The following is a 57,671-nucleotide window of genomic DNA, read 5'->3' on the forward strand; positions in this document are numbered from 1 at the left end:
GGACAATAAAAATGAACGGCCGAATCAAAGGAACTGTGAAATGGTTTAACGATGCAAAGGGCTACGGCTTCATTACCTGCGGCAAAGGAGGCGAGGAGTTGTTCGTTCATTACTCGGCGATATCCGGCGAAGGTTATAAAACGTTGAAAGAAAGGCAAACCGTCTCCTTTGAAATCGAAAAGGGCGACAAAGGCATGCAGGCCACGAGAGTGACGCCGGAATAAGGCTCCTTCCATTTAGAGAACCACTTGATGTCGGCAAACCGCAAAACACCGCTCTGCCGCTATCGTTACGACCCACTGGATCGCTTGGCCGATTGCACCCCATCGGCCCAGACCCGCACTCAGCGTTTCTACCTGAAAGAACGCCTGACCAGCGAAATCCAAGGCTCGGTACAGCGATTGGTTTTCCAGCAGGGCGATCAACTCCTGGCGCAACAACAGCGCCAGGATGACGTCGTCGAAACCACCTTGCTCGCCATCGACCTGCAACACTCGGTTCTGTACGCACTCGACGCCACACGGCCTCATCCCTTCGCTTACGCCCCCTACGGACACCGCTCCCCGGAAAACGGCTTGCTCAGCCTGCTCGGCTTCAACGGCGAACGACCGGACCCGGTGACGGGGCATTATTTGTTGGGCAATGGCTATCGGGCGTTCAATCCGGTGTTGATGCGGTTCAATAGTCCGGATTCGATGAGCCCCTTTGGGAAGGGTGGGTTGAATGCTTACGCGTATGGCCAAGGCGACCCTATTAATACGAGCGATCCAACTGGACATTTCAATTTTATTACCAGCCCGCTCAAAGGAGTCTTGAATCGGGCGAAGCTTAGGACACCTAAAGAAATTGTGTATGTTCACGGAGTCAAATTGCGTATATCGCCTGGACAGGAGCTTGAGACATTTATTAGAAACCCTACGACGCCATTTTCACCATTGAAACGACCTTTGAGTCCAGAGATTATCGATTCAGGCATTCCGCAGCTCGAGCTATCACTTATCAACGACAGCAATAACCTCATTAAACAAGAGCTACAAGCAGCTCACATAATTAAGTTAAGGCCAGTCTCTCACAATAAAATTCGTAAACTCTCTAACTTTCTGGAAAACATAAAGCTTAGCCGAACTGCCCATCGCGCAAATCTGGAATATTTTAAGCGAAGGACTCAGGAACTAACACCCTCGTCTGACGACCCACCGCCCAGTTATAAAAAGACGATATTCTGGAGTTCAGGACATACGCCGGGTGAAATTATCAGGGGGTAAAGCCGCGACATCACTTCAGCCGAGGCTAATCAAAAAACGACGCACGAAAAGCGCCATCCTTGATGAAAATAAAAAGGGCGACATCACTGTCGCCCTTCTTCCGTCCTGCTTCCAACCTTACGCCGCACTGAACAACTTATGCGGGTCAATCACAAACTTCTTCGGCACGCCCGCATCGAACTCGCCATACCCTTTCGGCGCGTCATCCAGGCTGATTACCTGCACACCGACGATTTCGGCAATGTTGATGCGGTCCCACATGATCGCCTGCATCAGTTGGCGGTTGTACTTCATCACTGGGGTCTGGCCGGTGTGGAAGCTGTGGGATTTAGCCCAGCCCAGGCCGAAGCGGATGCTCAGGCTGCCCATTTTCGCGGCGGCATCAACGGCGCCCGGGTCTTCGGTGACGTAGAGGCCGGGGATGCCGATTTTGCCGGCGACGCGGACCACGCCCATCAACGAGTTGAGCACGGTGGCCGGGGCTTCGTGTTTGACGCCGTCGTGCCCGTGACCACGGGCTTCGAAGCCCACGCAGTCAACCGCGCAATCCACTTCCGGCTCACCCAGCAGCGCAGCGATTTGCTCGTGCAGCGGGGTGTCGGTGGACAGGTCGACGATTTCGAAGCCTTGAGCCTTGGCATGGGCCAGACGAATGGAGTTGACGTCACCGATGATCACCACCGCAGCGCCCAGCAGGCGTGCGGAAGCGGCAGCCGCCAGGCCCACCGGGCCAGCGCCGGCAATGTACACGGTGCTGCCAGGGCCAACGCCGGCGGTGACGGCGCCGTGGTAGCCGGTCGGCAGGATGTCGGACAGGCAGGTCAGGTCGCGGATTTTCTCCATCGCCTTGTCGCGGTCCGGCAGCTTCAGCAGGTTGAAGTCGGCGTACGGCACCAGCACGTATTCGGCCTGGCCACCGGTCCAGTCGCCCATGTCCACGTAACCGTAGGCACCACCGGCACGGGCCGGGTTGACGGTCAGGCAGACACCAGTGTGTTGCTCTTTGCAGGAACGGCAGCGCCCGCAAGCGACGTTGAACGGCACCGACACCAGATCACCGATTTTCAGGTTCTCGACGTCGCTGCCCTTTTCGATCACTTCACCGGTGATTTCGTGACCCAGGACCAGACCGGTCTGGGCGGTGGTACGGCCGCGCACCATGTGTTGGTCGGAGCCGCAGATGTTGGTGGAGACCACGCGCAGGATGACACCGTGCTCAATCTTCCTGCCGCGCGGGTCCTGCATTTTTGGATAGTCGATTTTCTGTACTTCGACCTTGCCGTTGCCGAGATACACGACACCACGATTGCCAGACATGCTTTCACCTCGCTGTTGTTTTTATGAAACTGCGTTGCCCAGGCAGGCAGCGCGTTGATTGCTCGGGTAGTGCTTGTGTCTTGTTTCTTTGTTGTCTGTAAGGGCCTCTTCGCGAGCAAGCCCGCTCCCACATGTTTTTTGGTGCAACTGAGATCTGTATACCGGCACAAATCCTGTGGGAGCGGGCTTGCTCGCGAATGGGCTGCGAAGCGGCCCCAAAATCTAAAGAACGACAGTGCGATTGGCGTTCAAGAACACTCGTCTTTCGATGTGATACCCCACGGCCCGGGCCAGGGTCAGCCCCTCGATGTCCCGGCCCTTGGCGATCAAATCCTCGGGATAGTGGCTGTGGTCCACCACTTCCACGCCCTGGGCGATGATCGGGCCTTCGTCCAGGTCGTTGTTGATGTAGTGCGCCGTGGCACCGACCAGTTTCACGCCTTTGTTGTAGGCCTGGTGATACGGCTTGGCGCCCTTGAAGCCCGGCAGCAGCGAGTGATGGATGTTGATCGCCTTGCCGTCGAGCTTGCGACACAGTTCCGGCGACAGCACTTGCATGTAGCGGGCGAGAATCACCAGCTCGGCGCCGGTGTCTTCGATCACCTGCCACACCTGCCGCTCCTGGGAGGGTTTGTCGTTCGGGTCCAGGGGGAAATGGTAGTAGGGAATCTGGTGCCAGTCGGCCAACGGCTTGAGGTCGGGGTGGTTGGAGACCACGGCCACCACGTCCATCGACAACTGGCCGATGCGTTGGCGGTAGAGCAAATCGTTCAGGCAGTGATCGGCCTTGGAGACCATGATCACCACTTTCGGCCGGTAGTTGGGCGGCGTCAGTTCGAAGACCATGCCGAAGGCTTGAGCGCGCTCGGCCAGGCCGCTGCGAAAGCTCTGCTCGTCAAAGCCATCGGGCTGGCGAAACTCCACCCGAATGAAGAAACGCGCCGAGAGCCGGTCGTCGAAGGAATGGTGCTCGGTGACGTAGCAGCCCTGCTCGAACAGAAAGCGGGTCACCGCGTCCACCGTGCCGAGCACGCTGGGGCAGTCGGCAGTCAAGATCCATGTGTCTGGGGCGCGGCTCATTGCGGTGACTCCTGTTCGTTGTGGATAAACCCTGTGGCAAGAGGATTTATCTGTGGGGGCAAAACTTGCTCGCGATAAAAACAACGCGGTCTATCTGGAACTCAAGCGCCTGCATCGCGAGCAAGCTTTGCTCCCACAGTTCACTTCCACAAGGACTGCGATAGTCAGGCCTGCACGCTCAAGCCATACTCAGCCGCGGCATCCTGCAACCAGAGCCACCAGTAATCGGAGAAGCTGCGGCGAATCAGCAGTTCCCAGGTGTCTTCGCCGGTGTGGCGGATGACCAGTTGCGACTTGGCGAACACCGTGCCCACGGCCTTACCCACCGGGAAGCTGTTTGGGTGTACATCGTAGCTGGTGGATTTCATCAGCACGTCGCGCACGTTCGGGCCGGACAGTTCAAGGATCTGCTGGCCGCCACTGACGTTGACGATCTGAATGTGCAGATCCCCGAGCGCTTCGCGCAGTTTCTTCTCGGCGGCGAATTCTTCACCGCTTGGCACGATCAGCAACCACTCGTCCGGGCCGAGCCATTGCAGGCTGGTTTCACCTTTGACGATGACGGCCAGGGCACCCGGCAATTCCAGGCCCAAGGCTTTGTGCACGCCGGCGGCGAACGCCGGGGCGTGGCCATCGCCACGAATGGTCAGGTGACCCAGGAGTTGTTTCTCGCGCACGGTCACACCGGCGTTCTTGCGGCCCTTGCCCACCCTGCTTGCGAGGTCGGCATGGTGCAGCGACGACTCGGCCTTGGCCCCGGTGGTTGGGCGTTGTTGGTACACGTTGACTGCGGTCATATGGAGCACCTGTCTGAATACTGTTGAGTCAAACCCTTGTGGTGGCTGTCAGGCCTTCATCGCGAGCAAGCTCGCTCCCACAAGGGTTACGCGATCTACTGTGGGAGCGAGCTTGCTCGCGATGATGCCGACGCGGTATCGCCGGCCTCCCACAGGACCTCAAGCCACTAGATATTCTGCCGATCGCCCTTCGGATCGAAGAACACCGAAGAAACAATCTCTGCCTCGATCACGCTGCCGTCGGCCAATGGCGCGAACACTCGTTCACCCAGGCGCTTGAGGCCGCCCTTGACCACGCCCATGGCAAACGAATAGCCGAGGGAGTTGTGCGCGTAACTGGAGGTCACGTGACCCACCATGGTCATCGGGATCGCCTGCTTGGTGTTGAACACCAGTTGCGCGCCTTCCGGCAGCCAGACATTCGGGTCGATCGGCTTGAGGCCCACCAGTTGCTTGCGGTCCTCGCGCACACAGTCTTCGCGATTCATGCCACGCCAGCCGATCCACGAGAACGGTTTGGTCCGGCCAACGCACCAGCCCATGTTCAGATCGTCGGGGGTCATCGAGCCGTCGGTGTCCTGGCCGACGATGATGAAGCCCTTCTCGGCCCGCAGTACGTGCATGGTTTCGGTGCCGTACGGGGTCAGGTTGTACTTCTTGCCGGCCTCGACGATCTGCTCGAGCACGCCCATGGCGTAGTCGGCCTGCACGTTGATTTCGTACGACAGCTCACCGGTGAACGAGATCCGGAACACCCGCGCCGGCACGCCGCCGACGGAGCCTTCTTTCCAGGTCATGAACGGGAAGCCGTCCTTGTCCAGGTCGATGTCAGTGACTTCGCTCAGCAGCTTGCGGCTGTTGGGGCCCGACAGGGTCATGGTCGCCCAGTGGTCGGTCACCGAAGTGAAGTACACCTTCAGGTCCGGCCATTCGGTCTGCTGGTAGATCTCCAGCCATTGCAGCACGCGTGCCGCACCGCCGGTGGTGGTGGTCATCAGGAAGTGGTTGTCCGCCAGACACGCGGTCACACCGTCGTCGAAGACCATGCCATCTTCTTTGCACATCAGGCCATAGCGGGCCTTGCCCACGTCAAGCTTGGTCCAGGCATTGGAGTAGATGCGGTTGAGGAACTCGCGGGCATCCGGGCCCTGGATGTCGATCTTGCCCAGGGTCGAGGCGTCCAGCAGGCCGACGCTGTCGCGCACGGCTTTGCATTCGCGCTTCACGGCGGCATGCAGGTCTTCGCCGTTCTTCGGGAAATACCATGGGCGTTTCCACTGGCCGACGTCTTCGAATTCAGCACCGTTCTTCACATGCCAGGCATGCAGCGCGGTGAAGCGCACCGGCTCGAAGATGTGCCCGCAGTGCCGGCCGGCTACCGCGCCGAAAGTCACTGGTGTGTAGTTGGGGCGGAACATGGTGGTGCCCATCTGCGGGATGCTCACGTTCAGCGAGCGGGCCGCGATGGCCAGGCCGTTGACGTTGCCCAGCTTGCCCTGATCAGTACCGAAGCCCAGTGCGGTGTAGCGCTTGACGTGTTCCACCGACTCGAAACCTTCGCGGGTGGCGAGTTCGATGGCGGCGGCCGTGACGTCGTTCTGCAGGTCGACGAATTGCTTCGGCGCCCGTGCGGTGGCTTTTTCGTGGGGTACCTGGAACAGCGCCAGGGTTGGCTCTTCGTGACGGCTCAAGGCCTTGGGCAATACACCCTCGACTGCTTTGAAGCCGGCTTCGCTGGCCGCGCGCACGCCGCCTTCAAAACCGTCAGCCAGGGTATCGCCAAGGCTGTAGACGCCATTCACGCCGCCGACACACACACGCTTCTGCGGTGCTTCGCCCGGTACGAAACCGAGGATGTCTTCGCGCCAGATCGGCTTGCCACCCAGGTGCGAAGCCAGGTGAACCACTGGGCTGTAGCCACCGGAGCTGGCCACCAGGTCGCAGTCCAACCACTCGCCGGGGCTGGTGACTTTGTGGGCGCGGACGTCGATCGCGGCAACACGTGCAGCCGTGACGCGCTTGCTACCGCGGGCCTCGATCACGGCGCTGCCGGTGAGAATGCGGATGCCCTTGGCACGCGCCTCTTCCACCAGCGCACCACGTGGGTTGCTGCGGGCATCGGCGACGGCCACCACTTGCAGGCCAGCGTCGAACCAGTCCAGGGCCACGCGATAGGCGTGGTCGTTGTTGGTGCTCAGCACCAGTTTCTTGCCCGGTGCCACGCCGTAGCGGCGCACGTAGGTGGAAACCGCGCCGGCCAGCATGTTGCCCGGCACGTCGTTGTTGCCGTAGACCAGCGGGCGCTCGCAGGCACCGGTCGCCAGCACCACGCGCTTGGCGCGGACGCGGTTGATGCGCTGGCGGACCTGGCCAATCGGCGCACGGTCACCGAGGTGGTCGGTGAGGCGCTCGTGAATGGTCAGGAAGTTATGGTCGTGGTAGCCGTTGACCGTGGCGCGCGGCAGCAGCACCACGTCCGGCATCGACTTGAGTTCAGCGACAACAGCGGCGACCCATTCGGTCGCTGGCTTGCCGTCCAGGCTTTCGCGGGAATCGAGCAGGCTACCGCCGAATTCTTCCTGCTCGTCGGCCAGGATCACTCGCGCACCGCTGCGGGCCGCAGCCAATGCCGCAGCCAGGCCAGCAGGGCCGGCGCCGACAATCAGCACGTCGCAGTGACGGTTCATGTAGTCGTAGGTGTCCGGATCGTTCTCGGTCGGCGAGCGACCCAGGCCGGCAGCCTTGCGGATGTACTTCTCGTAAGTCATCCAGAACGATTGCGGGTACATGAAGGTTTTGTAGTAGAAACCCGGCGGCATCAGCTTGCCGCCAACCTTGCCGAGAATCCCCATCATGTCGTTGTTCACGTTCGGCCAGCCGTTAGTGCTGGTGGCGACCAAACCTTGGTACAGCGCCTGTTGCGTGGCGCGTACGTTAGGGATCTGCGTGGCTTCGGTGGCGCCAATCTGCAGCACCGCGTTCGGCTCTTCGGCACCGGCGGCGAAAATACCGCGCGGACGGGAATACTTGAAGCTGCGGCCAATGATGTCGACGCCGTTGGCCAGCAGTGCAGCGGCCAGGGAATCGCCTTCGAAGCCTTTGTAGACCTGGCCGTTGAAGGTGAAGCTCAACACTTTGTTGCGGTCGATCCGTCCGCCGTTGGACAGGCGATTGATCTGGCTCATACCTTCTCTCCCAGAGCCTGTGCGGCCGCTTTCGGACTGTCAGCCTTGTCGGTGAATTGCGGCTTTTGGCCGATCTTGTAGGTTTCCAGGATCTCGTAGGTCACGGTGTCGCGGGTCGCGTTGAAGTACTGGCGGCAACCGGCAGCGTGGATCCACAGCTCGTGGTGCAGGCCGCGAGGGTTATCGCGGAAGAACATGTAGTCACCCCACTGCTCGTCGGTGCAGGCATTCGGGTCCAGCGGACGCGGGATGTGCGCCTGGCCGGATGCATGGAATTCCTCTTCGGAGCGCAGTTCGCCGCAGTGAGGACAGAAGATGTGCAACATAGGGATTTCTCCTGTTAGTGGGCGACGGCAGCAGCGCCGTGTTCGTCGATCAGTGCACCGTTGTGGAAACGGTCGATGGAAAACGGCGCGGCCAGTGGGTGCATTTCACCCTTGGCCAGGCTTGCAGCGAATACGTTGCCCGAGCCCGGGGTGGCCTTGAAGCCGCCGGTGCCCCAACCGCAGTTGAAGAACATGTTCGGCACCGGGGTCTTGGAGATGATCGGGCAGGCGTCCGGCGTGGTGTCGACGATGCCGCCCCACTGGCGGTTCATGCGCACCCGCGAGAGTACCGGGAACATCTCGACGATGGCCTGGATGGTGTGTTCGATCACCGGGTACGAGCCGCGCTGGCCGTAGCCGTTGTAGCCGTCGATACCGGCACCGATCACCAGGTCGCCCTTGTCGGACTGGCTGATGTAGCCGTGCACGGCGTTGGACATGATCACGCTGTCGATAATTGGCTTGATCGGCTCCGACACCAGTGCTTGCAGCGGGTGGGATTCGATCGGCAGGCGGAAGCCCGCGAGCTTGGCCATGTGCCCGGAGTTACCGGCAGTCACCACGCCGACGCGCTTGGCGCCGATGAAGCCTTTGTTGGTTTCCACACCGATGCACACACCGTTTTCCTTGCGGAAACCGATCACTTCGGTCTGTTGGATCAGGTCCACGCCCAACGCGTCCGCCGCCCGGGCAAAGCCCCAGGCCACGGCATCGTGACGAGCCACGCCGCCGCGACGCTGGACAGTGGCGCCCATCACCGGGTAGCGGGTGTTTTTCGAGCAATCCAGGTACGGGATCTCGTCGGCCACTTGCTTGGCGGTGAGCAGTTCGCCGTCCACACCGTTGAGGCGGTTGGCACTGACCCGGCGCTCGGAATCACGGATGTCCTGCAGGGTGTGGCACAGGTTGTAGACGCCACGCTGGGAGAACATCACGTTGTAGTTCAGGTCCTGGGACAGGCCTTCCCAGAGTTTCATCGCGTGCTCATACAGGTGGGCCGATTCGTCCCACAGGTAGTTGGAGCGCACGATGGTGGTGTTGCGCGCGGTGTTACCGCCGCCCAACCAGCCTTTCTCGACCACGGCGACATTGGTGATGCCGTGCTCTTTAGCCAAGTAGTAGGCGGTCGCCAGACCATGCCCGCCGCCGCCGACAATGACCACGTCGTAGACTTTTTTCGGGGTCGGCGTGCGCCACATCCGCTGCCAGTTTTCGTGATGGCTGAGAGAGTGTTTGAAGAGGCCGAAGCCCGAATAGCGTTGCATAGTCATTACTCCAAAACCGACTCAGCGATAAACCGGGAAGTCCGCGCACAGGGCCGCCACTTGCTGGGCGACATTGGCCTCGACATCGGCATCGCCGAGGTTGTCGAGGATGTCGCAGATCCAGCCGGCCAGCGTGACGCACTGGGTAACCTTGAAGCCGCGAGTGGTTACCGCCGGGGTGCCGATGCGCAGGCCCGAGGTCACGAACGGCGACTGCGGGTCGTTCGGCACGGCGTTCTTGTTGACGGTGATGTGGGCGCGGCCCAGGGCAGCATCGGCGTCCTTGCCGGTCAGGCCCTGACGGATCAGGCTGACCAGGAACAGGTGGTTATCGGTGCCGCCGGACACTACATCGTAGCCGCGCTTGATGAACACGCCAGCCATGGCCTGGGCGTTATCGATCACTTGCTGCTGATAAGCCTTGAAACCAGGCTCCGCCGCTTCCTTGAAGCACACCGCCTTGCCGGCGATCACATGCATCAGCGGACCGCCCTGGGCGCCAGGGAATACAGCGGCGTTGAGTTTTTTCTCGATCTCTTCGTTGGCCTTGGCCAGGATCAGGCCGCCACGTGGACCGCGCAGGGTCTTGTGGGTGGTGGTGGTGACCACGTCGGCGTACGGCAGTGGGTTCGGGTACAGACCGGCAGCGACCAGGCCAGCCACGTGGGCCATGTCGACGAACAGCAGCGCACCAACTTTGTCGGCGATCTGACGGAAGCGTGGGAAATCGAGGGTCTTGGAATAGGCAGAGAAGCCGGCCACGATCATTTTCGGCTTGTGCTCCACCGCCAGGCGCTCGACTTCGTCGTAGTCGATCAGGCCGGTGGTGGTGTCGATGCCGTATTGCACCGCGTTGTAGAGCTTGCCCGAGGACGACACCTTGGCGCCGTGGGTCAAGTGACCGCCGTGGGCCAGGCTCATGCCCAGGATGGTGTCGCCGGCCTGCAGCAAAGCCAGGTACACGGCGCTGTTGGCCGAAGACCCGGAGTGCGGCTGGACGTTGGCGTAATCGGCACCGAACAGTTGCTTGGCGCGTTCGATGGCCAGGGCCTCGACTTTGTCGACGTGCTCGCAGCCACCGTAGTAGCGCTTGCCTGGATAGCCTTCGGCGTACTTGTTGGTCAGGCCGCTGCCCTGGGCCTGCATCACGCGCTTGCTGGTGTAGTTCTCTGACGCGATCAGCTCGATGTGATCTTCCTGGCGTTGCTCTTCGGCGTTCATCGCCGCCAGCAGTGCATCGTCGTAACCCTGGATCTGGTCTTGCTTGCTGAACATCGCGTCTCTCCCAGCGGCGGCGGTGCGCCTTTCGTCTCGGTGAGGCACTGACCACCGTTCGGTCGTGCCCTTTGGATGCGATGGTATGGCTGGCGCAGGCAGGTCAAATGCCTATGGACGCCACGCAAAGGTGCGTTTACGACATGTGCTCAAAGAGTCGGGGAGCAAGGCCTGTGGGATAGCACTGCGGGAGCAAAGCTTGCTCGCGATCCAGGCACCTCGGTTCATGGGAGAGCGCGTCGCTTTCATCGCGGGCAAGCCTTGCTCCCACAGGGCTATGCGGCGATTTGGCGAACCGCGAGCAAGATCAGAAAGTGCGCGGGATACAGCGCATACGCCCAACGCCGCATCGCAGGCGGATGAATGCGACCCGCCTGGCGCAAAAGCACCAGCCCAAGCCATGGCGCAAACAGACACGCCAGTAAGCCGCCGATCGCCACCGCATCCCCCAGCCACGCCGCGCCATACAGCACTCGCCATTGATTGGCCGCCAGGCACACCACCCCCGGCAACAATGCGAAATACCAGGGCCGGCGAAACACCAGCAGCATCGCCAACGGCAGCAGCACACCAAAGAAACCGAACATCAGCCGCGACGAAAACAGCGCCGCCAGCAGCAACGCCCCCACCGCCAGGCACCGCGCCTCCAATGTCGGCGTCTGCCAACTGCGCGCCACCAGCAACCCCAGGGCCAGGGTCGGCAACACATTCAAAGTGGCGGGCTCGGGGAAGAAGAATCGGTAGGGAATTTCGCTCACGGCGCTGAACAACAGCAACCAGCCCAAGTAACGCCACGAGCTCGCGCTGGCCCCGGTGCGCGCCAGGTTCGCCGCCATCGCCAGGCAGAACCAGGGGAACGCCAGGCGCCCCGGTACGTACAACCAGTCGACGGAGAAACCGACATATCGCAGATGATCGAGCACCATCGCCAGCAATGCCGACCATTTGAGCAAATCCAAGGCCCCATCGCGCCGACTCATGTGTACAGCGACCTGATGACTTTATGATTTTCTGACAGAAACATCCGGTGTGTTCCCCCGCTAATCTTGGGTAAAGTGCGCACCAACATCGACCACGGCGATGCGCCCCAAGCGCGCCGAACCATGATCGACCACGGCGATGAGCACCCAAGCGCGCCGAACCATGATCGACCACGGCGATGAGCACCCAAGCGCGCCGAACCATGATCGACCACGGCGCTGTGGACCCAAACACGCCGAAACCAGGGAACTCCCCATCCGGGAATTCCGCCAGGGATCTTTACCCAGGACTCTCTACCTCAGGAGCAAGGCCATGACCGACAAGAGTCAACAGTTTGCCAGCGACAACTATTCCGGCATTTGCCCCGAAGCCTGGGCGGCCATGGAAGAAGCCAACCAGGGCCACCAGCGCGCCTACGGCGATGATGAGTGGACCCACCGCGCGGCGGATGATTTCCGGGCCTTGTTCGAAACCGACTGCGAAGTGTTCTTTGCCTTCAACGGCACGGCGGCCAACTCCCTGGCGCTGTCCTCGCTGTGCCAGAGTTACCACAGCGTGATCTGTTCGGAAACCGCCCACGTCGAAACCGACGAATGCGGCGCGCCGGAGTTCTTCTCCAACGGCTCCAAGCTGCTGCTGGCACGCACTGAAAACGGCAAGCTGACCCCCGAGGCGATCCGCGAGATCGCCCTCAAGCGCCAAGACATCCATTACCCCAAGCCACGGGTCGTGACCCTGACCCAGGCGACGGAAGTCGGCAGTGTCTACACCCCGGATGAAATCCGCGCCATCAGCGTCACCTGCAAGGAACTGGGGCTGAACCTGCACATGGACGGCGCGCGGTTCTCCAACGCCTGCGCCTTCCTCGGCTGCTCACCGGCGGACCTGACCTGGAAGGTCGGTGTGGACGTGTTGTGCTTCGGCGGTACGAAAAACGGCATGGCGGTGGGTGAGGCGATCCTGTTCTTCAATCACGACCTGGCCGTGGACTTCGACTACCGCTGCAAGCAGGCCGGACAACTGGCGTCGAAAATGCGCTTCCTCTCCGCCCCCTGGGTCGGCCTGTTGCAAAACGACGCCTGGCTCAAGCACGCCCGCCACGCCAACCACTGTGCCCAATTGCTGACGCACCTGGTGAGCGACATTCCCGGCGTGGAGCTGATGTTCCCGGTCCAGGCCAACGGCGTGTTCCTGCAACTCTCGGAACCGGCCATCGCCGCCCTCACCGCTCGGGGCTGGCGTTTCTACACCTTCATCGGCAAGGGCGGCGCGCGGTTCATGTGTTCGTGGGATACGGAAGAGGCGCGGGTAAGGGAATTGGCGGCGGATATTCGGGAAGTGATGGCGGGCTAGAAGGACAGACTCAAAGCCTGCCCAGCCCATTTGTGGCGAGGGAGCTTGCTCCCTCGCCACAGGGGATGGCGCGAGACCGGAAGATCAAAACTCGATCCGCACATCCCCTTTCGGCACGCTGCAGCACGACAGGATGTAGCCCTCGGCCTCGTCGTCTTCGGTGATCCCGCCGTTGTGGTCCATCTCCACTTCCCCGCCCAGCTTCAACACCTTGCAGGTGCCGCAGATGCCCATACCGCAAGCCTTGGGAATCATCATGCCGAGCTTGGCGGCGGCGGCGTGTACGGTTTCTCCCGGGCCCACGCGAATGCTTTTGCCAGAGGAGGTGAATTCCACCAGGTGCAGGTCCGCCGCATCGACCTCGGGGGCGTCGGCGGCCTGTTCGGCCTGCTCCACAGCGTCGGCCCGGGCTTCCGGCGGTGTGGCGCCGAAAGATTCCTCGTGATAGCGCTTCATGTCGAAGCCATTGGTTTCCAGCAGGCGCTTGACCGCGTTCATGTACGGCGTCGGGCCGCAGCAGAACACTTCGCGCTCCAGGAAGTCCGGCGCCATCAGTTCCAGCATCTTGTGGTTCAGGTAACCGCGATAACCGGCCCAAGGCTCGCCCAGGCCATGTTTTTCGCAGATCAGGTGCAGGCTGAAGTTGTCGATCCGCGACGCCATGTGCTCCAGCTCACGGTGGTAAATGATGTCCTTGGGCGAACGGGCGCTGTGGATAAATACCATGTCGACATTGGCGTTGGTGTCGTAGTACCAGCGCGCCATGGACATCACCGGCGTAATGCCGACGCCACCGCTGAGGTAGAGCACCTTGGGGCTGGAGAAGTCGATGGCGTTGAACAACCCCACCGGCCCGTGCACCGCCAGCTCCTGGCCTTCGTGCAGGGTATCGTGCAGCCAATTGGAAACCTTGCCCCCCGGCACACGCTTGATAGTCACCGAGAAACTGTAGGGCACCGACGGCGAACTGGAGATCGTGTACGAGCGCATGACCGGCTGACCTTCGATTTCCAGCTCCAGGGTGACAAACTGCCCCGGCTTGAAAAAGAACATGATCGGCTGGTCGGCCATGAAGCAGAAGGTGCGCACATCCCAGGTTTCCTGGATGACTTTGACGCAACGTACGATATGTCGGCCATTGGCCCAGGTCTGGGTGGTGACCGGGTTCAGGAAGTTATTGGACATGCTGATCTCCACGGCCGACTGTCGGCCTTCATGATGGCGATTGTGCGCAGGCGCCTGGGTGACCATTTACCTATCTGCGACATTCACATACTTATCGCGACCAGCCCCCAACTACCGGGGCTTGCGCGTCGGGAACAGATTGGGCCATGTCGCCCATGGATAAGGTTCGGCCCCTGCGCGGCCCCACACTCGCCTCAACAGATAAACAAAGTTTTCTGCCTTGCGTAGCACAACCGATTAGTCATTTTCACCGGCTCCGCTTAGAGGGCCACGAGGATAAAACGATGGACACCACTACCCTGAGCCTGGGCGATCCGCTGGAACCCGCACGCAAGGCCACCGCGCAGATGCTGCAGGAACGCGAGCGCACCTTTTCGCTGCCGCAGCCGTTCTACTCCGATGAGCGCCTGTTTGATATCGATATGCAGGAAATCTTCCAGAAAGAATGGTTGATCGCCGGCATGACCTGCGAAATCCCGGCCAAGGGCAACTACCTGACCCTGCAAGTCGGCAAGAACCCGATCATCGTGATTCGCGGCGCCGACGGCGTGGTCCACGCGTTCCATAACGTCTGCCGGCACCGTGGCTCGCGGCTGTGCACCAGCGAAAAGGGCAAAGTCGCCAAGCTGGTCTGCCACTACCACCAGTGGACCTACGAGCTGGACGGTCGCCTGCTGTTCGCCGGCACCGAGATGGGCGCCGACTTCGACATGAAGCAGTACGGCTTGAAGCCCGTGAACGTGAAAACCGCCGGTGGCTACATCTTCATCAGCCTGGCGGAAAACCCGCCGGCCATCGATGACTTCCTGTCGACCCTGGCCCATTACATGGAACCCTACGACATGGAAAACACCAAGGTGGCGGTGCAAACCACCTTGATGGAAAAGGCCAACTGGAAACTGGTACTGGAAAACAACCGCGAGTGCTACCACTGCGGCGGTGCGCACCCGGAATTGCTCAAGACCCTGCTGGAGTGGGACGACGTCACCGACCCGCGCGCCGACCAGGCGTTCAAGGACCACGTGGCCGCCTCCGCCGCCGCCTGGGACGCCGAGAAGATCCCTTATGCCCACGCCAGTTTCGGCCTGCGTAACCGTATCGTGCGCATGCCGCTGCTCAAGGGCACCGTGTCGATGACCATGGACGGCAAGCAAGGCTGCGCCAAGCTGATGGGCCGCATCAAGAACCCGGACCTGGGCTCGATGCGCATCCTGCACCTGCCGCACTCGTGGAACCACTGCATGGGCGACCACATCATTGTGTTCACCGTGTGGCCGATCAGCGCCCAGGAAACCATGGTCACCACCAAGTGGCTGGTGCACAAGGACGCGGTCGAAGGGGTGGACTACGATGTCGCACGCATGCGCCAGGTCTGGGACGCCACCAACGATCAGGACCGTCGCCTGGCCGAAGAAAACCAGCGCGGCATCAACTCCACCGCCTACCAGCCAGGCCCGTACTCCAAGACCTATGAGTTCGGCGTGGTGAACTTCGTCGACTGGTACAGCGAGCGCATGCTCAACAACCTGGGGGCGGAACCTGCGCCGTACCTCAAGGGCGTTCCAGTCCAGGGCTAAAATCAAAAGCTTCGCGAGCAAGCCCGCTCCCACAGTTGACCGCGTTTCTTCAGAAAGAATGCGGTCGAATGTGAGAGCGGGCTTGCTCGCGAAGACGGTCTCCCATTCACCCGATTACTGTGAAGACCACCGCACCGATCCATCCTCCCCATAAAACGTCTCGACAATCTCCTCCCCCTTCAGCTGCACCTTCACATACCCGTTCAACACCCGCTCCGGATACGCCTCGTCCCCCGCCAACTGGGTCTCCGACCATAACACCCGGGCATGCCCGTTCAGCTCACTGGTAGTGCCATAGGGAATCGCCCCATGTCCGGCGCAGCGCGCGTGCAATCCGCCTTGCGGCGCATAGCAGATGCCGTTGTGCAAATGCCCCCAATACCAGTAATCCGGCTCACGCCCCAGGGCGTCGCACACCGGTTGGTAAAGTGCGGTCTTGTTGTGCCCGGAAATGTCGAAGCCCTGGTGATGACTGAGCACCATCAGCTTCTTGCGCTTGGGCAGGGTTTTCATCCAGTCGATCTGTTGCGCGTTGAGGGTGCCGTCCATGTACAGATTCATGGCGTCCGAGGCATAGGCACTGTCCAGGCCGACCACCAGCCAGTCATCGTTGTACAAGGCAAAGTAACTGGTGCCTTGCTGCACCGGAAACCGCTTGGCCAATTCCTTGAAGTAGCCATGGGCGCCGCTGTACATCTCGTGGTTGGAGTTGAGGGTGAACGAGCCATGCTTGCCCTGGGGCCAGCCGACCATGTCGACGTCTTCCTGGGAATGGGTCCCGGCGTAATACACATCGCCCAGATGGATGGTGAAGTCGGCCTCGGCCAACTGCATCTGATTGGCCACCGCCACCGCCGGCGCGTGGCTATCGAAAGGCCCGGTACCCCAGTCGCCGGCGATGGCCAGCACCACGTCGTTGTCCATTTTCACCAACGCCGGGTGGGTGGCGAACGGCGCGTGGTGACGCAGGTTCTCGATCCACTTGAGCAGCGCCTCGCTCCACAACAGGTCCAGCAGTTCCCATTTGCGGCAACCGAGCAAAGTACCGTCCTTGAGCACCCGGGTCGGCAGTTCGTCCTCGCTTTGCGGCAACGGCGTGGCGTTGCCGATCTTCAGGATCGACAGGCCGTGGGCCAGTTCCCACGGCACGGTCGGTTCGTCGTCCGGCAAATCGCCGTGATCGATGACGTGTCGCGCCTGGTCGTGGCCCCGCTGCAGCAGCTTGACGATGGCCTGGAATTCCTCGGGCTCCAAGTCGTTGACCAGTTTTTTCCAGGACATCTCCAGCCGCGTGACCAACCCGTGCAGGCGGACCTTGACCTTGTCGAACTCATGTTCCCAATGGTGCAGTAATGACATGTGAACGCTCCTTCGCAATGCCCTGGGCTACAGGGTTTTCATGAATTCGATCAGGGCCCGTTTGTCGACGTCCGACAGCTGGGTGCCATACAGGTGGCCGCCGTTGTGGTTGCCTTCCAGGCGGGTGTCGTATTTGAAATCCGCCGACGCCTTCATCTGCGCGCCGCTGGTGATGAAGCCCACCTTTTCCTGGTCGTAGATGTCGGAACCGGTGTAGAACACTTGCGGACGCAACTGCGGCGGTTGCAGCAGATCCCACAGGGTCGGCACTGAACCGTTGTGCAGGTACGGCGCACGCAGCCAGGCGCCGTCGGTGGGCGTATTGCTGTAGCTCTGGGTCTTGCGGTAGGCGCCGAAGTCGAACGGCGGTTTCTTGAAGCCGTGGAACGCCGCCACCAGCCCGACGGTGAAAGAGTTCAGGCGATGGGGATCGGTGCCCAACTGGTCGATGTTGGTGGTGACCTGGCCGGTGTCGCTGCGGCCAAAGTCGTGGCAACCGGCACAGTTTTTATCCCAGATCGGTTTGCCCTGGGCGACTTTCGCCTGGTCCAGGGCGAACGGCCAGGCCGGCGCCTTGTGGCCCAGCAGCCAATTGGTCACGCGGTTGAAACTCGGCGGCAGCACCGATTGTGGCGTCGCGCCCACGGCCATGGCGGCTGCGTAATTGCGCTCGTGGATCTTGTTGTTATTGCCGTCCCAATGCAGATACATCGACTCACGAGGTTTCTGGTTCCAGACCTGCGGCAGATCCACGGTGCCGATGGTGGAGTCATCCGGGAAGCCGAAGACCACCATTTTGGTCGGGTTGAAGGTGTCGGTCCGCCCCGGGCCCTGGGCCGGACGCAGTTTTTGCCAGGCGTAGGCCTGCTTCTGCTTGAGCAGGGCGCTCTTGGCCATCGGAATGATCAAGTAACGATTGTAGAGCTTTTCGAAAAAGCCCAGTTGGAACTTGCTGTTGATCGCCGCCATGACCGCATCGGGGGTGAATTTCGGGTCGCTGGCGCAATCGTAGGCGAACCACTGGAAGGCTTGCAGTTGCAGGGTATTGGCCGGCGCGGTGGCAACCGGAACCGCGACGTCAGTGGCATTGGCCCGGTAGGAGCCGGTGTGGCACAGGGCACAGTTGGGCTCCACGGTGGGGTAGCCGAGCTGCCGCTTGGCCATGCCAATGGGCAAGTCGTTGCCATTCTCATAGAGGAACCCGAACACTTCGTAGCCGCCCGGCTTGGGCAGTTTTTCCGGGCACATCTGCGGCAGCACAGCGAACAGGTAATAAGGAATTCGTGCCTCGATGCCCAGGCCGATGGGGGCGTACTTGTAATGGTCTTCGTCGGAGGCGAAGTCCGGTTGCGGCACCTCTCGGATCATCTGGTACCAGGTCTGGTAGCCGATGAAACCCAGCACCAGCAGCACCACCAGCGTGCCGACCTTGAAACTGTGGCTCTGCCAGCGCTGTGCCCAGCCGGCGCGCCACTCCCGCCAACCGGCGCAGAGCAAGGCCAGCGGACGATTGGCCACCGGGCAGCCCAGGTACAACAGCACACCCAGGATCAGGAACATGCTCAAGTCGCCCATCAACATCGGCACGAACAATTGGCCCTGATTGTTGGTGTTGATCAAGTAGATCCAGAACACCACCGCCACCAGCCGCGACAGCACGCACAGCCACGAATGCACCACGAAACGCGGCGCGTTGAAGCCCGAGGGCATGTAGAACAGGCTGATCCCCACCAGCAACATGCCAGTGTTTTCCAGCCACGGATCGGACAGCACGGGTGGCAGGCCGAGCATGGACGTCAGCAATGCCGGCGCGAACAGCGCCGGGATTGCGAAGAACATGTTCATGACAATCCCGATCCAGATGACGCGTTGGAACCAGCGGATGTAAGTATTCATGGGCATCCTTTTTCCTTATTCCTGACTCACGAGATATGGTGCTCTGGTGATTGCCATCGCGAGCAAGCTCGCTCCCACACTGGATGTGTGGCGTGCCAAATTCAGCGGCACATACCCCCCTGTGGGAGCGAGCTTGCTCGCGATGCAGTCGACTCGGTCTTGAGTCAACCGAGCGCCGTCTTCTCCAGGTGTTCAAGGATGAGCGGATACACATCCACCACCGCATCCTTGCCGAAGATGCAGTCGATGTGGCCGTAGCCCGCCACTTCGTGACGGCTGAACAGCTGCGGGCCGTGCATATCGCACAGTCGCTCGTAGGTCTTGAGGGTGCTTTGTGGCAGGTAGCACTGGTTGTCGGCGCCGCTGATGAAGCAGATCGGCAACTTCAACCGATCGAAATGCGGCATGTAGACGTCGTTGCCCTTGAAGTCCACCAGGTGCCCCTTGCGCACGATCAGCGCCAGGTGCTCGAAGGTGTGCATGTTCGACTCGCCGAACAACTCATGCAGGTTGTCGTGCAGGGTTTCGTTGAGGGTGTCGTGGCGGTACAGCGAGGCATACATGAACGTGATGCGGTGGCAGACCGGGTTGGTGCAATAGCCCTGGGCCTCGATCCGGGCGTAACCATTGAGGGCCTTGTCGTAGAGTTTGTTGAACCAGTTTTCCTTGGTGTCGGCGTACGCCGTGAGGGATTTGATGCCGATGGCGTCGAGCATCCCCGGCAAGTGCAAGCCGGCCTTCAGACCGGTTGCGGTGGCTACCACCGTATCGGCGGCAATCTGCGAGCAGACCACCGAGCGCACCCCTTGCAACCCCGCCAGCATCGACATGAAGAAAGTCGTCGCGCCGTAGCAATGCACCACGCACTGCACGTCACGGGCCAGGGTCGCCTGCTGGATCTGCTCGATGGCTGCCTTGAAGTCGTACTGGGCCACCTGGTCGCCGTTCCATTCATGCTTGCTGGCCGGCAGCAGGATGCTCACCCGCAGGTCCAGCAGCCAGACGTCGTACTCGTGCTTGCACAGGTACTCCAGCAAGTTGGTCTGGATGGTGTCGGTGGAGAAAATATTCGAGCCCACGCCAAGGCCGTGAACCAGCATCACCGGGCCCTTGGTGCCTGCCTGGTAGCGGGTCAGGCGCAGCTCGACATTGTCTTCGGTCTGGAAGAAATGCACAGTCGGCGCCGGTGCATCCAGTGGCCGTTTCAAGCGGGGCGGCGCGTCCGGATTGAAGTACACGTCACCGGCGAACACCCCACCGTAACTCTCCCACAAGATCCCGGCGAAGAACTTGCCGAAGCGCGCCAGCGCCTCTACCCGCTCACGCTCGTTGCGCGCGTTGAGCACTTTCATGGTGGTCATCTGCTTGGCGAAGTCGGCCGGCAGAATGTGCATAACCCCCGAACCGATCACCGCGCCAGTCTTGTCCGGCCCGCGATACAGCGTGACATACAGCGTGCTGGTGTCGGGCCAGATGTTCAGTACGCCGTTGTCCTCGGGCACGGTCTTGAAGGCGCTGAAGTAGTAATCGCTGCCGTCTTCGGCGGTCAGCTTCATGTCGTAGTTCATGTGCCGCACACCGACCTGTTCCTGGTATTGCTCGAACAGGTTGAACACGCCATTGCTGGCGACCAGCGGCTTGGGCGAAAGCAGTGGCGCATCCAGCGTGCCCACCAGGGTCGCGGCGTGTTCCGGCTCCTTGATCAGGCGATTGAGGTCGGCGGCGGTAATGGTCAGGGTGAACTCGATCGGCGAGTTGTCGGCCTTGCCGCGCTTGGCCGCCGCTTCATAGACCTTGAGGTCGGTGCCCTGTGGCTGGGTGAAGGCGGTGGAAAAGTACCCCTTCATGGTTTCGGTGAACTGCACGCCGAGCGTCGGCGCCGCCACCGGTTTGCGCGGGGCCGAGGGCAGCGTGTAGTCGATGATCCAGCCCCGATCCGCCGCCAGCAGGCCCATGTTGCGCTCGCTCACCGCTGAGATGGTCAGCAACGGGTTAACGGCCAGGGATGTCGGGATCACCGCACCGTCGGTCACGTACAGGCCGGGGTAAACGTCCGTGCCGCTGGCGCCACTGAACACCTGGCCCTTGTGGTTGACCACGCCTTGCGTCGCGTCTTCACCCATCACGCAACCGCCCAATGGATGGACCGAAACGATGCTGTGCTTGAGCAGCTTGGTCCAGATCGGGTTCTCGACCCAGATCCCGCCCAGCGCCTTGGTGCTCTGGTGCAGGCGTTCATTGCCGAGGGTGACGTTCTCCTGCTCGCCGACTCCGGGCCAGTCGATGCGCAACTGGTCCTTGTCGTCGAGCAGCATGCGCCCCTTGGCGTCGTCGTGGCTCATGATCAGGTAGGTCTGCATGTTATGCAGCGCGCCGTAATAAGGGCCGCGCAGGAAGCTCTCGGCCTCCCGGCCTTTGTATTTGAGGCTGGCCCCGAAACCGGTGTCGGTGGGCACGCCGATCATCCCGGCAAACGCCGCCATGCTCGGCACCATGGGCCGCCCGAGGGCGCCGGGGATCGAGCCTTCCTCGATGACCATGCGGCTGCGCCAGTCGCCCTCGGTGCGCATGTCGATGATCGACGTGATGCAGGGCCCCACAGGCTCCAGTTCCTTGGCCGAATGAGCGCCAAAGCCGATGCCGTTGATGACCTGGTCACAGTTGTGGCCGAAGCCGAGGATGTCGCCGTTGCCGCTCATGTGCTCGCCCAGTTGACTGGACATCGCCAGGCCTTTGTCCCGGGAGCGCAACATGATCTCGGTGGAGCCCAGCGTACCGGCGGACACCACCACGATGTCGGCCCGCACAAACAGGGTCGGCGCCGAGAACATTTCGCGGCCGCTGTCCAGGTATTGGAAATGCACGATCCAGCCATTGCCATCTCGCTCCAGATGCCGCACCTCGGCCTGGCAGAAAATTTCCGCGCCGTGGTTCCAGGCGTCCGGCAAGTAATTCATCAGCGTGGTGTTCTTGGCCTTGTTGTTACAGCCGGAGACACAGTCACCACAGCCATTGCACGGCAATTGCTCGACACCGACGTGGTTGAGGTTGTTGGGCAGCTTGTCGAAGGTCACGTTGATCGGCGGCTTGTAGAAATGCGCGCCTTGCTTGAGGTAGTCGGCGGACTTCTTGTTGGCGTCGAGCTTGGGCAGCTTCGGCGACGAATCCGGGTACGGGTTGGGCTTGAGCATCTCCCGGGCCCGCGCATAACCATCCTTGAGCAACGTGTCACGGTGATCACGCACCGCCTGCGGCCAGCGCGGGTCCTCGAACACGCCGGGCTCCGGTTCCAGCGAGACGTTGGCATTGATCAGCGAAGTGCCGCCCAGGCCGCAACCGACCACCACGTTCTGCTGGGCGTTGACGTGCAGGTCGAACAACCCGGTACGCGAACCGATGTGCCCCTCCGGGTCATGCACCTGCAATTGCTCGGTGGCCGCGAGCATGGTGTTGGGGTATTCACCGGGCTGGATCTCCCGGCCGCGCTCCAACAGACAGACCTTGCGCCCGGCCCGGGACAGGCGCGAAGCGGCAATGCCGCCGCCATAGCCGGAACCGATGACGATAACGTCGTAATGTTCCTGGATATCGCTGATGGGGGTCGAGATCCGAGTCATGTTCAAGTCCTCTCAGGCAGATAGGGCAACTCTGCGGTTGCCTGCAAATCGACAGGCGCACGAACGCCTGGCCACTGTCCCGTATGGGCTCAAGCGGCAGTCAACGGTGTAACGGGGAAACGCGAGGGCTCAGTCACGCGCTATAGACGCGCACGCTGATAGGTAGCGTGACGCCGAATGCGCCTGGGCAACGCAGTGGCAGGCGTCGGGACGCACATCACAAGGGAGATCGGGTACGAGCGAAGAGGCGGGCTATCCATCATGCGTTCTCCCTGAACCTGACATGGATAAAGTGGCGGTGTCCTTGTGCCATGAGTGAAGACAGGTGATACCCCCCCGTCAAGGGAACGCCTTAGAACTGTATGAAATTTGATCTATTACGTTTCAGACTATGACTGTCGGGGCCTGCAGCCTTTCGCAAACAAGTTATCCACACGACCACCCACAGCAAATGGGGACAAGTGCCTCGACCGTCGGATTTTTCTTTCGATAAAGCCAAGAAAAACCGTGACTTATGAACAATGACGGTTTTTACGGCGCGCAGGTCAATTATTGATCAGATGCCTGAAAGGCTTGCCAGGCCTGGGGTGTGGAGGACAGCGAACACCTTATCCACAGAAGCGCCAACAGTGTTTGGGGGTAATTCTGATGGTTCTGTGGAAAACCGCTTTAACGGCTTATAAATCGGGGTTCCGTTGGGGTTTCTCGGGTAAAAACAAGGAATTGATCATTTAATGATCAATTCCTTGAAAGCCTCGCTCCGTATGGCTTGTAGAGGACAGCGAACATCTTATCCACAGAAGCGCCAACAGAGATTGGGGGCAAGTATGGGGCTGCGCCCAAGCTTATTCACAAATAAAACCCAGGAAAAACCGTGGGTTAGGCTGGTTGTTTTTTAAGCGCTGGCTTGGAGGGCCTGATCTGCGTGGGGTGTGGCGAGGGGCGAACAGGTTATCCACAGAGGCGCGCACAGGGATTGTGGGTAAACACCAATTCTACTGTGGGAGCGGGCTTGCTCGCGAAGGCGGTGTGTCAGTCGATGAAAATGTTGCCTGACACGCCGCTTTCGCGAGCAAGCCCGCTCCCACATGACGCTCAAGGCCGATGCATGAGATACGCCTGCCCCGTCACCCGAATCATCGGATGCGGGACAACCTGGCAGGTTTTGACGATGCCAAAGCCATGGCGCTCATAAAAGCGTCGGGCGCCGGTGTTCGCGGCATAGTCGATCAGGCTCAGGCCTTTGAGCGCCAGTTGATCGGCACGCTGTTGCGCCAGCTCGAGAAAGCGCACGCCGAGCCCCTTGTTACGCCAACCTTCATGCAGGGCCAAGCTCGATATATAGAGGGTATCGGGGACTTCCATGTCGGCGTAGGGCGCCAGGATCGGATCAGTGACGGGAGCCGCCTGCGGATCCTCACGCGTCACGTAGCTGTGCATCATGCCGATGACCTGTCCATTGGCTTGCGCGACAAGACAATTCTGGTAGGAAAAATCGACATTTTCTCGGGCATAACGAGCGGCTCCCACCTCCAGGAGGTCCTGCCCTGGCTCCGCCAATTGACTCCAGATGTAATCCGACGCGCCCTCTGAGGAAATCCGGAACAACCGGGCGATCTCCCGTGTATCCATGGGCAAGGCCGGACGAAATTCAACTTCCATTGATAGGGCTCCATTAGCTGTCAAACGGCTTTTTTACGCACAGGTTTGAGTCGCGACAACATACCTGGCCAGCGGTTTTATGGCTGGATGTTGCAGTAAGGTCAGGCTGGTCGTTTTTTGAGCGCAGGTTTGAAAGGCTTGATTGGCGTGCTGTGCGCATAGGGCCGAACAGGTTATCCACAGAGACGCGCACAGGGATTGTGGGTAAACACCCATCCTACTGTGGGAGCGAGCACGCTCGCCCCCACAGGGTTTGTGGTGAGCTTGGATTTAGCGAACCACCCCTTCCTCCACCAACAACTTGAGAATCGCCTCGGCGCCCGCCTCCGGGCTGACGCCCTTGAGCACTTGCCCGCCTCCGCCGCTGGCCTTGGCCGTGGCGGCTTTCATGCGGTCGGCGCCGCTCTTGGCCTTGATCACTTTCAAGCGCTTGGGCCGTGGTTTGGCCGGTTGCAGGGTCGCCACTGCCAGCAGGGTGTCGTCGATCACCTCGACTTCCTCCGCGTGTAGCACGCCGCGCCGCGCCGGGCCGTAGGCGCTTTGCCGAGGTTTGGGCGCGGCGTTATCCACAGTGGCCAGGAACGGTAAGCGCACTTTGAGACGGCGCCGTTGGCCGCGGGGCAAGGCTTGCAGCACCAAGGCCACGCCGTTGTCGATGGACTCGACCTGGGCCAGCCCTACCACCAGCGGCCAACCGAGGTTTTCCGCCAACAGGAACGGCAACATGCCCGAGCCTTCGCCGGTTTCCGCCTGGCTGCCGGTGAGCACCACTTGAGCGCCAGCGTCACGCAGGTAGTCGGTCAGGGCCGGCAGCGCGTCGGCGCCGATGGGGTTTTCCAGAACGTAGAGTTCGTCCAGGCCCATGCCCAGGTAAGCGCGCAGGGCCGGTTCGGCCACATCGCCGGCGTGCAGCACTTGCAGGTCGTTGCCGGCCAGTTGCAGGCCGAGCTCCACGGCCCGGGCGTCCTGCTCGGCACGCCGGGGCCGACCGGAGGTCGGGTGGGCGCCGATGGACACCAGGCTGATCACTTGAGTACTCATGGTTGAATCCTTAGCTTAAGCCGCATCACGCTTGGCTTCGTTGCGGTAAGCCTCTACCGCCGCGATCAAGGCCTGGAGAATCGCCGCGCTGTCGCCGATCACCGACAGGTCTGCCCGTTTGATCATGTCGCAACCCGGGTCGAGGTTGATCGCCACCACCTTGTCGCAGGCACCGATGCCTTGCAGGTGCTGGATCGCCCCGGAAATCCCCACCGCCACATAGACCCGCGCCGTGACCCAGGTACCGGACGCACCAACCTGACGGTCGCGGCCCATGAAGCCGTCGTCCACCGCCACCCGTGAAGCGCCTTCGGTGGCGCCCAGGGCCGCAGCGGTCTGGTGGAAAAGATCCCAGTCCTTGACCCCGTTGCCGCCGGAGAAAATGAATTCGGCTTCGGCCATCGGGATCGCCCCCGGGTCCACCGCCACCGCGCCCAGGTCTTCGATGCGCGACAAACTGCGCGCCACGCTTGTGGATAACTCCACCGGCAAGGCTTCATGGCGAGTTTCGCTAACCGGCTCGGCGCATTCGGCCGCTGCCAGGATCAAGCGCGCCAATGGCCGGGCCAGGTCTTGCAAGCCGGCACCGGCACGGCCGATGCACTCCTCGCCCTTGACCTGCCAGACCCGCGTGGCCGGACGTTCGCCCAGGGCCGCAGCCAGACGCCGGCCCAGTTCACCGCCACCGGTGCGGCTGTCGGGCAGCAGCCAATGGCGTGGATTGAATTGGTTATCCACAGCCCGCAGGCCCTGCACCCGTTGTTCCGGTGCATAACCACTGAACTCTTCGCCACCCAGCACCAGCAAGCGGTCAACGCCCGCCGTGGCGAAGGCATTTTCCTTGTGCTCGCCGAACACCACCGCCAACACCGCGCCATCGCTCCCGGCCAGTTGATGGGCCAGGCCCAGCAGATCGCGGTCGTGGCTGCTGAGGCGGCCACCGACCATGTCCGGCACCACACTGATGTAGAACGCCGGTTGTGGCACTTGATGCAGTGGCAGTTGCACCTCAGCGGCGGCGGTACGCTTGGTCGCGCCACCCTGCTGGGCACCGCTGCGGTCAATGCGTTTGATGCCGTTGGGGCCGATGAAACCCACGCCATGGACATTCTTGCGGATAACGCCGTTGGGCCCCATCCAGCTGTGCTGTACCGGTTGCATGGCCGCGTGCAGCGGGTGCAGGCGGTTGCGGGCGATCCACTCGGCGCGAGGGTCGCGGCGGATGATGTCGCTCATTAATGCACCTCCGCAGGTTCACGTTTGACCGGGGCCGCGGTTTTGCCCGGGGCCGCGTCTTCGAGCAGGGCGTCGGCCACCAACTCGGCGATGTCCTTGATCAACGGTCGCGGCTCGACCACACCTTCAAGCATCGCGGTGCATTGTGGACAACCCACGGCCACCAGCTCGGCGCCGGTTTCGCGGATGTCTTCCATGCGCATGTCGGGAATCCGCTGCTTGCCCGGGATGTCGGTGATCGGCGCACCGCCGCCACCGCCGCAGCAACGCGAGCGGAAACCGGAACGCTGCATTTCCTTGACCTCGATACCCAGCGCACGCAGCACTTGGCGTGGCGCCTCGTATTCGCCGTTGTAGCGGCCCAGGTAGCACGGGTCGTGATAGGTCACGCTGTCGCCCTTGTGCTGGCCGAGGCTGAGGGCACCAGCGTCGATGATCTCCGCCAGGTAGGTGCTGTGGTGCTGCACCAGGTAGTTGCCATCGAAAGCGCCGTATTCGTTTTTCAGCACGTGGAAGCTATGGGGGTCGCAGGTGACGATGCGATTGAAACTGTACTTGGCCAGGGTCTGGATGTTGCGTTTGGCCAACAGCTGGAAGGTCGCTTCATCGCCCAGGCGCCGGGCCACATCGCCGCTGTCGCGCTCTTCGAGGCCGAGCACGGCGAAGTCGACTTTTGCGGCTTTGAGCACTTTGACGAAGGCACGCAGGGTGCGTTGGTTGCGCATGTCGAAAGCACCGTCGCCGACCCAGAACAGTACGTCGGTGGATTTCTTCTCGCTGAGCAGATTCAGGTTCAAATCCGCCGCCCAGTTCATCCGCCCACCCGGGGCGAAACCACCCGGGTTGTCGGTGGCGATGAGGTTTTCCAGGACCTCGGCGCCCTTGTTCGGCGTGGCGCCCTTTTCCAGGGTCAGGTGCCTGCGCATGTCGACGATGGCATCGACGTGCTCGATCATCATCGGGCATTCCTCGACACAGGCCCGGCAGGTGGTGCAGGACCACAGCGTCTCGGCGTCCACCAGGCCGTTGACGATCGGCTGATGGGGATTGCCAGCATGTTCGCCCACCGGTTTACCGGGGTACGGACTGCCGGCGAACTTCGCATCGGTGCCGCCGGCCAGGCCGACGACCATGTCCTGAATGAGTTTCTTCGGGTTCAGCGGCTGGCCGGCGGCAAAGGCCGGGCAAGCAGCTTCGCACTTGCCGCACTGCACGCAGGCGTCGAAGCCAAGCAGTTGGTTCCAGGTGAAGTCCTTGGGTTTCTCAACGCCCAGCGGCGCGGTGGGGTCGCTCAGGTCCAGCGGTTTGAGGCCGGTGGAGCGGCCACCGCCAAAACGCTCGGCACGGCGGTGCCAGGCCAGGTGCAGGGCACCGGCGAAGGCGTGCTTCATCGGCCCGCCCCAGGTCATGCCGAAGAACATCTCCGACACGCCCCAAAGCACGCCCAGGCCCAGCAATGCCACCAGTACCCAGCCACCGAAGTCCGCCGGCAAGATCCCCGCCACCGGCAAGGTCACCAGGAAGAAGCTGATGGAAAACGCGAACAGGCTTTTCGGCAGGCGCATCCACGGGCCTTTCGACAGCCGTGACGGTGGGTTGCGCCGGCGCAGGGCGACGAAAATCGCGCCGCTGAACATCAGCAGCGTGGCAAACAGCAAGGCATAGCCCAGGATGCGATTCTGGAGGCCGAAGCCGTGCACCAGGATCGCCAATACCGCCGCCAGCACAAAGCCGCCCGCCGTGGCGACGTGGGTGTTGGCGATGTATTTGTCCCGCGCCACTACGTGGTGCAAGTCCACCATGTAGCGCTTGGGCATGGCGAAGAGACCGCCGATCAGGTCGACCTTGGACGGTCGGCCCCGGCGCCACATGTTCACCCGCCGCAAGGCGCCAAGGACCGCGAGGCCCAAAGCGGCGAACAGCAGGATGGGAAGAAGGGTGTTCAGCATGGTGAAGCTCCCAAAGACCTCAGGTCTTGCAGGCACAGAAACCTGGATGTCTTGCTCGATTCCTGTGGGAGCGGGCTTGCTCGCGAAGACGGACTGACATTCAACATCGATGTCGACTGATCCAGCGCTTTCGCGAGCAAGCCCGCTCCCACAGGGTTATCCACAAGCCGTTAGAAATCCTTGCACAGCCGCAAAGCGTCGTAGATGGCGGCGTGGGTATTACGCTGGGCCACACAGTCGCCAATGCGGAACAGCAGGTAGCCATCGCCGCTCTGCTCCAGGCACGGTTGCGGCTTGATCGCGAACAGGGCTTCGACGTCGATCTGGCCCTTGTTGCGCGAACCTTCCTTGAGCGCGTAGTAGATCTCTTCGTCCGGACGCACGCCGTTTTCCACCACCACCTGGTCCACCACGCGCTCTTCCTTGGCACCGGTGTATTCGTTCTCCAGCACCGCCACCAGCTTGTCGCCTTCGCGGTAGACCTTCTCCAGCATCATGTCCCCGGTCATGATCACTTCCTTGGGGTACATGCTGCGGTAGTAAGTGGGGAACGAGGTCCCGCCAATCGCCACGCCCGGCTTGATGTCGTCGGTGACGATCTCGACCTGGCTGCCCTTGTCGGCGAGGAAGTCGGCCACCGACATGCCGGTGAATTCGCAAATGGTGTCGTAGACCAGCACGTTCTTGCCTGGCGCGACCTTGCCGTCGAGCACGTCCCAACTGCTGACCACCAGCCCCTCGGCGGCGCCCCAGTGCTCGTTCTGCTCCAGGTTTGGATGCCCACCGACGGCCAGCACCACCACGTCCGGACGCAGGTCCATGATGGTCGCCGCGTCAGCCGCCACGCCCAGGCGCAGGTCGACTTTCAACCGCGCCAGTTCCAGTTGGAACCAGCGGGTGATACCGGCGATCTGGTCCCGTTGCGGGGCTTTCGAGGCCGTAGTGATCTGCCCACCGATGAATTCTTTCTTCTCGAACAGGGTCACGTCGTGCCCGCGCTCGGCGGCTACCCGCGCCGCTTCCATCCCGGCCGGGCCGGCACCGACCACCACCACCTTGCGTTTCGGCCCGGTGGACTTCTCGATGATGTGCGGCACGCCCATGTATTCACGGGAGGTCGCGGCGTTCTGGATGCACAGCACGTCCAGACCCTGGTACTGACGGTCGATGCAGTAGTTGGCGCCGACACACTGTTTGATCTGGTCGATCTGGCCCATCTTGATCTTGGCGATCAGGTGCGGGTCGGCAATGTGCGCGCGAGTCATGCCGACCATGTCGACGTACCCGCCCTCCAGAATCCGCGTGGCCTGGTTCGGGTCCTTGATGTTCTGCGCGTGCAGCACCGGGACCTTGACCACTTCCTTGATACCGGCGGCCAGGTGCAGGAACGGCTCCGGTGGATAACTCATGTTCGGGATGACGTTGGCCAGGGTGTTGTGGGTGTCGCAACCCGAGCCCACCACGCCGATGAAGTCCAGCATGCCGGTGTCATCGTAATACTTGGCGATCTGCTTCATGTCCTCGTGGGACAAGCCGTCCGGGTGGAACTCGTCACCGCAGATGCGCATGCCCACGCAGAAGTCGTCACCGACCTCGGCGCGCACGGCCTTCAACACTTCCAGGCCGAACTTCATGCGGCCTTCGAAGGTGCCGCCCCATTCGTCGGTACGCTTGTTGACCCGCGGGCTCCAGAACTGGTCGATCATGTGCTGGTGCACGGCCGACAGCTCGACGCCGTCCAGGCCACCGGCCTTGGCGCGCTTGGCGGCGCTGGCGTAGTTGCCGATCACCCGCCAGATTTCTTCCGGCTCGATGGTCTTGCAAGTGGCGCGGTGCACCGGCTCACGCACGCCGGACGGCGACATCAGGGTCGGCCAGTTGAAGCCGTCCCAACGTGAGCGCCGGCCCATGTGGGTAATCTGGATCATGATCTTGGCGCCATGCTTGTGCATGGCGTCGGCCAGGTTCTGGAAGTGCGGGATGATGCGGTCGGTGGACAGGTTCACCGAACTCCACCATTCCTGCGGGCTGTCGATGGCAACCACGGACGAGCCACCACAGATCGCCAGGCCGATGCCGCCCTTGGCCTTCTCTTCGTAATACTTCACGTACCGATCGGTGGTCATGCCGCCGTCGGTGGCGTAGACCTCGGCGTGGGCGGTGCTGAGCACGCGGTTGCGGATGGTCAGTTTGCCGATCTGGATCGGCTGGAACATTGCTTCAAAAGCCATGGCGCGATCCTCGACTTACAACGGCTTGACGATGAACAGGCCGTCGTCGTGGCCTTCTTCGGAACCGCCGTAGACCTGCTCGGCCACGGTGCGGATCGAACTGCCGCGGGCGGCAAGGATCTGGTCCATGGCGCCGGCGAACCAGCCGGTGAACATGTAGTCGACCTTGCGTCCGACCTTGCCGTACACATAGACGAACGCCGAGTGTTCGAGCTTGACGCTGGCGGTGCCTTTGTCGAGGTCGATGTCCTGGATCTTGAACAGGCCCCAACCGCGCTGGGACAGGCGCTTCATGTAGTGCTCGAACACCGCGACACCTTCCAGACCGTGGCACTCGGCTTCTTTTTCACACCAGTGCCAGGCGGATTTGTAGCCGGCCTTGTAGAGAATCTCGGCGTAGGCCTCGGCGCCCAGCACTTCTTCGATGCCCATGTGGTTATTGACGAAAAAGTGACGCGGCACGTAGAGCATCGGCAAGGCGTCGGAGGTCCAGACACCGGTTTCGCTGTCGACTTCGATAGGCAGTTGCGGGGCGATTTTGGCCATGAAAACTTGACTCCGGAAATTCGTGGTGTGCCTGCGGCGCAGATGACCGCAGGTAAAGGATTCAGCGGTGCGGCGGCGTTATTCGCCCCAGACGTCTTTGAGGACGTTGACCCAGTTCTCGCCCATGATCTTGCGTACCACCCGCTCAGGATGGCCGCGCTTGAGCAGCGTCTCGGTGAGGTTCGGGAACTCGCCCACGGTGCGGATGCCCAGGGGGTTGATGATCTTGCCGAAGCTGGTCAGACGACGGGCGTAGCCCTTGTCGTGGGTCAGCATTTCGAAGAAGTCCTGGCCGTGGCCCTGGGTGAAGTCGGTGCCGATGCCGATGGCGTCCTCGCCCACGATGTTCATGGTGTATTCGATGGCTTCGGCGTAATCGTCGATGGTCGAATCGATGCCCTTGGCCAGGAACGGCGCGAACATGGTCACACCGACGAAACCGCCGTGGTCGGCGATGAACTTCAGTTCTTCATCGGATTTGTTGCGCGGGTGCTCTTTCAGGCCGGACGGCAGGCAGTGGGAATAGCACACCGGTTTCTTCGATTCGAGGATGACTTCTTCGGACGTCTTGGAACCGACGTGGGACAGGTCGCACATGATGCCGACCCGGTTCATCTCGGCGACGATTTCGCGACCGAAGCCCGACAGGCCGCCGTCACGCTCGTAGCAACCGGTGCCGACCAGGTTCTGGGTGTTGTAGCACATCTGCACCACACCCACGCCCAGCTGCTTGAAGATCTCGACGTAGCCGAGCTGGTCTTCGAAAGCGTGGGCGTTCTGGAAACCGAAGATGATGCCGGTCTTGCCCTGTTCCTTGGCACGACGGATGTCGGCGGTGGTTTTCACCGGGATCACCAGGTCGCTGTTCTCGCGGATCAGTTTCTGGCTGGCGACGATGTTGTTGATGGTGGCCTGGAAACCTTCCCACACCGACACGGTGCAGTTGGCTGCAGTCAGGCCGCCCTTGCGCATGTCTTCGAACAGGTCGCGGTTCCACTTGGCAATGATCAGCCCGTCGATAACGATGCTGTCGGCGTGCAATTGCGCTGGGCTCATCAGGCAGTCCCCTTTTGTCAGCGATTCATGCGCCGAATCGTGTGCCGGCGCTTTGGGGCCAGCATATGCCTGAGGGCCGTGGCGACCGGGTGCAAAAACGACAGGGGAATTGCCGAAAGCGTCAATCCGCGACAAAGGGCTATGGTCGACCCACCCTACCCGTCTGTTCTTTACCCCAGGCTTACGCCAGAATCCGCCGCATCACTGGCTTTCACTGGACTTGAGCGGCGACGCAATGAAATCAATCTTCCTGGCTTTGGCACTGATCAGCACCGTCGCACACGCGACCGAAGACACCGAACCAAACCCCTGCGACGCCGTGGAAAACGACGTCCAGACCCTGGCCTGCTCGGCCTACGGCAAAACCGCCGCCGAACAACTGCTCAATGAAAACCTGCAGAGCCTCTTCGAGCGCCTGCAAACCCGCTACGCCAGCGACAAGGCCCAACTCAGCGACATCACCAGCAAGATCAAGGCCGCCCAACAACTCTGGCAAAAACAGCGCGACGCCGACTGTGCCATCGCCGCCTTCCCGGCCAAACCCGGCAGCGAAGCGTACAAAATCGCCGAAAACGACTGCATGGCCCAGGTGAGCGACGATCGGTCGGAGTTTTTGGAGTCGATTGGGCAGGAGTGATGCGTCAGGAGCCGTTCCGCGCGGTAAGCTGCGCGCATCATCGGTAAAGGGACTCACATGAAAACCTGCGGCATCGAAATCAAAGGCAGCGAAGCAATCATCGCCGTGGCCTCGCTGGATCAACAGACGCTGACCCATATCGTCCTCAACACCAAGAAAATCGCCCTGGACGACGATGACGAAGCCGCCAACGTCAAGGCCTTCGCCGCTCAGGTGCAGGCGTTCGTGGTGGATAACGGTATCGAACGCATCGCCATCAAGAAGCGCAGCAAGAAAGGTGAGTTCGCCGGAGGGCCGACGACGTTCAAGATCGAAGGAGTGTTCCAGTTGCTGGAAGGTTGCGAGGTGACACTACTGTCGCCGCAGACCATCAACGCGCAGAGCAAAAAGCATGACTTCACCCCGCCGGCGACGCTGAACAAGTATCAGCATGAGGCTTATAAGGCAGCATGTTCGGCGCTGGTGAAGAAATAGACCTTTCCAACCGGACACAGTACCTGTGGCGAGGGAGCGCCCAGGCTCCTGAGCATCTTGGCCACCACCTCCAGCTTCGAATCGGTGAGTTTTATACTCAATTATGACGACAGGTATAATTTATAGTCGCGAGCATAATTGAGTATAAAACCCTGTCAAACCAGCTCCCGTCCATCCCCCTGCCGCCGCCGATCCTCCCGTGGGCAGCGCGCGAACCGTGCCCGATAGCTGCGAGTGAAGTACGACGGTGACTCAAAACCGCAGGCAATGCTCACTTCCAGCACGCTCATGTCGGTCTGACGCAGCAACTGCCGGGCCTTTTCCAGGCGCAGGCGCAGGTAGAAATTGCTCGGGGTGTCATTCAGGTGCAGGCGGAACAAGCGTTCGAGTTGACGGCGGGTCACGCCAATGGACTCGGCCAGTTCAAGGGTGCTCAAGGGCGGTTCGCTGTGGGTTTCCATCTCGCCGATGACGTGCACCAACTTCTTGTTGCGAATACCGTAGCGGCTGGCGATTTCCATGCGCTGGTGGTCTTTGCGCGGACGGATGCGGCCGAGCACGAACTGCTCGCTGACCTGAATCGCCAATTCGGCACCGTGGGCCTGGCCGATCAGGTCGAGCATCAGGTCGATGGACGCGGTGCCACCGGCGCAGGTGATGCGTCGACGGTCGATTTCAAACAGCTCCTGGGTCACGCTCAGCTGTGGATAAGATTCCTTGAACGCCTCGATCGCTTCCCAGTGCAGGGTCACGCGGTGCCCTTCCAGCAGGCCCGCCTCGGCCAGGACCACACTGCCGGTGTCGATACCGCCCAGGGTCACACCTTCGTTGTCCAGCCGATGCAGCCAACGCTCCAGGGCCGGGGTGGCGAACTTCAGCGGTTCGAATCCCGCCACCACCCAGAGGGTCGCGCCCTTCTTCAGCGGTTCCAGCGCGGCATCGGCGTTGACCGACATGCCATTGCTCGCCAGCACCGCTCCGCCATCGGCACTCAACACATGCCAGCGATACAGCTCGCCGCGAAAACGATTGGCCACCCGCAACGGCTCGATGGCCGAAATGAAGCCGATGGCTGAAAAGCCCGGCATCAACAAGAAATAGAAATCCTGGGACATGGAGCGCACTCGGTTAGCGGGTAGCGTGCGGATCTTGATACGCCAGTTGCAAGGGCTGTTCAAGCGCTGGAGGCCTCTATTCGTGAAACAGGACACCAGGTCGCCGCAGTGCAAGAGCACGTCGCCGCTGTGCGTTTTACCGAGCGTAGGGCTGCGTAACTTGGCATCACCGGCGCACAGACACCGGACCCCATAACAATAAGCTGCCGAGGAACCCGACATGAAACGACTGATCAGCTCCTGCGTCCTTGCTCTCAGCGGTACCGCTTTCCTGAATGGCGTCGCCATGGCGGCCGAGCCCGCCGCATGCCAGAACGTGCGCCTTGGCGTGGTCAACTGGACCGACGTCATCGCCACCAGCGCCCTGACCCAGGTGATGCTCGATGGCCTCGGCTACAAGACCAAGCAAACCAGCGCCTCCCAGCAAATCATCTTCGCCGGCATCCGCGACCAGCGCCTGGATCTGTTCCTGGGTTACTGGAACCCGCTGATGACCCAGACCATCACCCCGTTCGTCGAGGCCAAGCAGGTCAAGGTGCTGGAACAACCCAGCCTCAAGGACGCTCGCGCAACCCTGGCCGTGCCGACTTACCTGGCCGACAAAGGCCTGAAGACCTTCGCCGACATCGCCAAGTTCGAGAAGGAACTGGGCGGCAAGATCTACGGCATCGAACCGGGCTCCGGGGCCAATACCCAGATCAAGGCCATGATCGCCAAGAACCAGTTCGGCCTGGGCAAATTCCAACTGGTGGAGTCCAGCGAGGCCGGCATGCTCGCCGCCGTGGACCGCGCCGTGCGGCGCAAGGAAGCCGTGGTGTTCTTTGGCTGGGCGCCGCACCCGATGAACGTCAACGTGCAAATGACCTACCTCACCGGCAGCGACGACGCCCTCGGCCCGAACGAAGGCATGGCCACCGTGTGGACCGTCACCGCGCCAGACTACGCCCAGCAATGCCCGAACGTGGGTCGCTTGCTGAGCAACCTGACGTTCAGCGCTGAAGATGAAAGCCGGATGATGCAGCCGCTGCTGGATCACAAGGACCCGCTCGAATCGGCCAAGCAATGGCTCAAGGATCACCCGCAAGACAAGCAGCGCTGGCTCGAAGGCGTGACCACCTTCGACGGCAAGCCCGCTGCCGACAACCTGAAACTGACCAGCAACTGAACAACCGTTATCCATCTGCGCAGCGCCAAACGGCTGCGCAGTGACTTACCACGCCTGAAGGAATCCGCACCATGAACCACGACGTCATCATCACCTGCGCACTCACCGGTGCTGGCGACACGACCGCCAAGAGCCCTCACGTACCGGTCACCCCGAAACAGATCGCCGCGGCCGCCGTTGAAGCCGCGAAGGCCGGGGCCACGGTGGTCCATTGCCACGTTCGCGATCCGCAGACCGGCAAGTTCAGCCGTGACGTGGCGCTGTACCGCGAAGTGATGGAGCGCATCCGTGAGGCGGACGTCGACATCATCGTCAACCTCACCGCCGGCATGGGCGGCGACCTGGAGATCGGTGGCGGCGAAAACCCGATGGAGTTCGGCCCCAACACCGACCTGGTGGGCCCGCTGACTCGCCTGGCTCACGTCGAGGAGCTGTTGCCGGAAATCTGCACCCTGGATTGCGGCACCCTGAACTTCGGCGACGGCGACACCATTTACGTCTCCACACCGGCGCAACTGCGGGCCGGTGCCAAGCGCATCACCGAATTGGGGGTCAAGGCCGAGCTGGAAATCTTCGACACCGGCCACCTGTGGTTCGCCAAACAACTGATCAAGGAAGGCCTGCTGGACAACCCGCTGTTCCAGCTCTGCCTGGGCATCCCGTGGGGCGCACCGGCCGACACCACCACCATGAAAGCCATGGTCGACAACCTGCCGGCGGACGCCGTGTGGGCCGGCTTCGGCATCGGCCGCATGCAAATGCCGATGGCGGCCCAGGCCGTGCTGTTGGGTGGCAACGTGCGGGTCGGACTGGAGGACAACCTGTGGCTGGACAAGGGCGTGCTCGCCACCAACGGCCAACTGGTGGAGCGCGCCGGCGAAATCCTCAGCCGCCTGGGGGCACGCGTGCTCACGCCAGCTGAGGGGCGCAAGAAGATGGGCCTGACCCAGCGCGGCTAAATCGACACCTCCTCCTTTTGGAAAAAGGCCTGTGGGAGTAAGGCTTGCCCGCGATGACGGTGTGTCAGTCGACATCAACGTTGAATGCAACGCCGCCATCGCGGGCAAGCCTTGCTCCCACAAGTGATCAGCGATCTCTTTTCAGGAAATCACCCATGAGTTTCATCACCGACATCAAAACCTTCGCCGCCCTGGGCAGCGGTGTGATCGGCAGCGGCTGGGTCAGCCGCGCCCTGGCCCATGGCCTGGACGTCGTCGCCTGGGACCCGGCACCGGGCGCCGAAGCGGCGCTGCGCAAACGCGTTGCCAACGCCTGGGGCGCACTGGAGAAACAGGGCCTGGCGCCCGGCGCCTCGCAGGATCGGCTGCGCTTTGTCGCGACCATCGAAGAATGCGTGCGCGACGCCGACTTCATCCAGGAAAGCGCCCCCGAGCGCCTGGAACTGAAACTTGAGCTGCACGCTCAGATCAGCGCCGCCGCCAAGCCGAACGCGCTGATCGGCTCCAGCACTTCGGGGCTGCTGCCAAGCGAATTCTACGAAGGCTCCACCCACCCGGAACGCTGCGTGGTCGGGCACCCGTTCAACCCGGTCTACCTGTTGCCACTGGTGGAAGTCGTGGGCGGTAAAAACACCGCGCCAGAAGCGGTGCAGGCGGCGATGAAAGTCTACGAATCCCTCGGCATGCGGCCACTGCATGTACGCAAGGAAGTACCCGGTTTCATCGCCGACCGCCTGCTTGAAGCGCTGTGGCGCGAAGCCCTGCACCTGGTCAACGATGGGGTGGCAACCACCGGGGAAATCGATGACGCCATCCGTTTTGGTGCCGGGTTGCGTTGGTCGTTCATGGGCACGTTCCTGACCTACACCCTGGCTGGCGGCGATGCCGGAATGCGCCACTTCATGGCCCAGTTCGGCCCGGCATTGCAGTTGCCGTGGACTTACCTGCCAGCACCGGAACTGACCGAGAAGCTGATCGACGATGTAGTGGAAGGGACCAGCGAGCAACTGGGCAGTCACAGCATTTCGGCGCTGGAGCGCTATCGTGATGATTGCCTGCTGGCAGTGCTGGAAGCGGTGAAAACCACCAAGGCCAAACACGGAATGTCTTTCACTGAATAACCCCCTGTGGGAGCGGGCTTGCTCGCGAAGAGGCCAGTACATCCGCTAAATATCCTGCGGTAGATACACCACCTTCGCGAGCAAGCCCGCTCTCACATGAACCCCAATCTTCTGCTGGATCGTCATCATGCCCACCCTCACCACCTACCAAACCCGCATCCTCCCGGAATGGGTCGACTACAACGGCCACCTGCGCGATGCCTTTTACCTGCTGATCTTCAGCTACGCCACCGACGCGCTGATGGACAGCCTCGGCATGGACAGCCAGAACCGCGAGGCCAGCGGCCACTCGCTGTTCACCCTTGAACTGCACCTCAATTACCTGCACGAAGTGAAGCTCGACGCCGAAGTTGAGGTGCGCACGCAGATCATCGGCCACGACAGCAAGCGGCTGCACCTTTACCACAGCCTGCACCTGGCCGGCGGCGACAAAGAACTGGCCGGCAATGAGCAAATGCTGCTGCATGTCGACCTGGCCGGCCCGCGCTCGGCGCCCTTCACGGAACCGACCCTGGACCGCCTCAAAGCCCTGCTCGACCAACAATCGGACCTGCCGCCCCCCGCGTACATCGGCCGAGTCATCGCACTGCCCCCCGCCCGATAGCTTCGAACAGGAGACCGCCATGAACACCGCCGCCGCTTTTGCCGATTTCCGTCGTTATCCCCTGGTCTGCGCGCTGAGCGCTGTAACGTCCCTGGGCGACCGACTGCAAGTGACCTGGGCCGATGGCCGGATCAGTCCCTTCCATCACCCGTGGCTGCGGGACAACTGCCCTTGTTCGCAATGCGTCTATACCGTCACCCGCGAACAAGTCCTCGAAATCATCGACGTACCTGAAGACCTGGCGCCTCGCGCAACCTACCTCGACGAAGAAGGCTGCCTGTGTGTGGACTGGCAGGACGGCCACAATAGTCGTTTCGACCCGGGCTGGTTGCGCGCCCACGCCTACGACGACCAGTCCCGGGCCGAACGCCTGGCGAACAAGCCCAAAAGCCGCCTATGGCGACACGATCTGCAATTGCCGGTGTTCGATTACCCGGCGCTGATGGACGATGCCAATGCGCTGCTGCAATGGTTGCTGGCGGTGCGCGACATCGGCCTGACCCAAGTGCGCGGCGTGCCCACTGAGCCCGGTTCGCTGAAACAGCTCGCCCAGCGCATTTCCTTCATCCGCGAGAGCAACTTCGGCGTGCTGTTCAACGTGCAATCCAAAGCCGATGCCGACAGTAACGCCTACACCGCTTTCAACTTGCCGTTGCACAGCGACCTGCCAACCCGGGAGCTGCAACCGGGGCTGCAGTTCTTGCATTGCCTGGTGAATGACGCCGACGGGGGCGAGAGCATTTTTGTCGACGGTTTCGCCATCGCCGAGGCGCTGCGCCAGGAAGATCCCGAGGCCTTTGCCGCGCTGTGTGAAATCCCGGTGGAGTTTCGCAACAAGGACCGCCACAGCGATTACCGCTGCCTGGCGCCGATCATCGCCGTGGATGCCCTGGGGCAGGTCGCGGAAATCCGCATGGCGAATTTCCTGCGTGGGCCGTTCGACACCTCGGTCGAGCAAATGCCCAGGCTTTACCGCGCCTACCGCCGTTTCATCGCCCTGACCCGCGAGCCGCAGTTTCGCCTGATGCAGCGGCTCGAGCCCGGTCAGCTCTGGTGCTTCGACAACCGCCGCACCCTCCACGCCCGCAACGCCTTCGACCCGGCCACCGGTGCCCGGCACTTCCAGGGGTGCTATGTGGATCGGGATGAGTTGTTGTCGCGAATTCTGGTGTTACAGCGTTAGACCGCGTCATTGCTCGCGATAGCGGTCTGTCCAACACCCCATCACCACCGGATTCACCCAGGCAAAAAAATCCCCGATCAAGCCGTGACTGGATCGGGGCAGGTGCGTTACTGGAGGAGCTGTCGCGCGAGGGTGACCAAACCATCGTGATTCAGCTTGGGGTCAGTGTGCCCAGTCCAGGCCGATGCAAGTTAGCCGAAAACGACGCGCTCATAGTCATTCATGACATTGCGACCATTTGCCCTTGCCGCCGCTTCGGGCGGCTACCAGAATCGAGGCACGACCCCAATCCCTGAACAAGGAAAAGCGTCATGATGCACGCCGATTTGATCGACCAGGAAGACCTGCTGGGCCAGCTCAAGGCCCTGGGGTTGCAGATACCCAGCGGCTCCACTGCCCAGCAGGCCTGCGAATGCGCCGTGCGGGGGCTGGACACGGTCCGCGCCAATGCACTGCGCAAATTGGTCAAGGACATGTACACCAGCAGTGCGACCATCCTGCCAGCCGTGCGCCAGGCGATTGATAAGCAATTGTTGCCTGCATTGGCGGAGTATCAGCAGACCCATAGCTGACCCTATGGCCAGGGAGCTTGCTCCCGCCCGGCTCTGTAGGCGCTGGCGAAGCCTGCGATCTTTTGATCTTTCACTTGAGATTCAAGTGTCTGGGGAAAGATCGCAGCCTCGTTGCACTCGACAGCTCCTACGCCACCCAGCAGGAGCAAGCGTCGGTCTTAGAGCCTCACACTGGCAAACGTCGACTCATTGCGCGCCTGGCTCAGCGCCGACAGCGGGCCGGACAGCGGCGACAGCACCAGCGCCTGTGGCAGCGGCATCATCGCCACCTGCTGCGTGGTGTTGGAGCCTACGCGTTCGTCGCGCGGTGGAATGCCGAAGTATTCGCGGTAGCACTTGGAGAAGTGCGGGGTGGAGACGAAGCCACACACCGAAGCCACCTCGATGATCGACATCGGCGTCTGCTTGAGCAGTTGCCGGGCACGAATCAGTCGCAGCTTGAGGTAATAACGCGACGGCGAGCAGTGCAGGTATTTCTGGAACAACCGCTCCAGCTGCCGGCGGGAGACGGCGACGTACACCGCCAGTTCGTCCAGGTCGATCGGCTCTTCGAGGTTGGCCTCCATCAGCGCGACGATTTCCTGCAACTTCGGCTGGTTGGTGCCGAGCATGTGCTTGAGCGGCACGCGCTGGTGATCCTGCTCGTTGCGGATGCGCTCATAGACAAACATTTCCGAGATCGCAGCCGACAGTTCGCGGCCGTGATCGCGGCTGATCAGGTGCAGCATCATGTCCAGCGGCGCGGTGCCACCGGAGCTGGTGAAGCGGTTGCGGTCGAGGGTGAACAAGCGGGTGCTCATCGACACCCGCGGGAAGGCTTCCTGCATCGCCGCCAGGCATTCCCAGTGCACGCTGCAATCAAACCCGTCCAGCAGGCCGGCGCACGCCAGGGCCCAGCTGCCGGTGCAGACCGCACCGAGGCGACGGGATTGACGGGCCTGGCCTTGCAGCCATGACACGTGTTCGCGGGTGACGGTGCGTTGGATGCCGATGCCGCCACAGACGATGACCGTGTCCAGTGCCGGCGCTTTGTGCATGGAAGCATCCGGGGTGATCTGCAAACCGTCACTGGCCCAGACCTGACCACCATCGACGGTGAGGGTGGTCCAGCGATACAGCTCGCGACCGGACAGCTGGTTGGCCATGCGCAGCGGTTCTACCGCGGACGCCAGGGAAATCAGCGTGAAATTGTCCAGCAGCAAAAAGCCGATGGATTGAGGCGCACGGTTCTGGGGTTGGGCCCCGGAGTTGGACGTCGTCATCGCGGTATCTCCTCACACAAAGCGGGTGATGGCCTCAGGCGGAGGCTCTTTTTATTGGTTATTGCCATCGTTCTCACGAGGGAGACGGGCTTTACAGCGATAGAGCAATTGCCATGCCTAAATTGAATGTGCGTTCAATAAATCCTGAAAACGACATCGCGGCCTGTCTATATAAGGCGCGCGGCGAGTACGGTTATAAGCGTCATCAATGGCGGCAGGCACCTGACACAGGCGGGCTGTGAGCAGTTCGGTAGCACTTGTGGTAACTGGGCTGCACCGCTTGCGCAACGGGTATCACTACAGGTGCGGATGACGGACGGTCGAGAGGCCTACAGCGGCGAACCCGACAACGGGCGTCTTATCTGTTTGCGACGCGCTAAAAGGTGGCGCGTTTGCGGATCGGTGTTCATTTAACGAGCGGTTTTCGATCCCTGCTACCGCTTGGCCACACCCTGTAGGAACTGCCGAAGGCTGCGATCTTTTGATCTTTCGCTTGCGACTCAATTGTCTGGGGCAAGATCGCAGCCTCGTTGCACTCGACAGCTCCTACGCAGCAGCTTCACCCCCCAGCGGGAGCAAGCTCCCTCGCCACGGGGGTTCCTTACAGCGCCCGGATCAGCATTCCACCGCACTGACCGCCAAGCCGCCCCGCGAAGTCTCTTTATATTTGTCATGCATGTCGGCGCCGGTATCGCGCATGGTGCGAATCACCCGATCCAGGGAAATGAAATGCTGGCCGTCGCCGCGCAGGGCCATTTGCGCCGCGTTGATAGCTTTCACTGCGGCAATTGCGTTGCGCTCGATGCACGGCACCTGCACCAACCCACCCACCGGGTCGCAGGTCAGGCCCAGGTTGTGTTCCAGGCCGATTTCCGCCGCGTTGCACAGTTGCTCAGGCGTGGCGCCGAGGATTTCCGCCAGGCCCGCCGCCGCCATGGCGCAGGCCGAGCCCACCTCGCCCTGGCAACCGACTTCGGCGCCGGAGATCGAGGCGTTCTTTTTGCACAGGATCCCCACTGCCGCCGCCCCCAGGAAATAATCCACCACGTTGGCATCGGTGACCGCTTCGCTGAACTTCATGAAGTAGTGCAATACCGCCGGAATGATCCCCGCCGCGCCATTGGTCGGCGCCGTGACCATGCGCCCGCCGGCAGCGTTTTCCTCATTGACCGCCAAGGCGAACAGGTTGACCCATTCCATGGCGCTCAATGTCGAGCCGATGACATTCGGCTTGTTCAGCTCTTGCAGACTACGATGCAGCTTGGCCGCACGCCGGCGCACATTCAAACCGCCAGGCAGGATGCCTTCGTGCTTGAGGCCCTGCTCGACGCAATCTTGCATGGCCCGCCAGAGCACCATCAGGCCACTGCGGATCTCTTCTTCCGAGCGCCACACCTTTTCGTTGGCCATCATCAATTCAGCCACCCGCAGGTTGTGGGTGCGACACAACTCGAGCAGTTCCTCGGCGCTGGAAAAATCGTAAGGCAGCTCGGTGCGGTCCAGATCCACCACACCGCTGGAGGCCTGGGCCTGATCGACGACAAAACCACCGCCGACCGAGTAGTAGGTGTCACGGTGCAACTCACCGTTTTCGCCCTCGGCCACCAGCGTCATCGCGTTGGGGTGGAACGGCAGGTTTTCGTCAATCAGGCGCATGTCCCGGGCCCATATGAAAGGCACCGGCAGGCGACCGTCCAGCTGCAGGGTCTGGGTTTCGCGCAACAGCGCGATGCGCGGGCCGATCTGCGACGGATCGATTGCGTCCGGCCACTCGCCCATCAACCCCATGATCACCGCGTTATCGCTGCCGTGGCCAATACCGGTGGCCGACAACGAACCGAACAACTGCACCTCGACCCGGCGCACATCATGTAACTGGGCTTTGGCCCGCAGCGCGTCAACAAACAACGCCGCCGCACGCATGGGCCCAACAGTGTGGGAGCTGGACGGGCCGATACCGATTTTGAACAGGTCGAATACGCTGATTGCCATTGCCGAAAATCTCCAGAACGAGCACATCCGGGCGCAGGAGCGCCCGGTGACGGAGCTGCTACGCTCAACGCCGGGATGGCCGCATCATCGGGCTTTTGCCTGGGAGGTCGACGTCTGACACCGACGCAATTATGCCCAGCAACGCCGCCCGGCTTTTACCCAGGTTTTACGCCGCTTTTTTGCAGATCAGAGGGCTGCCGAGGGCGGAAAAAATCTATAAACGACGTCACCGACACTGGATGCGACCCTCCCTGTACTGGATACGACTCACCCTGTAGGCGTCAGATTTGCACTGGTACATGATCGGTTACGGCTCGTTTGCAAGGCCGCGTGTCAGAGAGTGCCCACGCGCCACCAACCGCAACATCCAATATTAAGCGCGGTTGTCCTGACCGGACACTGCCGATAAAACACCAGGAGTCCACCCATGAAAGGTTCCACGTCGTTGTTGTTGGCCGCCATGCTGAGTCTTCCGATGCTGGCCAACGCTGCAGAACCCGAACAGTGCAGCACCGTTAACTTCTCTGATGTCGGCTGGACCGACATCACCGTCACCACCGCCACCACCAGCGTGGTACTCGATGCCCTTGGCTACAAGACCAAGACCACCATGATCTCTGTGCCGGTGACCTATAAGTCCCTGGCCGACGGCAAGAACATGGACGTGTTCCTCGGCAACTGGATGCCGACCATGGAAAACGACATCAAGGCCTATCGCGAGGCCGGCACCGTGGAAACCGTGCGCACCAACCTCAAGGGCGCCAAGTACACCCTCGCGGTGCCCCAGGCTCTGTACGACAAGGGTCTGCATGACTTCGCCGACATCCCCAAATTCAAGAAAGAACTGGACGGCAAGATCTACGGGATCGAGCCGGGCAACGACGGCAACCGCCTGATCCAGAGCATGATCGAAAAGAACGCCTTCGGCCTGAAGGACGCCGGCTTCAAAGTCGTCGAGTCGAGTGAAGCGGGCATGCTCTCGCAGGTCGATCGCGCAGCGAAGCGCGGTACCGACGTGGTGTTCCTTGGCTGGGCGCCACACCCGATGAATACCCGTTTCAAGATCCAGTACCTGACCGGCGGCGACGACTTCTTCGGCCCGGATTTTGGCGCCGCCACCGTGGCGACCAATACCCGCAAGGGCTACAGCCAGGAATGCAGCAACGTGGGTCAATTGTTGAAAAACCTTGAGTTCACTGTCGACATGGAAAGCACGCTGATGGGCAACGTGCTCGACGACAAGATGAAGCCTGAGGCTGCCGCCAAGGCCTGGCTGAAGAAGAACCCACAGGTGCTCGATACCTGGCTCGCTGGCGTGACCACCATTGACGGTAAACCAGGCCTGGAAGCCGTGAAAGCCAAACTTGCGCAGTAACTGCTTATGTTATGCCGGGCGGGTTCGCTCGCCCGGGCTGTTTATTCCCTTGCATGCGGACGTTCACTACCATGCTCATTGATCAGAAAATACCTTTAGGCCAGTACATCGCCGGCTTCGTCGAATGGTTGACGCAACATGGCGCCAACACTTTCGACGCAATCGCGCTGTTCCTGGAAACGATGATCCACGGCGTGACGTTTGCGCTGACCTGGTTCAACCCGTTGGCCTTGATCGGCCTCATCGCCTTGCTGGCTCACTTCATCCAGCGCAAATGGGGCCTGACCGTATTTGTCATCGCGTCCTTTCTGCTGATCCTGAACCTGGGTTACTGGCAGGAGACCATGGAAACCCTCGCCCAAGTGCTGTTCGCGACCCTGGTTTGCGTACTGATCGGCGTGCCGCTGGGCATTGTTGCCGCGCACAAGCCGATGTTCTACACAGTGATGCGTCCGGTGCTCGATCTGATGCAGACCGTACCGACCTTCGTATACCTCATTCCTACCCTGACCCTTTTCGGTCTGGGTGTGGTCCCAGGCTTGATCTCCACAGTGGTGTTCGCGATTGCCGCGCCCATCCGCCTGACCTACCTGGGCATCCGCGACGTTCCAGACGAACTGATGGACGCCGGTAAAGCCTTCGGCTGCTCCCGTCGCCAGCTCCTGTCACGCATTGAACTGCCCCACGCGATGCCCAGCATCGCGGCCGGTATCACCCAGTGCATCATGCTGTCGTTGTCGATGGTGGTGATCGCCGCACTGGTGGGTGCCGATGGCCTGGGCAAACCCGTGGTCAACGCACTGAACACCGCCGATATCGCCTTGGGCTTCGAAGCTGGCCTGGCAATCGTACTGCTGGCGATCATGCTCGACCGAATCTGCAAACAACCCGACGCTAAAGTAGGGGGTGACGCATGAGCATAATCCGCTTCGAAGAAGTCGACGTGATCTTCTCCAGGGATCCACGCGAGGCCCTCAAACTGCTTGACCAAGGCATGACCCGCAACGAAATCCTGAAGAAAACCGGGCAAATCGTCGGCGTGGAAAAAGCCAGCCTGGACATCGAGAAAGGCGAAATCTGCGTGTTGATGGGCCTGTCCGGCTCCGGCAAATCCAGCCTGCTGCGCTGCATCAACGGCTTGAACACCGTGAGTCGCGGCAAGTTGTTCGTCGAGCATGAAGGCCGGCAGATCGACATTGCCTCCTGCACCCCCGCTGAATTGAAGATGATGCGCACCAAGCGCATCGCCATGGTGTTCCAGAAATTCGCCCTGATGCCTTGGCTGACGGTGCGCGAGAACATCAGTTTCGGCCTGGAAATGCAGGGTCGGCCAGAAAAGGAACGCCGCAAGCTGGTGGACGAGAAGCTTGAGCTGGTGGGCCTGACCCAATGGCGCAACAAGAAGCCGGATGAGCTCTCTGGCGGCATGCAGCAACGGGTCGGCCTGGCCCGCGCCCTGGCGATGGACGCTGACATTCTGCTGATGGACGAACCCTTCTCGGCCCTCGACCCGCTGATCCGCCAAGGCCTGCAGGACGAACTGCTGGAGCTGCAACGCAAGCTGAGCAAGACCATCGTGTTCGTCAGCCACGACCTCGACGAAGCCCTGAAACTGGGCAGCCGTATCGCGATCATGAAGGACGGCCGGATCATCCAGTACAGCAAGCCGGAACAGATCGTATTGAACCCGGCGGACGACTATGTGCGTACATTTGTCGCCCACACCAACCCGCTCAACGTTCTTTGCGGCCGCAGCCTGATGCGCACCCTGGACAACTGCAAGCGTATTAACGGTTCGGTATGCCTGGACCCGGGCGGCGATTCCTGGCTCGACCTGGCCGAAGGCAACACCATCAAGGGCGCCCGGCAGAACGGCGCGGCGCTGGACCTGCAAAACTGGGCACCGGGCCAAGCCGTCGAAGATCTGGGTCGCCGTCCGACCCTGGTGGACTCCAACATCGGCATGCGCGACGCCTTGCAGATCCGCTACCAGACCGGCAACAAACTGGTGCTTCACGATAACCAGAAAGTCGTCGGGATCCTGGGCGACAGCGAGCTGTACCACGCACTGCTCGGCAAGAACCTGGGCTGAGCCAAGGCCAACAAAAACGCCGCGAGATGATCGCGGCGTTTTTGTTTGGGTGGTGCTAACGGCTAACAACTCTGGGGCTGCTTCGCAGCCCAACGGGGATAAATCCCCTCGCACAACAGTATTCCAGCTATCAAGTGCATTAAGCCTACATGCCAACCGACGAGTGTTATAAAGACATCCCTAAAAGTCCTCGCCCCGGCAAACAGCGACGACTTGTCATAGAACTTATTTTTTGTTGATTGAACGTTCAATCAAAACAAAATAGACTGGCTTTCATTCCGGCAAACGACACTCGTGCGCCGGATGGCCTAAGGAGATGTGCTAGATGCCCAAGGTCGGTATGCAACCCATCCGCCGCCAGCAATTGATCGAAGCCACGTTACAAGCGGTCGATCAGGTCGGCATGGGGGACGCCAGCATTGCGCTGATCGCCCGTTTGGCCGGTGTCTCCAACGGCATCATCAGTCACTACTTTCAGGACAAGAATGGCCTGATCGCGGCCACGGCCCAGTACCTGATGACTGTCCTGAGCGAGAACGTCACCGCGCGCCGCCAAGCGCTGGAGGACCCGAGCCCACGGGCTCACTTGAAGGTAATCATCGAAGGCAACTTCGACGCCAGCCAGGTCAATGGCCCGGCAATGAAAACCTGGCTGGCCTTCTGGGCCACCAGCATGCACCACCCGTCATTGCACAGGTTGCAGCGGATAAACGATCACCGCCTGTATTCCAACCTGTGTTGCCAGTTCCGCCGCGTATTGTCCCTCGATGAGGCACGCAGCGCGGCACGGGGCCTGGCCGCTCTGATTGACGGCTTGTGGCTGCGCGGGGCGCTGTCGGGAGACGCGTTCGATACCGCCCAGGCACATCGGATCGCTTACGAATACATGGATTTACAACTGGCCAAATCAGGGGTGCCAGAGCACACAGAACCGCTCGATTCCTGAACCGCCGCCGAACTGCGTAGTCAGCTATAGACGACACGCCCGGTGGCCAGCCAACCACTCATGCACTTGCGAGGACTTTATGGCCCGTTTCGAACTGCAAAAACTCTACATCGATGGCGCGTACAGCGATGCCAGCGGCGATGCCACTTTCGAAGCCATCAACCCTGCCAACGGTGAAGTTCTTGCCCAGGTGCAGCGCGCAACGTTCGAGGACGTCGAGCGCGCCGTGGTCAGCGCCGAAAAGGGCCAGAAAGTCTGGGCCGCCATGACCGCCATGCAGCGTTCGCGCATCCTGCGCCGCGCCGTGGACATCCTGCGCGAGCGCAACGATGAGCTGGCCGCCCTGGAAACCCTCGACACTGGCAAAGCCTATTCCGAAACCCGCTACGTCGACATCGTCACCGGCGCCGACGTGCTGGAATACTATGCCGGCCTGGTGCCCGCCATCGAAGGCGAGCAGGTGCCGCTGCGCACCACTTCGTTCGTCTACACCCGTCGCGAGCCGCTGGGTGTGGTGGCCGGTATCGGCGCATGGAACTACCCGATCCAGATCGCCCTGTGGAAATCCGCACCCGCCCTGGCGGCCGGTAACGCGATGATCTTCAAACCGAGCGAAGTCACCTCGCTGACCACCCTGAAACTGGCCGAGATCTACACCGAAGCCGGCGTTCCAGCGGGCGTATTCAACGTATTGACTGGCAGCGGCCGTGAAGTCGGCACTTGGCTGACCGAGCACCCGCGCATCGAGAAAATCTCCTTCACCGGTGGCACCGACACCGGCAAGAAAGTCATGGCCAGCGCCTCGAGCTCTTCGCTCAAGGACGTGACCATGGAACTGGGCGGCAAGTCGCCGCTGATCATCTTCGACGACGCCGACCTGGATCGCGCCGCCGACACCGCGATGATGGCCAACTTCTACAGCTCCGGCCAGGTCTGCACCAACGGCACCCGCGTGTTCGTGCCGAGCCACCTCAAGGCAGCGTTCGAAGCCAAGATCGCCGAGCGCGTGGCACGCATCCGCATCGGCAATCCCGAGGACGAAAACACCAACTTCGGCCCGCTGGTGAGCTTCGCCCACATGGAAAGCGTGCTGGGCTACATCGAGAAAGGTAAGGCCGAGGGTGCACGCTTGCTGTGCGGCGGCACTCGCCTGACCGACGGCGAACTGGCCAAGGGCGCATTCGTCGCGCCGACCGTGTTCACTGACTGCACCGACGAAATGACCATCGTGCGTGAAGAAATCTTCGGCCCGGTGATGAGCATCCTCACCTATGAAACCGAAGAAGAAGTGATCCGCCGCGCCAACGACACCGACTTCGGCCTGGCCGCCGGCGTCGTCACCCGCGACCTCAACCGCGCCCACCGCGTGATCCACCAGCTCGAGGCCGGCATCTGCTGGATCAATGCCTGGGGTGAATCCGCCGCTGAAATGCCAGTCGGCGGCTACAAGCAATCGGGCGTAGGCCGTGAGAACGGGATCAGTTCGCTGAACAACTTCACACGCATCAAATCGGTACAGGTCGAACTGGGCGATTACGCGTCGGTGTTCTGATTCGCCGCAGAACCTGAGGCTGGGGCCGTTGTGGCGAGGGAGCTTGCTCCCTCGCCACAGAGGATATGGCATTCGGCAACCGCGACCTGAACCCAATTCAAAAAGAGGGTGCATTTCATGTCCCAAGAATTCGATTACATCATCATCGGTGCCGGTTCGGCCGGTAACACCCTGGCCACTCGCCTGACCGAAGATGAAGGCGTCACCGTCCTGTTGCTCGAAGCCGGCGGTCCGGACTATCGCCTGGACTTCCGCACACAAATGCCCGCCGCCCTGGCGTTCCCGCTGCAGGGCCGGCGCTACAACTGGGCCTACGAGACCGACCCGGAGCCGCACATGAACGGCCGTCGCATGGAGTGCGGTCGCGGCAAGGGCCTGGGCGGCTCTTCGCTGATCAACGGCATGTGCTACATCCGCGGCAACGCCCTGGACTATGACAACTGGGCCAAGCTACCGGGACTGGAAGACTGGACCTACCTGGACTGCCTGCCGTACTTCCGCAAAGCCGAAACCCGCGACATCGGCCCGAACGACTACCACGGCGGTGATGGCCCGGTCAGCGTGACCACACCCAAGGCTGGCAACAACCCGCTGTTCCACGCCATGGTCGAAGCCGGCGTGCAGGCCGGTTACCCACGTACCGAAGACCTCAACGGCTATCAGCAGGAAGGTTTCGGGCCGATGGACCGCACCGTGACGCCGAACGGTCGTCGCGCCAGCACCGCGCGCGGTTACCTGGACGTCGCCAAGAAGCGCTCCACGCTGACCATCGTCACCCACGCACTGACCGACAAGATCATCTTCGAAGGCAAACGGGCAGTGGGCGTGCGTTACCTGGTGGGCGCCGCCGAAGAGCGCGTCGAGGCCCGGGCGCGCAAGGAAGTGCTGCTGTGCTCTGGCGCCATCGCCTCGCCGCAAATCCTGCAACGTTCCGGCGTCGGTCCGGCCAAACTGCTGGAAAGCCTCGACATCCCAGTGGTCCATGATCTGCCGGGCGTGGGTGAAAACCTGCAGGATCACTTGGAGCTGTACCTGCAATACGCCTGCACCCAACCGGTTTCGCTGTACCCCTCGCTGCTCTGGTACAACCAGCCGGCCATCGGCGCCGAGTGGCTGTTCAACGGCACTGGCATCGGCGCCAGCAACCAATTCGAGGCCGGCGGTTTCATCCGCACCCGTCCGGATTTCGATTGGCCGAACATCCAGTACCACTTCCTGCCGGTGGCGATTAACTACAACGGCAGCAATGGGGTGAAGGAACACGGTTTCCAGGCGCACATGGGTTCCATGCGCTCGCCGAGCCGTGGCCGGATCCAGGCCAAGTCCAAGGACCCGCGCCAGTACCCGAGCATCCTGTTCAACTACATGGCCACCGAGCAGGACTGGCAGGAATTTCGCGATGGCATCCGCCTGACCCGCGAAATCATGCAACAGCCGGCGCTCGATCCGTTCCGTGGTCGTGAGATCAGCCCAGGCATCGACGTGCAGACGGACGAGCAACTGGACCAGTTCATTCGCGAACACGCCGAAACCGCTTTCCACCCGTCCTGCTCGTGCAAGATGGGCAGCGACGACATGGCAGTGGTAGACGGCGAAGGCCGCGTGCATGGCATGCAAGGCCTGCGGGTGGTCGATGCCTCGATCATGCCGATCATCACCACCGGCAACCTGAACGCACCAACGATCATGATCGCCGAGAAAATCGCTGACAAAATCCGCGGCCGCCAACCACTGCCGCGCAGCACCGCGCCGTACTACGTCGCCGGTGACGCGCCGGTGCGTGGTAAGCCGATGCGTGAAGTGGGGCCTACGGCCCAGTAAGCTTTCGCGAACAAGCTCGCTCCCACATTGGATCTGCGGCAGACACAGATTTTGTGCCTGACAGCCGTCAACTGTGGGGGCGGGCTTGCTCGCGATGATGTCCGACCTGACACCCAAATTCCCATCTGCCTTGATCCCTCCCCCGCCCAGGCCTAATCTAGGGCCGCCGCTTCAGTGCGCCGCACCTCGCTGCACCGCCACTCCAGACAAGGAGGTTCCATGTTCGACTTCCACCCCCAGCTCAAGCAGCGTTTTGCTGCCTTGCGCACGGGCGCTGAATTTTTTTCCCTGCGTTATGTGCGCGAGTCTGGCCAGCATTTGTCGGTACGCAAGAATGTCGCCGAACCGCCCAGCCTGGCCCGTGATGAAGGCGCAATGCTCACCGCGCGGGTCAACGGTGTCGAGGCGTATGCCTCCACCAACGACCTGTCCCAGGCCGGCCTGCAGGCAGCGCTGGAGCGGGCCGAGCGACAAGCCCGCCAGCTCAAGCCCCATGCCCTGCTCGACCTGCGCGAGCAAGCGGTGTCCAGTGACCGCGCCGATTACTTCTCGCCCCATTTCGACCAGGCCTTCCCTGCCCTGAGCGATTGCTACCAACTACTCGGCGACGAGTCGGCCGCGGTGCCTCAGGACGAGCGCCTGGTGAACTGGCAAGTCAGCATCGGCCTGACCCAGGTCGAGCAGATCTACCTCAACAGCGCCGGCGCCGAACTGCGCCAGGCCCAGCGTTTTATCTACCCGGCCCTGGAGGTCACCGCCTTCGACGGTCAGGACAGCCAGACCCGCACCTTGGGCCGTGAAAACTTCGGCCAGCAAGGTGGCTTCGATGTCATCAGTCGCTCTGGCCTGATTGGCGCGGGGCCGAGAATCGCCGACCAGGCCCTGCAACTGCTGATGGCACCCAATACCCCGCAAGGCCCGCGGGATCTGCTGCTGATGCCCGACCAGATGATGCTGCAGATCCACGAGTCCATCGGCCATCCGCTGGAGCTGGACCGCATCCTGGGAGACGAGCGCAATTACGCCGGCACCAGCTTCGTCAAGGCCGCCGACTTCGGACACCTGCAATACGGCTCCAGCCTGTTGAACGTGACCTTCGACCCAGACATTCCCGAAGAGCTGGCGAGCTACAGCCACGACGACGACGGTACTGCCGCGAGCAAACAGTTCCTGATTCGTGAAGGCCTGTTGCTGCGGCCACTGGGCGGTGCGCTGTCGCAATTTCGCGCAGGCCTTGCCGGTGTCGCCAACAGCCGTGCCTGCGGCTGGAATCGCCCGCCCATCGACCGCATGGCGAACCTGAACATCGAGCCCGGCGACCAGCCCCTGGAACAACTGATCCAAGGCATCGAGCACGGTGTGCTGATGCGCACCAACCGCTCCTGGTCCATCGACGATGCCCGCAACAAATTCCAGTTCGGCTGCGAGTGGGGCCAGTTGATCGAGAACGGCGAACTCAAGGGCGTGGTGAAAAACCCCAACTACCGGGGCATTTCCGCGCAGTTCTGGAAGAGCCTGCGCGCCGTGGGCGATGCCAGTACCTTCCAGGTCCTGGGCACGCCGAACTGCGGCAAGGGCGAGCCAAACCAGGTCATCCGTGTCGGCCATGCGTCGCCGGCCTGCGTGTTCAGCAACGTTGATGTATTTGGGGGAGATGCCTGATGAGCACCGTCAATAATCAGGCCGGAGCGTTCAAGGCGTTGGTCGACTGGCTGGGCGCTGCCCTGCACGAGCCGGAACAGTTCACCCTCAGCTACGCAGCCGAGTCCTCTGCTTTCGTGCGTTTCAACCACGGCAAAGTCCGCCAGGCCGGGCAGGTGCAACAGGCCAATGTCAGTTTCAAGCTGATTGATGACGGTCGCCACGCCGACTTGCAGATCACCTTGTCCGGCGAGGCCGAGACGGATTTGCAACGCCTGGCCGAGGGCCTGCAACAGTTGCGCGAAACCTTGCCGCTACTGCCCCGCGATCCGTACCTGCTGCTCAACCACAACCGCTGGCAGAGCAACAACGTGCAAGACCACCCACTGCCGGAAACCGAGCAAGCCGTAGCCGAAATCACCCGCGCCTCCGAAGGCCTGGACCTGGTCGGTTTCTACGCCGCCGGGCCTATCAGCCGTGGTTTCGCCAGTTCTTCAGGGGCGTTCGGCTGGCACCAAGCCAACAGCTTCAACTTCGATTTCAGCCTGTTCCATGAAAACGGCCAGGCGGTGAAAGCCAGTTACGCCGGGCATGAGTGGAGCAGCGAAGGGTTTGCCCGGCGCTTCGAGCAGGCCCGCGAGCAACTGGCGTTCCTCGGTCGGCCGCTGCGCACGCTACCGCCCGGCGAATACCGCGCCTACCTGGCACCGGCGGCCCTGGAAGAGATCATGGGCATGCTCAGCTGGGGCGGGTTCTCGGCCCGGGCAATTGCCAGCAAGCAGAGTCCACTGCAGAAGTTCTACGCCAACGAAGCCAACTTCAGCCCCAACGTGTGGCTGAGCGAGCAAGTCAGTGGCTCCTTGAGCCCGGCGTTTTCCGACGAAGGTTATCCGCGCGATGACCTGGCGCTGATCGCCAAGGGCACGGCGAATGCGCGGCTGGTCAACTCCCGCAGCGCCGCCGAGTACGGCCTCACCGCCAACGGCGCCAGCAGCTACGAATACCCCACGGCGCTGGTCATGAACGAAGGCCAGCTGGAGCAAAAAAATATCCTCGAACAGCTCGGCACCGGGTTGTACATCAGCAACCTCTGGTACCTGAATTACTCGGACCAACCGGCCGCGCGCCTGACCGGCATGACCCGCTTCGCCACGTTCTGGGTCGAGAACGGCCAGATCGTGGCGCCGGTCAGCACCATGCGTTTCGACGACAGCGTCTACAGCCTGCTCGGCTCACAACTCGAAGGCCTGACCCGGGAGCGCGAACTGCTGCTCTCGGCCAGCACCTACAGCCAGCGGGCGACGGCCTCGATGCTGTTGCCGGGGGCGCTGGTCAGGCGGTTGACCTTGACCCTGTAAAAAGCATCGCGGGCAAGCCTTGCTCCCACAGGATGTTCATCGTTCCTTGTGGGAGCATGGCTTGCCCGCGATGCAGCCACCACGGACACCCTGACTCGAACAAGAGGTCCCATGCCCAACCGTGCACCGCTCGACGCCGTCACCGCCCGCTGGCTCCCGTGGGTCGTGGCGATTGCCTTCTTCATGCAGTCCCTGGACGGGACCATCCTCAACACCGCCCTGCCTGCCATGGCCAGCGACCTGGCGGAAAACCCGTTGCGCATGCAAGGCGTAATCATCGCCTACATGCTCACCGTGGCGCTGCTGATCCCGGCCTCGGGTTGGATCGCCGACCGCTTCGGCACCAAGAAGATTTTCTTCGGCGCAATCCTGCTGTTCAGCTTCGGCTCGCTGCTGTGTGCCTTGTCCCACTCGCTGGGCATGCTGATCGGTGCGCGGGTGATCCAGGGCCTGGGCGGCGCGCTGATGATCCCGGTCGGCAGGCTGGTGGTACTGCGGGCCTACCCGCGTTCGGAGCTGGTGCGGATCATGGGTTTCATCACCATTCCCGGCCTGCTCGGCCCGCTGATCGGCCCGACCATGGGCGGCTGGATGGTGGAGTACCTGACCTGGCACTGGATCTTCCTGATCAACCTGCCGGTGGGCGTGATTGGCTGTTATGCGGTATGGAAGTTCATCCCCGACCTGCGCGGCAGCGAGCGCACCCGGTTCGATGGCCTGGGCTTTTTGCTGTTCGGCGCGGCGATGGTGCTGATCACCATTGCCATGGAAGGCCTGGGGGAACTGCACCTGCCGCACTTGCGGGTGATGTTGCTGCTGTTTGGCGGCATGGCCTGCCTGGCGGCTTATTGGCTGCGGGCCGGGCATGTCGAGAACCCGCTGTTCGCACCATCGCTGTTCAAGACCCGGACCTTCGCCGTGGGCATCCTCGGTAACCTGTTCGCCCGCCTGGGCAGCGGCGCCCTACCATTCCTGGTGCCGTTGCTGCTGCAAGTGGCCCTGGGCTATTCGCCGTCCCAGGCCGGCATGAGCATGCTGCCCCTGGCGGCGGCGGCCATGGTTGCCAAGTCCGTGGCCCGGCCATTGATCGAGCGCTTCGGCTACCGCACCGTGTTGACCGGCAACACCCTGGCCCTGGGCCTGATGCTGGCGAGCATGGGCCTGGTCAGCGAGCAAACGCCATATTGGTTGCTGCTGGCACAACTGGCCGTGTTGGGGGCGATCAACTCGCTGCAATTCACCGCGATGAACACCGTGACCCTGATCGACCTGGACGACGCCAGCGCCAGCAGCGGCAACAGCCTGCTGTCGGTGGTCGCGCAACTGTCCCTGAGCCTCGGCGTGGCCTGCGCCGGCGCCCTGCTCGGCGGCTTCACGGCCCAGGTTGGCAACGATGGGGTCGAGACGGTGCTGGGGGCGTTCCAGTTGACGTTCGTCACGGTGGGGGTCATGGCGATGCTGGCGGCGACGATTTTTTCGCAGTTGTCGAAACAGGATGGGCGGCGGGTCAAGCGGCCGGATGAGCATATCGAGCACTAAGCGGCTTCGTGGCTTGGCGCTTTTTGTGGGAGCAAGGCTTGCCCGCGATACAGGCAACTCGGTTTCCTGAAATATCGCGCCACCTTCGTCGCGAGCAAGCTTTGCTCCCACAGTTCCAGAGCCCCCACAGTTTCTGGATCTGCCATCCCTCAAGACAAGCGTTGCCCTCACAGCTCGTCCAGAACTTTCGAAGAAAGTGGCACGAGGCTGCTACACTGCGCGACATTTTGTTTTGCAGGCCAGTCCCGTGACCACCATTGCCACCGCTTTTAATACTTTGCCGCTGTCCGCCGCCATGCTGGCTAACCTCGAATCACTCGGTTATGCCCAGATGACGCCGATCCAGGCGCAGAGCTTGCCGGTGATCCTCAAGGGCATGGACCTGATCGCCCAGGCCAAGACCGGCAGCGGCAAGACCGCGGCTTTCGGCATCGGCCTGCTGAACCCGATCAACCCGCGCTTCTTCGGCTGCCAGGCGCTGGTGATGTGCCCGACCCGCGAGTTGGCCGACCAGGTTGCCAAGGAAATCCGTCGCCTGGCCCGCGCCGAAGACAACATCAAGGTCCTGACCCTGTGCGGCGGCGTGTCCTTCGGCCCACAGATCGCCTCCCTTGAGCACGGCGCCCACATCATCGTCGGCACCCCAGGGCGCATCCAGCAGCACCTGCGCAAAGGCTCGCTGGTGCTCGATGGCCTCAACACGCTGATCCTCGACGAAGCCGACCGCATGCTCGACATGGGCTTCTACGACGCGATCGAAGACATCATCCAGCAGACCCCGGAGCGCCGCCAGACACTGCTGTTCTCCGCCACCTACCCGGTCGGCATCAAGCAGCTGTCGTCCAAGTTCATGCGCAACCCGCAGCAAGTGAAGGCCGAGGCGTTTCACTCCGACGCGCAGATCGAGCAGCGCTTCTACGAGATCTCTCCTGAAGAACGCATGGACGCGGTCGTGAAGGTGCTGGCGCATTTCCGCCCGGCCTCCTGCGTGGCGTTCTGCTTCACCAAGCAGCAGGTTCAGGAAACCGTCGATCACCTGACGTCCAAAGGCATCTCCGCCGTCGGCCTGCATGGCGACCTGGAACAGCGCGACCGTGACCAGGTGCTGGCGATGTTCGCCAACCGCAGCACCTCGGTGCTGGTGGCTACCGATGTGGCGGCACGCGGCCTGGACATCGATGCCCTGGACATGGTCATCAACGTCGAACTGGCCCGGGACTCGGAAATCCATATCCACCGCGTCGGCCGCACCGGCCGCGCCGGGGAAAAAGGCATCGCCATCAGCCTGGTGGCGCCGTCCGAAGCCCACCGCGCCCAGGCCATCGAGCAACTGCAGAAGTCGCCGTTGAGCTGGGACCAACTGGACAACCTCAAATCCCAGGGTGGCGGCCCGCTGCTGCCGGCCATGAGCACCCTGTGCATCGGTGCCGGGCGTAAAGACAAAGTCCGCCCCGGCGACATCCTCGGTGCCCTGACCGGTGACGCCGGCATTCCCGGTGCCCAGGTCGGCAAGATCGCGATTTTCGACTTCCAGGCCTACGTGGCCGTGGAGCGCGGCATCGCCAAACAGGCCCTGCAACGCCTGAACGATGGCAAGATCAAGGGCCGGTCATTGCGGGTGCGGATCCTGTAACCGATCTTCCATCCAACGAAGATCCCCTTGTGGGAGCGGGCTTGCTCGCGAAGGCGGTGTATCAGTCGATTCAATGTTGACTGTCACACCGCCTTCGCGAGCAAGCCCGCTCCCACAGTGGTTTTCGGTGAAATTAGAATTTGTGAGAGGACACCGTTTTGCGCTCTACCGAAGTCGTGATCATTGGCGCTGGCGCCGCAGGGTTAATGTGCGCACTGACCGCTGCCGCGCGCGGACGGCAGGTGATGCTGCTGGACCACGCCAACAAGGCCGGCAAGAAAATCCTCATGTCGGGCGGTGGACGCTGCAATTTCACCAACATGTACACCGAGCCGGGCAATTTTCTCTCGCAGAACCCGCACTTCTGCAAATCGGCCCTGGCGCGCTATACCCAGTGGGATTTCATCGCCCTGGTGGCCAAGCACGGCGTG

The 57,671-nt window shown here is 61.7% G+C and carries 45 protein-coding genes (1 of these 45 only partly in view); 23 read left to right on the forward strand and 22 right to left on the reverse strand.

The window, feature by feature from the left end; all coding sequences use genetic code 11:
• The first annotated feature begins 11 nt into the window (after positions 1 to 11).
• Both ACWNZ1_RS23690 and ACWNZ1_RS23695 read left to right on the forward strand, forming a co-directional pair.
• A complete protein-coding gene (locus ACWNZ1_RS23690; RefSeq protein WP_256453860.1) occupies positions 12 to 224 on the forward strand; it encodes a cold-shock protein in 213 nt (70 codons plus the stop codon).
• A gap of 27 nt (positions 225 to 251) precedes the next feature.
• On the forward strand, positions 252 to 1,265 hold the full coding sequence (locus ACWNZ1_RS23695) for an RHS repeat-associated core domain-containing protein (RefSeq protein WP_256453861.1): 1,014 nt from the start codon (positions 252 to 254) through the stop codon (positions 1,263 to 1,265).
• A 117-nt stretch (positions 1,266 to 1,382) separates the two neighbouring features.
• Here ACWNZ1_RS23695 and fdhA read toward each other — a convergent pair whose 3' ends face one another.
• From fdhA to ACWNZ1_RS23735, 8 genes are all read right to left on the reverse strand, one after another.
• Entirely contained in the window at positions 1,383 to 2,582 is a 1,200-nt protein-coding gene (fdhA, locus tag ACWNZ1_RS23700; protein WP_003177608.1) for a formaldehyde dehydrogenase, glutathione-independent, read from the reverse strand.
• 222 nt (positions 2,583 to 2,804) lie between these two features.
• A complete protein-coding gene (gene purU, locus ACWNZ1_RS23705) occupies positions 2,805 to 3,662 on the reverse strand; it encodes a formyltetrahydrofolate deformylase (protein WP_135847526.1) in 858 nt (285 codons plus the stop codon).
• A 164-nt stretch (positions 3,663 to 3,826) separates the two neighbouring features.
• Entirely contained in the window at positions 3,827 to 4,459 is a 633-nt protein-coding gene (locus ACWNZ1_RS23710; protein ID WP_256453862.1) for a sarcosine oxidase subunit gamma, read from the reverse strand.
• 167 nt (positions 4,460 to 4,626) lie between these two features.
• Positions 4,627 to 7,644: a sarcosine oxidase subunit alpha gene (locus tag ACWNZ1_RS23715; RefSeq protein WP_256453863.1), complete on the reverse strand. Its 3,018-nt coding sequence runs from the start codon at positions 7,642 to 7,644 to the stop codon at positions 4,627 to 4,629.
• On the reverse strand, positions 7,641 to 7,970 hold the full coding sequence (locus ACWNZ1_RS23720) for a sarcosine oxidase subunit delta (protein ID WP_109755033.1): 330 nt from the start codon (positions 7,968 to 7,970) through the stop codon (positions 7,641 to 7,643). Before ACWNZ1_RS23720 ends, ACWNZ1_RS23715 begins: the two co-directional genes overlap by 4 nt.
• A gap of 14 nt (positions 7,971 to 7,984) precedes the next feature.
• Entirely contained in the window at positions 7,985 to 9,235 is a 1,251-nt protein-coding gene (locus tag ACWNZ1_RS23725; RefSeq protein ID WP_109755034.1) for a sarcosine oxidase subunit beta, read from the reverse strand.
• 21 nt (positions 9,236 to 9,256) lie between these two features.
• Positions 9,257 to 10,510, reverse strand: a complete 1,254-nt coding sequence (gene glyA, locus ACWNZ1_RS23730) for a serine hydroxymethyltransferase (protein WP_047228145.1) — start codon at positions 10,508 to 10,510, stop codon at positions 9,257 to 9,259.
• A gap of 275 nt (positions 10,511 to 10,785) precedes the next feature.
• Positions 10,786 to 11,490 carry a TraX family protein gene (locus ACWNZ1_RS23735; RefSeq protein WP_280944509.1) on the reverse strand — a complete coding sequence of 235 codons (705 nt, stop codon included), beginning with the start codon at positions 11,488 to 11,490 and terminating at the stop codon, positions 10,786 to 10,788.
• Positions 11,491 to 11,803: 313 nt separating this feature from the next.
• Here ACWNZ1_RS23735 and ACWNZ1_RS23740 point away from each other — a divergent pair, with 313 nt between their 5' ends.
• Positions 11,804 to 12,844 (forward strand): threonine aldolase family protein, encoded by a 1,041-nt coding sequence (locus ACWNZ1_RS23740; protein WP_135847529.1) that lies wholly within the window; start codon positions 11,804 to 11,806, stop codon positions 12,842 to 12,844.
• Between the two features lie 84 nt (positions 12,845 to 12,928).
• Here the strand turns inward: ACWNZ1_RS23740 and gbcB are convergent, their stop codons facing one another.
• Positions 12,929 to 14,029, reverse strand: coding sequence for a glycine-betaine demethylase subunit GbcB (gene gbcB / locus ACWNZ1_RS23745; protein ID WP_135847530.1), 1,101 nt, complete (start codon positions 14,027 to 14,029; stop codon positions 12,929 to 12,931).
• A gap of 284 nt (positions 14,030 to 14,313) precedes the next feature.
• Here gbcB and gbcA point away from each other — a divergent pair, with 284 nt between their 5' ends.
• Positions 14,314 to 15,606: a glycine-betaine demethylase subunit GbcA gene (gbcA, locus tag ACWNZ1_RS23750; RefSeq protein ID WP_256453865.1), complete on the forward strand. Its 1,293-nt coding sequence runs from the start codon at positions 14,314 to 14,316 to the stop codon at positions 15,604 to 15,606.
• A gap of 114 nt (positions 15,607 to 15,720) precedes the next feature.
• Here gbcA and ACWNZ1_RS23755 read toward each other — a convergent pair whose 3' ends face one another.
• The 10 genes from ACWNZ1_RS23755 to ACWNZ1_RS23800 all read right to left on the reverse strand — a co-directional run bounded on the left by ACWNZ1_RS23755 (position 15,721) and on the right by ACWNZ1_RS23800 (position 32,199).
• Positions 15,721 to 16,965 carry a metallophosphoesterase gene (locus ACWNZ1_RS23755; protein ID WP_456027922.1) on the reverse strand — a complete coding sequence of 415 codons (1,245 nt, stop codon included), beginning with the start codon at positions 16,963 to 16,965 and terminating at the stop codon, positions 15,721 to 15,723.
• A 27-nt stretch (positions 16,966 to 16,992) separates the two neighbouring features.
• The gene (locus tag ACWNZ1_RS23760) at positions 16,993 to 18,861 is read right to left on the reverse strand and encodes a c-type cytochrome (protein ID WP_456027923.1); all 1,869 of its coding nucleotides are present in this window, start codon (positions 18,859 to 18,861) and stop codon (positions 16,993 to 16,995) included.
• Positions 18,862 to 19,025: 164 nt separating this feature from the next.
• Positions 19,026 to 22,478 (reverse strand): GMC oxidoreductase, encoded by a 3,453-nt coding sequence (locus tag ACWNZ1_RS23765; protein WP_256453867.1) that lies wholly within the window; start codon positions 22,476 to 22,478, stop codon positions 19,026 to 19,028.
• Between the two features lie 1,095 nt (positions 22,479 to 23,573).
• Entirely contained in the window at positions 23,574 to 24,140 is a 567-nt protein-coding gene (locus tag ACWNZ1_RS23770; protein ID WP_135847535.1) for a GNAT family N-acetyltransferase, read from the reverse strand.
• Between the two features lie 270 nt (positions 24,141 to 24,410).
• A complete protein-coding gene (gene etfB / locus ACWNZ1_RS23775; RefSeq protein ID WP_135847536.1) occupies positions 24,411 to 25,181 on the reverse strand; it encodes an electron transfer flavoprotein subunit beta in 771 nt (256 codons plus the stop codon).
• 15 nt (positions 25,182 to 25,196) lie between these two features.
• On the reverse strand, positions 25,197 to 26,417 hold the full coding sequence (gene etfA, locus ACWNZ1_RS23780; protein ID WP_135847537.1) for an electron transfer flavoprotein subunit alpha: 1,221 nt from the start codon (positions 26,415 to 26,417) through the stop codon (positions 25,197 to 25,199).
• Positions 26,417 to 28,366, reverse strand: a complete 1,950-nt coding sequence (gene dgcB / locus ACWNZ1_RS23785) for a dimethylglycine demethylation protein DgcB (RefSeq protein WP_135847538.1) — start codon at positions 28,364 to 28,366, stop codon at positions 26,417 to 26,419. Before dgcB ends, etfA begins: the two co-directional genes overlap by 1 nt.
• Before the next feature lie 170 nt (positions 28,367 to 28,536).
• Entirely contained in the window at positions 28,537 to 30,597 is a 2,061-nt protein-coding gene (gene dgcA, locus ACWNZ1_RS23790; RefSeq protein ID WP_456027924.1) for a dimethylglycine demethylation protein DgcA, read from the reverse strand.
• A 15-nt stretch (positions 30,598 to 30,612) separates the two neighbouring features.
• Positions 30,613 to 31,143 carry a DUF5943 domain-containing protein gene (locus ACWNZ1_RS23795; protein ID WP_053156148.1) on the reverse strand — a complete coding sequence of 177 codons (531 nt, stop codon included), beginning with the start codon at positions 31,141 to 31,143 and terminating at the stop codon, positions 30,613 to 30,615.
• Positions 31,144 to 31,221: 78 nt separating this feature from the next.
• The gene (locus tag ACWNZ1_RS23800) at positions 31,222 to 32,199 is read right to left on the reverse strand and encodes a dipeptidase (RefSeq protein WP_135847540.1); all 978 of its coding nucleotides are present in this window, start codon (positions 32,197 to 32,199) and stop codon (positions 31,222 to 31,224) included.
• A gap of 235 nt (positions 32,200 to 32,434) precedes the next feature.
• Here ACWNZ1_RS23800 and ACWNZ1_RS23805 point away from each other — a divergent pair, with 235 nt between their 5' ends.
• Together ACWNZ1_RS23805 and ACWNZ1_RS23810 are read left to right on the forward strand one after the other, a co-directional pair.
• Positions 32,435 to 32,836 carry a lysozyme inhibitor LprI family protein gene (locus tag ACWNZ1_RS23805; RefSeq protein WP_135847541.1) on the forward strand — a complete coding sequence of 134 codons (402 nt, stop codon included), beginning with the start codon at positions 32,435 to 32,437 and terminating at the stop codon, positions 32,834 to 32,836.
• Between the two features lie 57 nt (positions 32,837 to 32,893).
• Positions 32,894 to 33,310, forward strand: a complete 417-nt coding sequence (locus tag ACWNZ1_RS23810) for a DUF3010 family protein (RefSeq protein WP_265072478.1) — start codon at positions 32,894 to 32,896, stop codon at positions 33,308 to 33,310.
• Positions 33,311 to 33,465: 155 nt separating this feature from the next.
• Here the strand turns inward: ACWNZ1_RS23810 and ACWNZ1_RS23815 are convergent, their stop codons facing one another.
• Entirely contained in the window at positions 33,466 to 34,425 is a 960-nt protein-coding gene (locus ACWNZ1_RS23815) for a GlxA family transcriptional regulator (protein WP_135847543.1), read from the reverse strand.
• Positions 34,426 to 34,645: 220 nt separating this feature from the next.
• Between ACWNZ1_RS23815 and ACWNZ1_RS23820 the strand changes: the two genes are divergently transcribed.
• From ACWNZ1_RS23820 to ACWNZ1_RS23845, 6 genes are all read left to right on the forward strand, one after another.
• On the forward strand, positions 34,646 to 35,590 hold the full coding sequence (locus tag ACWNZ1_RS23820) for a choline ABC transporter substrate-binding protein (protein ID WP_256453868.1): 945 nt from the start codon (positions 34,646 to 34,648) through the stop codon (positions 35,588 to 35,590).
• Positions 35,591 to 35,661: 71 nt separating this feature from the next.
• The gene (locus ACWNZ1_RS23825) at positions 35,662 to 36,549 is read left to right on the forward strand and encodes a BKACE family enzyme (RefSeq protein WP_135847545.1); all 888 of its coding nucleotides are present in this window, start codon (positions 35,662 to 35,664) and stop codon (positions 36,547 to 36,549) included.
• Between the two features lie 155 nt (positions 36,550 to 36,704).
• The gene (locus ACWNZ1_RS23830; protein ID WP_135847546.1) at positions 36,705 to 37,670 is read left to right on the forward strand and encodes an L-carnitine dehydrogenase; all 966 of its coding nucleotides are present in this window, start codon (positions 36,705 to 36,707) and stop codon (positions 37,668 to 37,670) included.
• A gap of 127 nt (positions 37,671 to 37,797) precedes the next feature.
• Positions 37,798 to 38,274, forward strand: a complete 477-nt coding sequence (locus ACWNZ1_RS23835) for a thioesterase family protein (RefSeq protein ID WP_135847547.1) — start codon at positions 37,798 to 37,800, stop codon at positions 38,272 to 38,274.
• Positions 38,275 to 38,293: 19 nt separating this feature from the next.
• Positions 38,294 to 39,457 (forward strand): gamma-butyrobetaine dioxygenase, encoded by a 1,164-nt coding sequence (locus ACWNZ1_RS23840; protein WP_280944511.1) that lies wholly within the window; start codon positions 38,294 to 38,296, stop codon positions 39,455 to 39,457.
• A 311-nt stretch (positions 39,458 to 39,768) separates the two neighbouring features.
• On the forward strand, positions 39,769 to 40,029 hold the full coding sequence (locus ACWNZ1_RS23845; RefSeq protein WP_135847549.1) for a hypothetical protein: 261 nt from the start codon (positions 39,769 to 39,771) through the stop codon (positions 40,027 to 40,029).
• A gap of 158 nt (positions 40,030 to 40,187) precedes the next feature.
• Here ACWNZ1_RS23845 and gbdR read toward each other — a convergent pair whose 3' ends face one another.
• Both gbdR and ACWNZ1_RS23855 read right to left on the reverse strand, forming a co-directional pair.
• The gene (gene gbdR / locus ACWNZ1_RS23850) at positions 40,188 to 41,291 is read right to left on the reverse strand and encodes a choline metabolism transcriptional regulator GbdR (protein ID WP_013694424.1); all 1,104 of its coding nucleotides are present in this window, start codon (positions 41,289 to 41,291) and stop codon (positions 40,188 to 40,190) included.
• Positions 41,292 to 41,906: 615 nt separating this feature from the next.
• Positions 41,907 to 43,283 (reverse strand): L-serine ammonia-lyase, encoded by a 1,377-nt coding sequence (locus ACWNZ1_RS23855; RefSeq protein ID WP_135847550.1) that lies wholly within the window; start codon positions 43,281 to 43,283, stop codon positions 41,907 to 41,909.
• A gap of 427 nt (positions 43,284 to 43,710) precedes the next feature.
• Between ACWNZ1_RS23855 and ACWNZ1_RS23860 the strand changes: the two genes are divergently transcribed.
• From ACWNZ1_RS23860 to ACWNZ1_RS23910, 11 genes are all read left to right on the forward strand, one after another.
• Positions 43,711 to 44,658: a choline ABC transporter substrate-binding protein gene (locus ACWNZ1_RS23860; protein ID WP_135847551.1), complete on the forward strand. Its 948-nt coding sequence runs from the start codon at positions 43,711 to 43,713 to the stop codon at positions 44,656 to 44,658.
• Between the two features lie 71 nt (positions 44,659 to 44,729).
• Positions 44,730 to 45,575 carry a choline ABC transporter permease subunit gene (choW, locus tag ACWNZ1_RS23865; protein WP_135847552.1) on the forward strand — a complete coding sequence of 282 codons (846 nt, stop codon included), beginning with the start codon at positions 44,730 to 44,732 and terminating at the stop codon, positions 45,573 to 45,575.
• On the forward strand, positions 45,572 to 46,750 hold the full coding sequence (gene choV, locus ACWNZ1_RS23870) for a choline ABC transporter ATP-binding protein (RefSeq protein WP_135847553.1): 1,179 nt from the start codon (positions 45,572 to 45,574) through the stop codon (positions 46,748 to 46,750). The genes choW and choV overlap by 4 nt, the downstream gene beginning before the upstream one ends.
• Before the next feature lie 325 nt (positions 46,751 to 47,075).
• A complete protein-coding gene (betI, locus tag ACWNZ1_RS23875) occupies positions 47,076 to 47,696 on the forward strand; it encodes a transcriptional regulator BetI (RefSeq protein ID WP_265072480.1) in 621 nt (206 codons plus the stop codon).
• 79 nt (positions 47,697 to 47,775) lie between these two features.
• Complete coding sequence (gene betB, locus ACWNZ1_RS23880) at positions 47,776 to 49,248, forward strand: betaine-aldehyde dehydrogenase (RefSeq protein WP_135847555.1); 1,473 nt, start codon at positions 47,776 to 47,778, stop codon at positions 49,246 to 49,248.
• Between the two features lie 117 nt (positions 49,249 to 49,365).
• On the forward strand, positions 49,366 to 51,069 hold the full coding sequence (gene betA, locus ACWNZ1_RS23885; RefSeq protein ID WP_135847556.1) for a choline dehydrogenase: 1,704 nt from the start codon (positions 49,366 to 49,368) through the stop codon (positions 51,067 to 51,069).
• 219 nt (positions 51,070 to 51,288) lie between these two features.
• Complete coding sequence (locus ACWNZ1_RS23890) at positions 51,289 to 52,731, forward strand: TldD/PmbA family protein (protein WP_265072481.1); 1,443 nt, start codon at positions 51,289 to 51,291, stop codon at positions 52,729 to 52,731.
• Entirely contained in the window at positions 52,731 to 54,068 is a 1,338-nt protein-coding gene (locus ACWNZ1_RS23895; RefSeq protein WP_456027925.1) for a TldD/PmbA family protein, read from the forward strand. The genes ACWNZ1_RS23890 and ACWNZ1_RS23895 overlap by 1 nt, the downstream gene beginning before the upstream one ends.
• Positions 54,069 to 54,158: 90 nt before the next feature.
• Positions 54,159 to 55,607 (forward strand): multidrug transporter subunit MdtD, encoded by a 1,449-nt coding sequence (mdtD, locus tag ACWNZ1_RS23900; protein WP_406550196.1) that lies wholly within the window; start codon positions 54,159 to 54,161, stop codon positions 55,605 to 55,607.
• 295 nt (positions 55,608 to 55,902) lie between these two features.
• A complete protein-coding gene (gene dbpA, locus ACWNZ1_RS23905; RefSeq protein ID WP_238340361.1) occupies positions 55,903 to 57,240 on the forward strand; it encodes an ATP-dependent RNA helicase DbpA in 1,338 nt (445 codons plus the stop codon).
• A 158-nt stretch (positions 57,241 to 57,398) separates the two neighbouring features.
• Positions 57,399 to 57,671: the beginning of an NAD(P)/FAD-dependent oxidoreductase gene (locus tag ACWNZ1_RS23910; RefSeq protein ID WP_456027926.1), read on the forward strand. 906 nt of this gene lie beyond the right edge of the window; 273 of the gene's 1,179 nt are visible here — the first part of the coding sequence; the start codon lies at positions 57,399 to 57,401; the stop codon falls past the right edge of the window.

This window comes from Pseudomonas sp. CFBP 5748 (genome assembly GCF_053850495.1).

What these genes read in the sequence shown, in the direction of transcription:
- ACWNZ1_RS23825 (WP_135847545.1), top strand. Translation starts at nt 35,662, where the DNA reads ATGAACCACGACGTCATCATCACCTGCGCACTCACCGGTGCTGGCGAC.
- ACWNZ1_RS23810 (WP_265072478.1), top strand. Translation starts at nt 32,894, where the DNA reads ATGAAAACCTGCGGCATCGAAATCAAAGGCAGCGAAGCAATCATCGCC.
- ACWNZ1_RS23760 (WP_456027923.1), bottom strand. Translation starts at nt 18,861, where the DNA reads ATGAATACTTACATCCGCTGGTTCCAACGCGTCATCTGGATCGGGATT.
- ACWNZ1_RS23860 (WP_135847551.1), top strand. Translation starts at nt 43,711, where the DNA reads ATGAAAGGTTCCACGTCGTTGTTGTTGGCCGCCATGCTGAGTCTTCCG.
- ACWNZ1_RS23840 (WP_280944511.1), top strand. Translation starts at nt 38,294, where the DNA reads ATGAACACCGCCGCCGCTTTTGCCGATTTCCGTCGTTATCCCCTGGTC.
- ACWNZ1_RS23800 (WP_135847540.1), bottom strand. Translation starts at nt 32,199, where the DNA reads ATGAGCCCAGCGCAATTGCACGCCGACAGCATCGTTATCGACGGGCTG.
- ACWNZ1_RS23845 (WP_135847549.1), top strand. Translation starts at nt 39,769, where the DNA reads ATGATGCACGCCGATTTGATCGACCAGGAAGACCTGCTGGGCCAGCTC.
- ACWNZ1_RS23755 (WP_456027922.1), bottom strand. Translation starts at nt 16,965, where the DNA reads ATGTCATTACTGCACCATTGGGAACATGAGTTCGACAAGGTCAAGGTC.
- ACWNZ1_RS23830 (WP_135847546.1), top strand. Translation starts at nt 36,705, where the DNA reads ATGAGTTTCATCACCGACATCAAAACCTTCGCCGCCCTGGGCAGCGGT.
- ACWNZ1_RS23740 (WP_135847529.1), top strand. Translation starts at nt 11,804, where the DNA reads ATGACCGACAAGAGTCAACAGTTTGCCAGCGACAACTATTCCGGCATT.
- dgcA (WP_456027924.1), bottom strand. Translation starts at nt 30,597, where the DNA reads ATGGCTTTTGAAGCAATGTTCCAGCCGATCCAGATCGGCAAACTGACC.
- gbcA (WP_256453865.1), top strand. Translation starts at nt 14,314, where the DNA reads ATGGACACCACTACCCTGAGCCTGGGCGATCCGCTGGAACCCGCACGC.
- glyA (WP_047228145.1), bottom strand. Translation starts at nt 10,510, where the DNA reads ATGTTCAGCAAGCAAGACCAGATCCAGGGTTACGACGATGCACTGCTG.
- ACWNZ1_RS23770 (WP_135847535.1), bottom strand. Translation starts at nt 24,140, where the DNA reads ATGGAAGTTGAATTTCGTCCGGCCTTGCCCATGGATACACGGGAGATC.
- choW (WP_135847552.1), top strand. Translation starts at nt 44,730, where the DNA reads ATGCTCATTGATCAGAAAATACCTTTAGGCCAGTACATCGCCGGCTTC.
- ACWNZ1_RS23720 (WP_109755033.1), bottom strand. Translation starts at nt 7,970, where the DNA reads ATGTTGCACATCTTCTGTCCTCACTGCGGCGAACTGCGCTCCGAAGAG.
- ACWNZ1_RS23710 (WP_256453862.1), bottom strand. Translation starts at nt 4,459, where the DNA reads ATGACCGCAGTCAACGTGTACCAACAACGCCCAACCACCGGGGCCAAG.
- ACWNZ1_RS23735 (WP_280944509.1), bottom strand. Translation starts at nt 11,490, where the DNA reads ATGAGTCGGCGCGATGGGGCCTTGGATTTGCTCAAATGGTCGGCATTG.
- ACWNZ1_RS23690 (WP_256453860.1), top strand. Translation starts at nt 12, where the DNA reads ATGAACGGCCGAATCAAAGGAACTGTGAAATGGTTTAACGATGCAAAG.
- ACWNZ1_RS23895 (WP_456027925.1), top strand. Translation starts at nt 52,731, where the DNA reads ATGAGCACCGTCAATAATCAGGCCGGAGCGTTCAAGGCGTTGGTCGAC.
- ACWNZ1_RS23795 (WP_053156148.1), bottom strand. Translation starts at nt 31,143, where the DNA reads ATGGCCAAAATCGCCCCGCAACTGCCTATCGAAGTCGACAGCGAAACC.
- purU (WP_135847526.1), bottom strand. Translation starts at nt 3,662, where the DNA reads ATGAGCCGCGCCCCAGACACATGGATCTTGACTGCCGACTGCCCCAGC.
- dgcB (WP_135847538.1), bottom strand. Translation starts at nt 28,366, where the DNA reads ATGCTGAACACCCTTCTTCCCATCCTGCTGTTCGCCGCTTTGGGCCTC.
- ACWNZ1_RS23815 (WP_135847543.1), bottom strand. Translation starts at nt 34,425, where the DNA reads ATGTCCCAGGATTTCTATTTCTTGTTGATGCCGGGCTTTTCAGCCATC.
- ACWNZ1_RS23835 (WP_135847547.1), top strand. Translation starts at nt 37,798, where the DNA reads ATGCCCACCCTCACCACCTACCAAACCCGCATCCTCCCGGAATGGGTC.
- gbdR (WP_013694424.1), bottom strand. Translation starts at nt 41,291, where the DNA reads ATGACGACGTCCAACTCCGGGGCCCAACCCCAGAACCGTGCGCCTCAA.
- dbpA (WP_238340361.1), top strand. Translation starts at nt 55,903, where the DNA reads ATGCTGGCTAACCTCGAATCACTCGGTTATGCCCAGATGACGCCGATC.
- ACWNZ1_RS23820 (WP_256453868.1), top strand. Translation starts at nt 34,646, where the DNA reads ATGAAACGACTGATCAGCTCCTGCGTCCTTGCTCTCAGCGGTACCGCT.
- gbcB (WP_135847530.1), bottom strand. Translation starts at nt 14,029, where the DNA reads ATGTCCAATAACTTCCTGAACCCGGTCACCACCCAGACCTGGGCCAAT.
- ACWNZ1_RS23725 (WP_109755034.1), bottom strand. Translation starts at nt 9,235, where the DNA reads ATGCAACGCTATTCGGGCTTCGGCCTCTTCAAACACTCTCTCAGCCAT.
- ACWNZ1_RS23715 (WP_256453863.1), bottom strand. Translation starts at nt 7,644, where the DNA reads ATGAGCCAGATCAATCGCCTGTCCAACGGCGGACGGATCGACCGCAAC.
- choV (WP_135847553.1), top strand. Translation starts at nt 45,572, where the DNA reads ATGAGCATAATCCGCTTCGAAGAAGTCGACGTGATCTTCTCCAGGGAT.
- ACWNZ1_RS23855 (WP_135847550.1), bottom strand. Translation starts at nt 43,283, where the DNA reads ATGGCAATCAGCGTATTCGACCTGTTCAAAATCGGTATCGGCCCGTCC.
- ACWNZ1_RS23890 (WP_265072481.1), top strand. Translation starts at nt 51,289, where the DNA reads ATGTTCGACTTCCACCCCCAGCTCAAGCAGCGTTTTGCTGCCTTGCGC.
- betA (WP_135847556.1), top strand. Translation starts at nt 49,366, where the DNA reads ATGTCCCAAGAATTCGATTACATCATCATCGGTGCCGGTTCGGCCGGT.
- betI (WP_265072480.1), top strand. Translation starts at nt 47,076, where the DNA reads ATGCCCAAGGTCGGTATGCAACCCATCCGCCGCCAGCAATTGATCGAA.
- ACWNZ1_RS23805 (WP_135847541.1), top strand. Translation starts at nt 32,435, where the DNA reads ATGAAATCAATCTTCCTGGCTTTGGCACTGATCAGCACCGTCGCACAC.
- betB (WP_135847555.1), top strand. Translation starts at nt 47,776, where the DNA reads ATGGCCCGTTTCGAACTGCAAAAACTCTACATCGATGGCGCGTACAGC.
- fdhA (WP_003177608.1), bottom strand. Translation starts at nt 2,582, where the DNA reads ATGTCTGGCAATCGTGGTGTCGTGTATCTCGGCAACGGCAAGGTCGAA.
- etfB (WP_135847536.1), bottom strand. Translation starts at nt 25,181, where the DNA reads ATGAGTACTCAAGTGATCAGCCTGGTGTCCATCGGCGCCCACCCGACC.
- etfA (WP_135847537.1), bottom strand. Translation starts at nt 26,417, where the DNA reads ATGAGCGACATCATCCGCCGCGACCCTCGCGCCGAGTGGATCGCCCGC.
- ACWNZ1_RS23765 (WP_256453867.1), bottom strand. Translation starts at nt 22,478, where the DNA reads ATGACTCGGATCTCGACCCCCATCAGCGATATCCAGGAACATTACGAC.
- ACWNZ1_RS23695 (WP_256453861.1), top strand. Translation starts at nt 252, where the DNA reads ATGTCGGCAAACCGCAAAACACCGCTCTGCCGCTATCGTTACGACCCA.